A 54,055-nucleotide genomic window follows, 5' to 3' on the forward strand; every position below is an offset into this window, starting at 1 on the left:
GTATCTGAGATACGGTCGCCAGCTGATGTTGGCGGAAGTGGGGGAGACCGGTCAGGCGCGGCTCAAGGATAAATCCGTGCTGATCGTGGGCTTGGGCGGGCTCGGCTCGCCGCTGGCCCTCTATCTCGCCGGGGCTGGTGTGGGCACCTTGTGGCTCGCCGATGGCGATACGGTGGATTCCAGCAATCTGCCGCGCCAGATCCTGTTCGATAGTGAGGCGGTCAACCACTCCAAGGCGGAGCTGGCCCGCGAGCGGTTGGCCGCCCACAACCCGCTGGTGGAGCTGATCGCCATCAACCAGCGGCTCGATGCCGCCAGCCTGCCGGAGTTTGTGGACGAGGTAGATGTGGTGATCGACTGCTGCGACAACCTGGCCACCCGCCAGGCCATCAACGCCGCCTGCGTGGCTCAGGGCAAGCCCTGGATCTCTGCGGCGGCTGTGGGCTGGCAGGGGCAGCTGATGGCGCGCACAAACTTTGATCACGCCTGCTACGCCTGCCTCTATCCGCAGGATACCAAGCTCGTCCAGAGCTGCGAGACCAGCGGTGTCACCGGCCCGCTGGTCGGGGTGATGGGCTCTTTGCAGGCGTTGGAGGCGCTGAAACTGTTGCTCGGGATGCCAAGCACGGTCGCCGGCACATTGCGCCGTTTCGATGCGTTGACCCATCAGTGGCAGACCCTCACGCTGGCCCCCGACCCCGACTGTCCGGTTTGCGGGCAGCGCCGATGCCCGACAAACGATAAGGAAATCACCCCATGACCTTGACCATTCGACTCAACGATAAAGCCCAGCCGCTAGCGGCTGGGCAGAGCGTGGCCGACCTGCTGGCGGCGCAAGACGTTAATCCACAGGGCGTAGCGGTGGCCCTTAACGGCGCCGTGCTGCCCCGTGGCCGCTGGGCCGAAACCCGTCTCAATGACGGGGACGAACTTCACCTCTTTACCGCCATTGCGGGAGGCTGACATGCTCAAGATTGCCGATCACACCTTCTCTTCGCGCCTCTTCACCGGCACCGGCAAGTTTGCCCGCCCGGAACTGATGGCCGCCGCCATCAAGGCGAGCGGCTCCCAGCTCGTCACCATGGCCATCAAGCGCCTCGAACCGGGCAAGGCCCACGACGATATCCTGAGCCCCTTGCTGCAACTCGGGGTCAAGCTCTTGCCCAACACCTCCGGCGCCAAGACCGCCGCCGAGGCGGTGTTTGCCGCCCACCTTGCCCGCGAGGCGCTGGGAACGAACTGGCTCAAGCTCGAGATCCACCCCGATCCGCGCTATCTGCTGCCCGATCCCATCGAGACGCTGAAAGCCGCCGAGCAACTGGTGAAAGAGGGCTTTGTGGTGCTGCCCTACTGTGGCGCCGACCCCGTGCTGTGCAAACGGCTGGAAGAGGTGGGCTGCGCCGCCGTGATGCCGCTCGGTGCGCCCATCGGCTCCAATCAGGGGCTGGTGACCCGGGAGTTTCTCTCCATCATCGTCGAGCAGGCCAATGTGCCTGTGGTGGTGGATGCGGGGATCGGTGCGCCGAGCCACGCGGCTGCCGCCTTTGAGCTGGGTGCCGACGCCGTGCTGGTCAACACCGCCATCGCGGTGAGTGGCGACCCGGTCGCCATGGGCCGCGCCTTCGCTTTGGCCTGTGAGGCAGGACGTAGCGCCTATAAGGCGGGTCTCGGCGCCCGCGCCCTGCAGGCGCAAGCCTCCAGCCCGCTCACCGATTTTCTGGGGGCGTTATGAGTCATGATGCTGGCTCAGGGCGAGAGCCAATGGCAATGTCCTCTTTCGCCGCGTCCCCCGATTCTGCCGCACTGCGCCCCCCTCTCCCTCTGGGAGAGGGGGTGAGGGCAGAGGCTGATTCGGTGCTTGAAGGGGGCGAGTTCTGCGCTCCTCCCTCTCCCAAGGGGGAGGCCGGGAGGGGGGGGGATTTTGCCAATCGCTGGCAGGAGCTGGAGTGGGACGATATCGGCATGCAGATCCGCGCCAAGACGGCCGCCGATGTGGCGCGGGCCCTGAGCGCACCCCGCCGTACCCTGGCGGACTTTATGGCGCTGATCTCCCCGGCCGCCGAGGCGTACCTGCCGCAGATGGCGGCCGAGGCCGAGCGGCTGACCCGCCAGCGCTTTGGCAACACCATCGGCTTCTATGTGCCGCTCTATCTGTCGAACCTGTGCGCCAACGACTGCACCTACTGCGGCTTCTCCATGAGCAACCGCCTCAAGCGCAAGACCTTGAATAGCGAGGAGATTGAGCGCGAGTGCCTGGCCATCAAGGCGCGCGGCTTTGACAGCGTGCTGCTGGTGACCGGCGAGCACGAGCACAAGGTGGGGCTCGCCTATTTTCGCGAGGTGATGCCCATCATTCGCCGCCACTTCAGCACGGTGGGGATGGAGGTGCAGCCCCTCTCGCAAGACGAATACGCCGAGCTGAAAACCCTCGGCCTCGATTCGGTCATGGTCTATCAGGAGACCTACCACGCTCCCACCTACGCCCGCCACCACCTGCGCGGCAACAAGCGGGACATCGCATGGCGGCTCGCCACGCCGGACCGACTGGGCCGTGCCGGCATCGACAAGATAGGGCTGGGGGCGCTGATCGGTCTCTCCTCGGACTGGCGTGCCGACAGCTATTTTGTCGCCGAGCATCTGAGCTGGCTTGAGCGCCACCACTGGCAGAGCCGTTATTCGCTCTCCTTCCCGCGCCTGCGCCCCTGCACCGGTGGGCTGGAGCCGGAAGTTATCATGTCGGATCGCCAGCTGGCCCAGCTTATCTGCGCCTGGCGCCTCTTCTCGCCGACCCTGGACTTGTCCCTCTCGACCCGGGAATCGCCGGCGTTTCGCAACGGTGCGGTGCGTCTTGGCATTACCCAGATGTCGGCCGAGTCGCGCACTCAGCCGGGTGGCTATGCCGAGGGGGATAAAGAGGAGCTGGAGCAGTTCGCCATCCACGACGACCGCCCGGTAGGGGAAGTGGCCGCCGCCGTGCGGCAGGCAGGGTTGCAGCCGGTGTTCAAGGATTGGGAGCCCTTCCTGGGTCGATAGGGGCGGCCACGCCCCTTTGCCGGTGGCATCCCGGCGTTCAGCCAGACTCCGAGCCTGTGGCAAGCAGGCACGGCTGCGCCGTGCAATCGTAGGGGCGATTAGCCGTCAGGCGTAATCGTCCGTTCCGAGGTATGGCGTTGGCGGCAGGGGCCGTTGTGTGGTGGCACGGCTTTGCCGTGCAGGACACGAGGCCGCTGGCCTCGACGGGGTTTCGCCCGCCCTTCGGGCTGGGGCGAGTAACTTTTCTTTGCGTAGCCAAAGAAAAGTCACCAAAAGAAAGGCCACCCCCGCTTATTCGCCCGACTTACGTCGGGTTCCTTCGGCTCACCCGCTTGTCCGACGGCACGCGCCGACGGGCCGTCCATGGCCCGGCGCCGCTCGCTCGACATCCTGTCTCGCGGCCAAGACAAGCGGGCTCGCCTCTGCGAATAAGAGGGGTAACCAAAACCGTGCCCGCTATAACCTAAGGGAGTAGTCGTAGGGTGCAATAAGCGGAGCGCATAGCACCGCGATTGTGATGAGAGATGCAATTCACGTTGTAATTGCACCCTACACTAACTCCGTCTACTGGCTTTGTCCCTCCCTTGGAAAGTTGGAGTTCGAAAACAATATCAAGCCAGTCTTTCGTATTAACTAGCAGCATCGAGTTATCATGCTGTCTGGTTAATCGACTATTTTTTTATGCTGGTAGCATTATTTTCCTCAACCACATCTACAATGACAGAATGTGTATTCTCATTTTCTATAAGATTAATAAGCTTGTCCTTTAGCATATTTTTGTTTTTTAGTGACGCAACGCTCCCTGAGCTTACACCAAAACGAATAGTTGCTATTTCAGCCATTTCCAATCTCGTTGTTTGTGTATTGTTTACAATGGCTTTAATTTCATCAATTGATAGATTGGAAATGTCCAATCTATTATTCTCTCTATTGGAAGATGTTTTTGATGTATTCTTGCTAGGGTGTTCACCTAATATTTCATATGTTTCTGTAACACTCATTCCTTTTAGATGAAAAATTATTTTATCTAAGTCCTTTAATAGTTCACTATCTGGGTGATGGATATTTTTCAAATATTTAAGTGTTGAGTCAAAAACACTAAGTACGGAGCTGTATCTTTGCGGTACATTTTTTGATTTAGTAGTCTTCATAGTATCATACCAGTCTTTTTTCTATTTCGTTACATGCCTTTACTAACGGTGCCTTTGCTCTAGAAATATTATCTGTTTGATAAGCTGTCCATACGGGCCACCCCATATTTAAAGCTTCAGGAATACCGGTTAGGCTAGGTACAACAGTATTAATCATATCAGACTTCCATTGTCTTCGTAATGCCACCAGTTGCTCGGTATGATTATTCGTTAATCCTGAGGCTGCATTACCAGCTTTTTTAGCCATGAAAGGCACAATGGCTGCGAGAGTTGTTGTTGGGCTATATGATTTAGGGATATCGCTGTCGCTAATTGAGGCGCTAGTTCTAAGGAATTCAAGTTTTTTATCTATTTTTAAATTAACTAAGCTTCTAAAGTGTGTGACCCCGCGACTAGACATTGCATCCGGAATAACTGGGACTATAAAATAGTCGCTTGCTGCTATGGCATTTTGGCTAACTAATTTCGTCGCTGGTGGGCAGTCGAAAATTATGTAATCATAATTGTTATTGGCGTCAACACTATCCAACCACTCTGCAAGTAAAGTTCGTTTATGCCACTCCGATATGATTGGTGAGCCCATTGTAGTTGAGGCCATCTCAATCTCTGTGTCATCCAATTCGAATTGTGCTGGAACAAGGTCAAGATTAGGATAGAAATCATATTTGGGGCTTCTTGTATGAAGGATGTTTCTATGAATTATTTCATCTGATGGTGATATTACCCTTCTATTACAGAAAGATTCAAAAATGGAGTTGCACGTCCTTTTGTTATTAACAGCGTCCTGCCACAATTCACCACCCATCATTACAATAGAAAGACTGGACTGGTGGTCCACATCGATAACCAAGACTTTTGATTTTTTCGCTAGATGGGTTGCAAGGTGAAATGTGAGGGTTGTTTTTCCAACGCCACCTTTAAAATTTATTGTCGATATCTTAATGGCCATAATTTCAACTCCGTTTCAATGAGAGATTTAAATAGTTGCAAGTCAATATTTACAATAAGCTATGATTTTTTGCGTGATACTAAACTGAAAGTTCTTCATAACCTTTTTAAATGAAAATAGTCAAGGTGGATACTTCATTATTGTTATCAGCTACACAATTTAGTTTTAGGTCAGCTTGATATACTCACTTTTCTCTACATGCTCAATCTAAGGGAACCAAGGTGTAAATATGAGCATCAATGGAGTGGTTATGAAGAAAGAGACGGTTCCTTGCCCGACACTCAAAGGTAGCCCCGGCGGCGATGGCAACAGCTTCGCTGGCGCTGTTGCCAACCCCCATCACGATCTCCAGCCGAAATAAGCCCAACTGCTGAAAGCCAAAGTCACGCAGCAGGGCGACCGCTTGTCGGGCGATACCGTAGCCTTGGCGGGATTGGCGCACCCAATAGCCGATATTGCCGTAGCGATGATGGGGCGACAGCTGGTTGATACCTGCGCCACCCAAGAGCTGGCCGGTGGTGACGCAGAAAATACCCATGTCGTAGGCACGTCCTGCCGCGCGATCCTGATCGCAGCTGGAAAACCACGCCAGCGCCTGCTCCCGGTTGAACGAGGGAGTGCACCAGCTCATCCAGCGGCCGACCGTGTCGATGGATTCGTGGGCCGCGCGGACAAACTCATCGGCATCGCCCGCTTCGAAGGGGCGGATCACTAGATTGGCGTTGGCAAGGTGCTGGAATATCATTGGCTGTCCTGCTTTTTCATCTGGATGATTGGTCAGGACTTTACGACGGCAATCCGCTTAAGCCCCATACCAACACTGGCAGGAGCCGTGAGCGAGAAACCGAATTGTTGATAGAGTCGGTAAGCCTCCCCATCTGCCAGCAAGCTGACATAGCCTGACTCCGGTACTTCGCGGGCGATATAGTCCGCGATCTCCGCCATGATCTTTTTGCCTACCCCCTGACCCTGATATTCAGGCAGTACTGCAATATCAACGACTTGATAAAATGTCCCGCCATCTCCGATGATGCGACCCATGCCGATGGCGCTCTGACCGCAAAATATCTGGACGGCAAACAGCGTATTGGGCAGACCAAGCTCTGCGGCTTCAAGCGTCTTTGGGCTAAGTCCGGCAGCGGTTCGAAGATAGCGATAGGTTTCGACGGGCGGCGTTGAGTGGACGACAGTGAAAACGGGTGTTGGTGCGGTCATTCGGGTAACTCCATGTAGGGCCTGATTGTTTTGAATGCCCATGTAACGCACTGATCTGGTGATGGATCCGTGCTCTCCAGGGCTGTAGGGGGAGGTTCTTATCAATGTCTCCAGGTGGGCAGCTATCACCCCACCCTCTCCAACTCGCCAATTTCCCCGCCGCCGATCAAGTTCAAATTCCGGCTGATCCTCTCCACCGGCCAGTCCCACCAGGCGAGGGCGTTGAGGCGCGCTATGGTGTCGTCGTCGAAACGGTAGCGGATCACCTTGGCGGGGTTGCCGCCGACCACGGCGTAGTCGGGTACATCAGTGGTGACCACGGCGCGGGCGGCGATGATGGCGCCATTGCCGACCTTGACCCCCGGCATGATCAGGGCCTCGTAACCTATCCAGACGTCGTTGCCGATGACGGTATCCCCCTTGTAGGGGAGGGTGCCAGGGGCGGGGGCTGCGCGCTCCCAGCCGTTGCCGAAGATAAAGAAGGGGTAGGTGGAGGGGCCGGCGCTCTGGTGGTTGGCGCCGTTCATGATGAATTTGACCCCGCGGGCGATGGCGCAGAATTTGCCGATGATGAGCTTGTCGCCGATGAAGGGGAAGTGATAGAGGACGTTGCGCTCGAAGCCTGCAGAGTCCTCCGGGTCATCGTAGTAGGTGTAGTCACCCACCTCGATATTGGGCCCCTTGATGGTGTTCTTGATAAAGCACACCTGGGGGAAGCCCGCCATGGGGTGCGGGTTGGCGGGGTCGGGTCCGTGCATGGGGGGCTCCTCTGGCATCTGGGCTCAGGCTACCCTAACGGAATCGGGTGAAGCCTTGCCACCCTTTTGTGCCCTCCGCTTCGCCAGTCTCTGTCGCCCTGTGGTGGTGGGTGCATCGACCCCGCCGGGGTTTGTCTCTAGCATAAGGAGGATGCGGGGCAGGGGCTCCGCCATGCGGGCGGTGGTTGATGCCCGTTTACGGACTTCTGGCGGAGAGAAAAGATGAAGCTGCGTTCCTTGTTGATGGTGGGGGCCCTGATGCTGGGCGGTTGTGCGGTCAATCCCTACGGCGGCACTCAGGCCCCGGTGAGCGAGCCGGATGCCCCCGTGGTGCAGCCGGACAAGCCGGTAACCAAGCCGGATACCGGGGCGCCGCTGCCCAAGCCGGTGGCACCGACCGGGCTGGCGCTGACCATGGCTGATGCCTTTGTGCAGGCCCCCGAGGTGCGAGAGCTGGCGCAAACGGGTCAGCCGGTGCTGCTGCTCACCCCGCCCCAGAACGGCACCGGCGAGCCGGTGGACACCCGAGCCATGGCGGCTGCCATGAGCAAGCGCATCCAGAGCAAGAGCGGTTTTCGCTTTGTCGACCCGGGTCAGGTGGCGGCCATCACCGGCCAGCTGGAGTATCAGCAGGGCAGGATGAACCCGGCCTCCCTGGTGCGGCTCGGTCGCCAGACCGGCGCCGGCTACATGCTGTACGGGGATCTGGTGGCCGAGGGCAGCCGCTATCGGCTGTCGATGACCCTGATGGAGCTGCGCAGCGGCGAGCTGCTCTGGAGCGGCAGTCGCTCCGCCAGCCACTGATCAAGCCAGCGGCCGATCAAAAAGAGGGTTGAGTGCCTGTGCACTCAACCCTCTTCTCATTCCAGCCCTGCTGGCAGGGGTCAGGACTCCATCTTCTTCAGAAAATAGGTGGTATGCCCGGGTGGCATGTCCGGCAGCTCGCCAAAGACCTGGTAACCCTGCTTCTGGTAGAAGGGCAGCGCCTGGAAGCTGGTGGTTTCCAGATGGAAGTTGCTGATGCCCTTGCTTTTGGCGTACTGCTCCATGGTGGCGAGCAATCGACCGCCCCAGCCATCCTGGCGGATGCGCTCGTCAATCCAGAGCCAGTCCACGTGCAGCCAACCCCACTTGAGGTCGGCGGTGATGCCGCCGTGCACCTTGCCCGCTTCATCCTTGATAAAACTGGCGATGTGCTCGCGCAGGTGGGTGCCGGCCTGGCTGATGTTGTAGCCCGACAGGCCGATGCGCAGCGCGTCAACATCCTGCTCGGCAGGGGGTTGGGGTTGGGTCAGGTACATGGTCTCTCCAGAGCCGGGTAAAGGGCCTCTATCAATAACCGTTCAGACTCAATGCGGTCAAGTGATTGCCCGACCTCAATGGCTATCAGTCTGCTGGGCGGGCAACTCGCGTCACAGCTGCGGGAAGTAGCAGGCGGCCATGTCGACCGGGTGATCGGGGCTGCCGGGCAGGTAGAAGTGCCAGCCCGCATCGGTGAAGGCGCGCAGCTCGCTCTCCACGAACTTGAGGGCGAGGCTTAGGGCCTGCAGGGCATCGACGCCATAGATGAAGGTCTTGTTGCCAAGGCCGTCCAGCTTCACCTTGCATCGCCAGTCGCCGCCGGCGGACTTGGGGTCCGGCTCGGGGGCTCCGATGGCAATCTTCACGGTCAGCTGTTCTCCCTCGATGCTGATGGCATCGAAGCGCGCTTTCACTATGGCTCTCTTCATCTGGACGATCCTTTTCCGGGGCCGGCGTCTGCCTGGCCGGGCTGATGGGGGGTGAGTCGGCCGGGAGGGCAGACTCAGGAAGGTCAGCCTAATGGATGCGGGCGCCGCAGACAACGGGCGCAGCGGTGGCTTGTGAGGTGGCTTGAAGATCCATGATTGCTGCTCTTTTGATCAGCGGGCGGCGGGGCAAGCGCTATTTTCCCGCATTGCTTGATGCGCATCCATGAATGGCCGGATTCGCTGCTGGTTCGGCGCCGCACCCGGCCCGATAATTGGGGCAGGCGGCCAGCCCGGCGTGCGCCTCTCGTTCCCCGGATCCAAGGAAACCGCATGGCACTTTCGGTCGAGCAATTATATGAAGTGATGGCCCAGCTGCCCGATCCCGTCTTCATCCTGAGCGAAGACGGCTACTACATCGAATACATCGGCGGGGTGGAGCAGCAATCCTATCAGGATGGCAACCCGCTGGCGGGCAAGCGACTGGCCGATGTGCTGCCCGCCGACATGACCCGCTGGGTGATGGAGCAGGTGACCCTGGCGCTGGATTCGGGCCAGGTGCAGGTGGTGGAGTACGAGCTGGCGGCGGTGGAGGTAGAGGGGATCGACGCCTCGGTCGGGCCGCAGGGGATGCAGCGCTTCGAGGGCAAGATTGCGCCGCTGCCCTCCCGCTACGACGGCAAGCGGGCGGTGGCCTGGGTGACCCGCAACATTACCGGCCAGCACGAGCTGCAGCAGCGGCTCAAGCTGCAGAGCGAAACCGACCAGCTGACCGGCCTCTACAACCGCCGCTATTTCTTCGAGCACTGCCGGCAGCGGCGGGAGAGAGAGGCCCCCTGCAGCCTGGTGATGCTGGACATAGACCACTTCAAGCAGATCAACGATCGCTTCGGCCATCAGCAGGGCGACCGGGCGCTGCAGCGCTTCTGCGACTGCGTGGCCGCCCAGCTGCGGGCGGACGATCTGTTCGTGCGCAGCGGCGGCGAGGAGTTTCTGATCCTGCTGCCCGGCATGAGCGAGCCGGATCTGCAGGCGCTGGCGGAGCGGATCCGGGCCGCCGTGGCGGCGCTGCCGGCGGATCCGGTGGCCTTTACCGTCAGTCTGGGCACCACCCTGGTGCAGCCGGGGGAGGAGATCAACCAGGCGCTGGCCCGCGCCGACGAGTGGCTCTATCGGGCCAAGCGGGCGGGTCGCAACCGGGTCGCTCACTGTCCTGCGGGCGGCCAGCGCAAGGGGGCAAAACAGGGGAAGCCAACCCCCTGATATATGGCGGCAGGACCGGCACCAATATATTGGCGGCGGTCGGGGTCATTCATTGCATAATTGGCTGATATTGTCGGGCTGATGCTGTTAATATTAACGGGCCACTCTCTGGCCTTATTCAAGTTGTTGAGCAACTCATCGAGGTTTTGTCGTTATGTTATCAGACGGAGCTGAATTGATTATCTTGAGGCCAAAATGACACATCTTATTTCCTTTTGAAACAAGCTGATTCAAACAGTCATGAATTATTAACCTTGACCTTTATGGCGATTTCAACGATGGTAGCGTGGCATCCCCGTTTCCTCTTGGTGATCATGTTGATCGCAGGCGGGCTTGTTTTTTCTACGATCCGGTCGATATGCCACGGCATGTCGCCACGCCTAATTACACGGGCCAATAAAATATAAGATGACAGATTAATAAGGTGTATATCGCAATGAGTGTTGCTATTGCTGAGAAGAGTAATTCCGCATCAAAGTTGAAATGGGAGAAAAGTGATTCGGTATGGACCATGGGCTTATATGCCACTGCAGTCGGTGCCGGTACACTGTTTCTCCCAATTACCGTTGGCAGTAATTCGCCGGTTATTTTGCTGTTTATATTATTAATGGCATTTCCGCTTTCTTATTATTCCCATCGGGCATTGAGTCGTTTTGTATTATCCAGCTCCCACCGGGAAGGGGATATTACCCACGTGGTGGAAGAGCACTTCGGGGCGCGGGCGGGCAAGCTGCTGATGCTGGTCTATCTGATGGCCTTCTACCCCATCATTCTGGTCTACAGCATCTCCATCACCAACGCGATCCAGAGCTTTGTGGTGCACCAGCTGGGCAATGCCGAGATCCCGCGCGGCCTGCTGGTGCTGGGGGTGATGTTGGGGCTGCACCTGGTGCTGCTGGCGGGCAAGCAGATCGTGGTGTCAGCCATCAGCGTGCTGGCCCTGCCCATGGTTGCCTTCCTCATCGGCCTCTCCATCTATCTGCTGCCCCAGTGGAGCCTCTCCTACTTCAGCGAGAGTCAGGGGGTGGACTGGCGTGATCCGGCGTTCTGGAAATCCCTCTGGCTGATCGTGCCGGTGATGGTGTTCTCCTTCAGCCATGCGCCCATCATCTCCTCCTTCAGCGCGGCGCAGAAGAAGCGCTGTCAGGCGAGCGCCGACCAGCGCGCCAAACGGATCATCAAGTGCAGCAGCCTGCTGATTTGCGGCAGCGTGCTGTTCTTCGTGGTGAGCTGCGTGATGAGCCTGAGTCAGGCCGAGATGGCGCAGGCCCGCATCGACAATATTTCGGTGCTGTCGGCGCTGGCGAACAAGTTCTCCAATCCGCTGATCGCCTACGTGGGGCCGCTCATCGCCATTCTGGCCATGTCCAAATCCTTCCTCGGCACCTCCATGGGGGTGAGCGAGGGGACGGTGAGCATGGTGAACGGAGCCTGCCAGGGGCTGGGGCTGTCGCTGCGTGAAGCGACCATAGCGCGGGTCTCGTCGGTCATTCTGTTCGTGGTGACCGGGATCATCACCTACCTCAACCCGAACGTGCTGGAGATCATCGAGAAGGTGAGCGGGCCGCTCATCGCGGTGATCCTGTTCCTGCTGCCGGCCTGCTCCATCTATCGTCTGCCCGCCCTCCAGCGTTATCGCGGGGCGAGCACCCTCTTCGTGCTGGTGATCGGGCTGCTGGCCATCTCGGCCCTTATCTACGATCTGCTGTGACGGTGGATCCCGCACAAGTCAAAAAGGGCGACCCATGAGTCGCCCTTTTTCTTGGTATTGCCGTTAGCCGAACAGGGTGGAGACGCTCTGGCCGGCCATCAGCAGGCCGATGGCCAGGGCGCTGAACCAGACCAGGGTGGCGCTCACCAGCAGGTAGCCGCTGGCGACGAACAGGCCGTCGCGCTGCAGCATGCCGATGGCCAGCAGCAGGATGGCCCAGGCCGGCATGGCGTTGGTGAAGGGGATGGCCCCGAGCGGCAGCATCAGCAGCAGGGCCGCCAGCATGATCAGCAGGCCGTTGCAGCGGTTGATGGTGCTGCTGCCGGTCAGCAACAGCAGGCGCGGGCGGATGAAGCGATCGATGCGGGCCAGCAGATCCGCCCCCTTGTGCAGGGTCGGCTTGAGCTGCTCGGCGGCGAAGCGGCGCTCCATCAGGATGGCGGGCAGCCAGGGCACCCGGTTGAGGGTGATGCCGATGCCGATAAACAGGATCAACAGGCCAAAGGGAGTGCTGACGCCGGGGATGGAGACCGGCAGCAGGAAGGGGACGGTGAGCAGCACGCAAAACAGCAGCATGCCCTGTTCGCCGACCAGGGCCAGCATCTGGCGCAGGCTGATATGGCTATCCTCGATGGCGTGAGCGGTGGCCCGCAGGGTGTCGGAGAGCTTGTTCTGGGGGTCGTTGAGTTGCGCGGCAACCATTCCCTGTGTCCTTCTGGTGAGTGGCACCGGCCCACCATGAGCCGGTTGCCGGCCAGCATACGGGGCAGAGGTTAATCGGGGATGAATAACGGGCGGGGCGGCCGAGTGTGATCCTTGTGGCGAAAACGGCGCGATACAGGCTGGGTTTAGGATAGGGGCCAGGGGGCTCTGATATGCTTGACGGGCACTGGTGCAGCGCACGGAGGAGCCGTGATGAAACGAGCAGGGATCATGATGATGGGGCTGTTGTTGCCGCTGGGGCAGGCCTGGAGCGCCGAGGGGGAGGCCGCCCCCGGCTGGCAGGTGACGCCGTTCTTCGGTTACAGCTCGGCCATCGACTTCGAGGCCAACGACGACCCCCAACCGACGCCCGTCGCCACCCGGCTGGCGTCCTTGCAGGGGGAGCGCTCCGGCAGTTGGGGCCTGTTCATCAGCAGGGAGGTGGATGACCCCGGCATGATAGAGCTGCTCTACAGCCACCAGTCCACCCACCTCTCCCCCGATCAGCCGGAGCGGTTGACGGTGGATACCCTCCACTTCGCCGGGGCGCTCACCCTGTCGGACAACCTGATGGCCCCCTATATCGGCGCCGGGATCGGGGCGACCCGCTTCGCCGCCTACGACAGCGACGTCACTCCCTCCATGTCGCTGGCGCTCGGGGTGCAGCCGCGCCTGACCGAACATCTGGCGCTGCGGGCCGAGGTGCGCGGTTATGGCGCCCTGGTCAACGACAACAGCCAGTTTCTCTGCAACCCGGACCAGTGCGTGTTCAAGGTGCGCGGCGAGCTGGTGACCCAGTGGCAGGCCAATATCGGCCTGACCCTGCGCTTTTGAGCACCATGTACCGCGGCTCCGTGCCGCCCCTGCCTCGTACACTGCCTTCGCTGTCGACCCCGCGCTTGCTGCTGCGGGCGCTTGATGCCAAAGACAGCGCCGATCTGTTCGCCATCTACGGGGATCCCCTGGTGATGCGCTTCGTCGGCGAGCCGCCGTTTCCGACCCTCGCCACCGTGGCGCAGATGTTGGCGAGCGTGGAGCGGTTGCTGGCCGCCGGCGAGTCGCTGGAGTGGGGGCTGGTGGCGCGCGACAGCGAGCGCCTTATCGGCACCTGCGGCCTGCACAGCTTTGCGGGGGATGCCGGTCTGCGCCAGGCGGAGGTGGGCTGCATGCTGGCTCGCCGACATTGGGGAGAGGGGTTGATGGCAGAGGCGCTGACCGCCCTGATCGCCTATGTCCGTCGGCTCGGCCTTGCCACGCTGCTGGCGGATATCGAGCCGGACAATCTGCCCAGCCAGCGGCTGTTTGAGAGGCTGGGCTTTGTCTGGCAGCAGGATGGCTGCTACCACCTGGCGCTGGGCGAGGGGATCACACCAGACCACGGGTGAGGCGGCTGAGGGGCTCGTTGACGTCGAACAGCTTGAACTGCACCGCGCTGGCACCCATGGCGAGCACCCGTTGCTCGTGCATGGTGGCGTAGGCGAGGGCGCTCGCCTCATCCTCGAACAGATAGATGCCACCCGCCTCGCCGGTGCGCGGGTTTTCGGTCCAGATTTTGGAGATGAAGCCCGGCTCCCTGGTGATGGACTCGGCCAGCGGCATGGCCGCGCTCGTGAGGGCCGGCCCCATCATCTCGGCGGGGAAGTTGAAATGGATCTGCAGCAGGCTGGGCATGGTGAACCTCTCGTGGGCGTTGAATGACTAAGCCCGCATCATAGGAAGCCGGCATCTTGGCTGCAAGAAGGCACATTTTCGTGGCATAGTTACCGCAAAGTAACCACTCGCGAGCCATCCCTTGTCCCCACTGCCCTGTCCCGCCTACCGGGTGCTGCGCCTGCTGGCCGGCAAATGGAAACCGGCCATCCTGTTTCATCTGCGCGCCCAGACCCTGCGCTTTGGCGACCTGCGCCGCAACCTGCCCGCGGTGAGCCAGAAGGTGCTGACCGCCCAGCTCAAGGAGCTGGAGAGCGACGGCGTCATCATCCGCACCCTCTACCCGGACGTGCCGCCTCGGGTGGAGTACAGCCTGAGCCCGCTCGGCATCGCCCTGATCCCCCTGCTCCAGCAGATGCACGACTTCGCGCTGAGCCACGGCGATCTGCTGGCGCAAAGCGAAGCGGAGGCGGCCCGCGTCGATCCCCATCTCGGCGAGCCCGGTTAATCCCGCGCCGGCCAGACCATTACCCACTCGGCGCAGCCGGTGTGGGGATCCACGCCCTCGGCCGCCACCTGGAATCCTTGCGCGCGATAGAAGTCGCACGCGGTCCGGTTCTGCTGATAAACCTGCAGCCGCAGGGTCGGCAACTGCCCCTTGGCGTGCTCGAGCAGGGCCTTGCCCAGCCCTTTCCCCTGCTGCGCGGGGGCCACGAAGAGGGCGGCCAGGGAGCCCTCGTGCAGGGAGTAGAAGCCAAGCAGCTGGTCACCCAGGCAGAGCACCTGGCTGTCGGCGGCGGGCAGATAGATCTCCCGCATCGGCGCCAGGTTGGCGTGCCAGTAGGCGGGCTCGATGAAGTGGTGGGCCTGCAGGGAGGCCTCCAGCCAGATGGCGAGGACGGCCTCGGTGTCGGCCGGGGTGAAGGGGCGTATCTGCATGAGTGTCTCGTCTGGATTCGTCAAAAGAGGGGCATGGTAGCAGCACTGGCTCTGCCGTCACCCGCCAGCGGGCAAAAGTGGAGCCCTCGTAACAAAAAAGGCGACCCGCAGGTCGCCTGTTGCCGTTAGCCGGCGTAGGGGAGGGAGGAGTGGTGCAGCACGATGCGTACCTTGCCGTCGTCCCCCTTCTTGAAGCCCCAGGTCTTGTCGACCGTGGTCTGCTTGTTGTCCCGGTCGGTCAGGTGCACCTTGCCCATGGTGAGGGCCATGTCGCCGTTGATGTAGACGGCGGCATTGCTGTAGTCGTAGCTCTGCCAGTTCTTGAGGGCGAAGCCGCTGTCGGCGGGATATGCCTTGTTGTTGCCGACGAAGTAGGCCAGCGCCCCCTCCTGGTTGATGCGAAAGGTCTGCTCGCCGCCGGCCAGGGTCGGCTTGAACAGTACCGGCCCCTGAGCGTAGCCGTAGGCGCTGTCGAGCACGGCGCCGGCGGTGGCCCTGGCCTTGTCGATGCCGCCGCTGCGGTAGTCGTCGCTGATCTGGATCAGGGCCTTGCCCCAGGCATCCTGGGCGGCCTTGATCTCGGCTTCGGTGATGTTGTTGTTGGCGATTTCGGCGGCGCTGAGGGAGCCGCTGGCGGCGAGCAGAACGAGGACAAGGCCGGCTTGCTTGGTAAACAGGGTCTTGGTGAACAACGTCATGGGATGATGACTCCTGGGTTCGCGTTTAAGGAGTCCCGGAGTTTATCTATCCGCGATGAATAAAAATTGAACCCATCATTCAGCCTCGAGTGGGGAGGGATCTGCCTCCCTCCCATCCTCTATTCCCCTCAGCGGGCCCGCAGCAGCCGGCGACTGACCGGGATCGCCGCCAACAGCCGATAGCCGAGCAGGGTGAGCGCCAGCAGCGCCGGCACTTTCAGCAGCTCCCACCACACCAGCTTGCCCTGTGGGCCGAAGATCATCAGCCACACCACCAGCATCATGTGCAGACAGTAGAGGCCCAGCACCTTGGGGGCTTGGCGCTCGAGCCAGCTGCCCCGGCCCCAGCCGGGGTTGGCCAGCAGCAGGCCGAACAGCCCCAGCGCCCAGGGGAGCGAACCCAGCAGGAAGTCGTGGCGGTTGAGGGGCACGGCGGCAAAGTGCAGCAGCCCTGCGGCCTCCAGGGCGTAGAGCCCCATCCCGGCCGCCATCAGCAGGGCGCAGCGCCTGGCATCCGGCTGCCAGGCGCGCAGGCGCAGCTCGGCGCCAAGGGCCACGAACAGCAGCGAGAAGAAGGGGCCGTTGCGGGTCAGCAGGGCCCACTCGCCCCCCAGCAGCGGCGGACCATAGGAGCCGCCGAGCAGGGCCAGCCCGTAGAGCAGAACGCCCAGCAGCAGGGCCAGCCGGGGCAGGCGGGCCTGCTGGCAGAGCGCCAGGATCAGCACTGCCAGCATCAGAGCGGGCAGGAACCAGAGGTGGATCATGCCGCCCACCCACCAGACGTTGAGCGGATCCCCCAGCTGCATCTGCCACTGGCCTGCCATGGCTGGCAGGTAGCCCTCGCTCACCGCCGCGAGGGGGTTGAAGGGGATCAGCAGGTAGAGCAGGCTCCACGCCAGCCAGAGCCCCAGCAGCGGGCGGCAGTAGCGCAGCGCCACCGTCAGGGGGTGGCCTGCGGCGAGGGCGGGTTGCAGAAAGTAGCCGGCACAGAGGAAGAACAGCGGTACCGCGAAGCGGCAGAGCTGGTTGATGATGGCCCCGAGCAGGGGGTAGGGCGTGCCGTCCCACAGGGTGGGGGCGAAGGGGTTGCTGAAGGGGGAGAGGTGAATGGTCATCACCGCCAGGATGGCCACCACCCGTCCGCATTCGATGCTGGAGATGCGCATGCTGCCTCTTGCCGCTGGGATTGAGGGCGCACCCTAGCAGCTGCGGGCGGCCCCCATCCAGCCGCCAGGCCGGCAACTGTGAACCCCATCGGCGGCCGGTTACCCTTTGTTACCCGAGGTGCAGGCAAGGTTACCGCCGCCGAGAGGCCGATCCCGTTTTGTCGTCGGTAAACGCCCTAGAGCAGGGCCACCAGCACTGTGACCAGGGCGCCCAGCAGCAGCAGGGCGATGCCGCGCGCGGCCGGGCCGTGCAGCTTGTTCCACATCAACAGGCTGGTGAGGGCCAGCAGCAGCATGGCCAGCGCCGCCAGATCCCCCACCAGCTGCCACGGCAGGCCGGTGCCCATGCCACGGTGCAGCCGGTTGAGGCTGGCGGCGAAGTTGGCCTGCTGCAGTTCGGTGCGCACCAGCAGGGTGCCTGCCACATAGCTGGCGGCCACGCTTTCGCTCAGGGTGACGCCGCGCATCTCCCAGCGGGCCGGCAGGGTGAGCGGGCCGTCGGGGGTGGGCAGGGTCTGGGGCGGGGTGAGCTGGACGCGCCCCTCCTCGAACCCTGCTGCATAGCGTTGTTGCAGCAGGTTTTTCAGCTCATCCGGGCTGGCCAGCGGCGCGCTCAGTACTATCTCTTCACTGGATTTATCGGTGTGGGGGCCGGGCAGCGGCAGCACGGCCCTGTGTTGCAGCCAGAGGCCGGTGAGGCCGTAGAGCAGCATCAGGGTGAGGGTGGCAAAGCCGGCCCAGGCGTGGATGCGGCGCACCCACTTGTTGTTGTGCAGGGGGAGTTTTCTGCGTCTCATTGCTCGGTGCTTCATAAAAATCTGGCCAGCAGGAGCTGGCCAGAGGGATCGGGAAAAGGGAGGGATCAGAAGCGGTAGGCGGCGCTCAGATGCAGCTGACGGGGTGTGCCCGGCATGATCTGGGAGGCGCTGGTGGCACTGACGAAGTAGTCGTGATCGGTCAGGTTCTCCACGCTCAGCTGGGTTTCCCACTGCTGCCAGCGGTAGCCGGCCCGGGCATCGAAGCGGGCGTAACCGGGCAAGGTGGTGGTGTTGGCGTTGTCGGCGAAGCGATCGCCCACCGCGGTCACCCCGGTCTCGCCGAACCAGCCCTGCTTGCCGCTCTGATAGCCGGCGAACAGCTCGCCGTTCTGGCGAGAGACGTTCATCGGCCGCTTGCCCTGCAGATCGGCGTCCGCCTTGACCTGTTCGGCATCCTGGATGGCGATGCCGCCGCGCAGGTAGAGCTCGTCGGTCAGCTGGGCGCGGGCGCTCAGCTCGATCCCCTCGGTACGCTGCAGACCGGTGAGGATCACCTTGGTGGGATCCAGCGGATCCTTGCTGCGCTTGTTGTACATCTCCAGCCGGTAGAGGGAGAGGGTGGTCGCCAGGCGGCCATCCAGCCAGTCGCTCTTCACGCCGCCCTCGTACAGCCGGGTGTGCTGGGGATCCAGGTTGTTGTTCTTGTCGCCCGGGGTGATGCCGATAAGTTCCCCGCCCACCGGGGTGAAGGTCTTGCTGTAGGAGGCGTAGAAGGCGTGCTCCTCGATCGGGTTCCACACCAGACCCAGGCGCGGGCTCAGGCTGGTGACCGAGACGGTCTCCTCCTTGTTGAGGTCGTTGCGGCGGCTGGTGACGGTGAAGTCGTCGCGGCGCAGACCCGCCAGCAGGTGCCAGTCGCCCAGACTGAGCTGATCCTGCACATAGAGGCCGTAGCCGCGCACCTTGTGATTGGCGTCGCTGGAGAGCTTCATGGCGCCGTCGTAGGTGGGCAGGGAGCCCGGATCATAGAGGTTGCCGGCCGGGATCGCGGTGGCGTTCTGATAGAGCTTGGGGGTGCGCTCCTGCCAGTTCTGCTCGAAGCCCACCAGCAGGCGGTGCTCGACGGGGCCGGTCTGCAGCTGGCCTTCGACCTCGGTGTTGCTGATCAGGCTGTTGGCCTTGAGATCCTGCTGCCAGCGGGCGCGGGTCACCTTGTCCCCCTTGACGCTGGTGACATAGGTGTTGTCGAACTGGCTGTCGAGGCTGGTGTAGCCCAGCTGCTGGCGCAGTTGCCACTGATCGTTGATGTCCCAGCTGAGGCGCGAACGGGTGGACTGGGCCACATCGTCGATGAAGTCGCGGCGGGTATCGCTGTAGACATACTCCTTCGGCACGTCGGCCGGGCGACCGTTGACGCCGGGGATGCCGCGATCCGGGGTGCGGTCGTGCTCGTTGCGCTCGTACTGCAGCAGCCAGTTCAGCTTGTCGTTGATCTCCCAGTTGACGGAGGGGGCCAGCAGGGTGCGCTTGCTGGTCACGCCATTGCGAAAGCTGTCTTTGTCTTCCTGGGCCAGGTTGAGGCGCACCTGCACCTGCTCACCCGCTTCACCGTTGAGATCGGCAGCCAGCCGACGGCTGTCGAAGCTGCCGACCTGGGCGCTGACGCTGGACTCCAGCCCCTTCTGCGGTTTCTTGCTGACCCGGTTGACGATGCCGCCTGTGCTGCCACGGCCGTAGAGCACCGCCGCCGGCCCCTTGAGCACTTCGACCCGTTCTGTGTTGCCAAGGTCGCGGGTGTACTGCATGTCGTCGCGAAAACCGTCGAGATAGAAGTCGTTGCTGGCGCTGAAGCCGCGGATGTTGACCCCGTCGAAGCGGGTGTCACCGCTGGCGTTGACGCCGGGGATGCCGGTCAGGGCCTCGCTCAGGGTGGGCTGGCCGAAGGCGGTCAGCTCGCTAGCCTTGACGCTGTCGATGGCCTGCGGCACCAGCTTGGCCGGGGTGTTGGTGCGGGTCGCGGTGGCGACCTCTTCATGTTGGCTGCGTTTGCCGACCACTGTCATGGTCTCGTCTTCGGCGTGTGCGCCGGCACTCAGGGCCAGCAGGGCGACACTCAGCAGAGTGCGCGGGTGGTGAGGTGTGTGCATGTTGCGTGTTGACTCTTGAAGAAGCGACCTGATGGTCTGAACTTGTTGATTTATTTGTAATTATTTTGTTCTCTCACATTTGAGAGGATGCTAATGATATTGATTTTCATTAGCTGTGCAATAGAAACATGTTTTGACGATGGGGCTGGGTATCGGATGACTCACCTTGCCGGCAGGGGGCCTGTCGGCAAGGTGACGGGAGGAGAGAAGAAGGGGGATGAGGGGCTCAGTGGTCGGCGGCGGCGGGGGCGATCTCGGCCAGTTGTTTGCCCAGCACCAGCCGTGGCGCCGGGTCGGTCTGCAGCGGGATATCCTGTAGCGGGGTGCCCTGCAGGTTGCGGTGGATGATGTTGGCCGCCATCCGGCCGAGGGCCTGATAGCTGCTGATGGTGCCGATGGTGCAGCCGTGCTCCACATAGAGCTCGGCGCTGCAGATGGTGGGGATGCCCGCCTCGTTGAGGGCTGCCAGCAGCTCGGGGGCGATGGAGAGCAGGTAGCTGTCGGCGGCGAGAAACACGATGCTCTCTTTGGCGTCGCGCTGCAGCCGCTTGAGCTCGTTGGCCAGTCGCCGCTTGTCCGGTGCGATGCGCCAGGTGGTGAGTTCCCACTGGTAGCGCCGGGCCTCGCGCAGCAGCATCTCGCCGGTCAGCAGGGTGTTCTGCTCGCGCGGGTTGAACGGCAGCAGCAGCCCCTTGCTGGCGGGCAGATAGCGGCGGGCGTTGGCGAGCTGCAGCGCCATCGGCACCATGTTGCTGGTGCCGGCCACCATCCGGTTTTCCGTCTTGTCGTCGGACAGGAAGCCGGCCCCGACGGGGTCGGACACTATGCTGAAAATCAGCGGCTTGCGGTTGCCCACCAGGCTCTTGACCATGGCCGTGGCGGTGGTGCCGAAGCAGTAGATGTAGTCGTAGTCGGCGAGGGAGGGCAGCAGTTGCTGGCGCAGCAGGGTGGCCAGCGCGGTTCTGTCCTGATTGGCGTTGAAGGTGACGAAGGTAGGGTGATGACCGAGCCGGTTGAGCTCGTCGCGAAAGCCGCGCTCGGCGTCCGTTTCGCCGCGCCACAGCACCATGGCGATGGTCAGCGCCTGAACGGGCAGGGCGCAGAGCAGGCAGCAGCAGATGAGCAGGCGTAGCGGCATGTTGATCTCCTCGTCTTGGCTCTGTTGAGCCTAGATCATGGAGGGCCGGGCGCGTCGGGGCGGACAAAAAAGAGCGCGCCGGCATCAGCCGGCGCGCGCAGAGCAGAGGGGCCCGACTTAGAAGTCGTAGCGGGCCGCCAGCTGGAAGTCATCCTTGACGTTGAGCTTGCCGCTCTCTTTGCTGTCGAGGTTGTTGATGCGGTACTCGCCGATGACACGCAGGTTCTTGTTGAACTTGTACTGGGCGCCCAGGGTGTAGTAGTCGATGGAGTCGTAGTCAGCCTTGCCGGACTGCTCCACCTTCTGCTTGTTCCACAGCGCCATCAGGCCGAAGCCGTTCTCGAAGTTGTAGCCCAGCGCCCCTTCCCAGCCGGTGTGATCCTTGCCGGTGGCCAGGAAGTCACTGCCGTCCGCATAGCTCAGGGCGGCGTAGACTGCCTTGTTGTCGTACTTGGCGGAGAGCAGCCACAGCTTGGCATCCTCTTCCCCGTTCTTGTCGCGGATACCCACGTTGTAGGCGGTACCCAGTGCCAGATTGAACGGGAAGGTGTAGGCCACGGCGGCGCCGTAGGCAGCATCGCTGTCCTTGCTGGTGGTCTCTTCGGTGTCACCGCCGTCGAACTTGTAGCTGGTATCGATCTGGAAGCCGTTGAACAGACCTGAGTACTTCAGCACGGAACCGGCGCGGTTGGTGGCGAAGGTGTCGGTCTTGGCGCCGAGGGCCTCGTTGCCGTAGCCGTCGGAGAGGGAAACGTCGGTCCAGTCGGCCAGGAAGCCCGGAGCCCCCTTCTGGCGACCGAAGGTGATGTTGCCCCAGTCGGCGCCGACACCGGCGAACGCCAGACGGGTGCGCAGGTTGTCGGAGTTCTCGCTGATGGTCTTCTCGCTGTCGTTGATGTACATCTGCACTTCGTACTGGGCCAGCGCCTTCAGTTGGCTGTTGATCTGGCTGTCGACCTTGGCGCCGAAGCGGACGAACTGGTTGGCGCCCTGCTTGTCGCTGTACTCCTGGGTGCCGTTCGGATGGGTGCTGTCGACCCCTTCCTTCTTGTCACCGAAGAACTGGCCGGCATAGATGCGGCCGTACAGATCCAGGGTGGTGGTGTCATTCTTGTAAACTTCAACGGCTTGAGCCTGGAAGGCCGCGGTGAGAGCCAGTGCCACTACAGTCAGCTTTTTCATCTTAATCCCTTGTGTTGCAAGCTTTGTTGTAAAAGACGGGGGCCATGCTAGGCAGGGGGGATGACAGCGGGGTGACACTCTCGTGAAGTGTCGGTGGCGGTTTGATGTCAAATTGGTGAAAGGGCCGTGTTTTGTGTGACGAACCGCCACTTTTGCGCGCAAAGGTTTGCCCTTGTGGTAGAATGCCGCCCGTTTTCGAGCTCCAAAGGTTGGATATGCGATGAGACGTGAACTGGCAATCGAGTTTTCCCGAGTGACGGAAGCGGCTGCACTGGCTGGCTACAAGTGGCTCGGACGTGGTGACAAGAATATCGCCGATGGGGCGGCCGTTGCGGCCATGCGCCATATCCTCAATCAGATCCAGATCGATGGTGAGATTGTGATCGGCGAGGGTGAAATTGACGAAGCCCCCATGCTCTACATCGGCGAGAAGGTGGGGACTGGCATGGGCGACGCGGTGGACATCGCGGTCGATCCCATCGAGGGTACCCGCATGACTGCCATGGGTCAGGCCAACGCCCTGGCCGTGCTGGCCGTCGGCGACAAGGGCTCCTTCCTCAAGGCCCCCGACATGTACATGGAGAAGCTGATCGTGGGTCCCAAGGCCAAGGGTGCCATCGACCTCGATCAGGCCCTCGAGCTGAACCTCAAGGCCGTGGCCAAGGCGCTCGGCAAGCCGCTCTCCCGCCTGACCGTGATCACCCTGGCCAAGCCGCGTCACGACAAGGCGATCAAGGAGATGCAGGGGCTGGGTGTGCGGGTGTTCGCCATTCCCGACGGCGACGTGGCAGCCTCCATCCTCACCTGTCTGCCGGACAGCGAAGTGGACATGCTGTACGGCATCGGTGGCGCACCGGAAGGGGTGATCTCGGCGGCGGTGATCCGTGCGCTGGACGGTGACATGCAGGCCCGCCTGGTGCCCCGTCATCAGGTCAAGGGCGACAGCCCGGAAGTGCGTGCGCTGGGCGAGCAGGAAATTGCCCGCTGCGAGGCGCTCGGCATCGACGTGAGCAAGGTGCTCAAGCTGGAAGACCTGGCCAAGAATGACAACGTCATCTTCTCGGCCACCGGCATCACCAAGGGTGATCTGCTGGACGGCATCACCAGCGACGGCGTCATGGCGACCACCGAGACCCTGCTGATCCGCGGCAAATCCCGGACCATCCGTCGCATCAAGTCGATCCACTTCCTGGATCGCAAAGACAGCGTGGTGCGCGACATCATCCTGTAAGCCGGATGCGCGTGGGGCAACCCCCATGGTACCGCCTGAAAAGCCCGACGCTGTCGGGCTTTTTGTTGCCGGTCGGCAAGGGTTATTTCATGGTGTGGCCGGGATAACAGTGAGGAAAATCCCCGCCCTTTGCTACACTGGCACACCCTGCCGAGGAAAGCATTACATGGAATGTCGTCAAGGTTGCGGTGCCTGTTGCATCGCCCCCAGTATCAGCAGCGCCATTCCCGGCATGCCCGACGGCAAACCGGCTGGCGTGCCCTGCGTGCAGCTCGATGCGCGGCTGGGCTGCAAGATCTTCGGCCAGCCCGAGCGCCCGGCGGTGTGCAGCGGTTTTCGTCCCATGCAGGACGTGTGCGGCTATCACAGGGAGGAGGCCATCTGGCTGATCGGGGAGCTGGAGCGAATGACATCCTGAGTCTGACCCTCTCCCTCAGGGAGAGGGTAGGGTGAGGGTGGTAGCTGGTTCCCCCCCTCATCCCCGACCCTTCTCCCGCGAGGGGAGCAGGGAGGGCAGTCATCCGGAGCAATCCCAATAATCCCAACAGAAAGAGGCCGCAACTGCGGCCTCTTTCTGTTTCGCGACGAACGGGTGTCAGACGTCGGCCAGCTGCAATGCCTGGCGGTAGTACTCGTTGGCCTTGTTGGTGAGGCGGCGCTTGTCCATCACCTGGCCGAGGGCGTGGTAGACGGCGGCGTTCGGCGCCTTCGCGACCTCCTGCTCCAGCAGGCGCTGGGCCTCGTCCAGCTGACCGGCCAGCAGGTAGACCTGGGCCAGCGCGGCGTCGACGCCCGGCTGATCCTGGATCTTCTGCAGCAGGGTCAGCAGGGGCTGGTAGCTGTCGAGCCTGAGCTTGGGCAGGCGGGCCAGCAGCTGGGGCGAGACCTGTTTGCGCAGTGCATCGAGCCACAGCTCGGCCGCTTCATTGTCGGCCCCCAGCTGGCGCAGGCGATCGCCATAGGCGGCCAGCAGCTCGGGATCCTGGCGCAGCTTGCGTGGCAGTGCCTGCCACACCGGGCGCAGGGTATCGAGGGTGCCGCTGGCGGCGCTGAGGCGGCCGCGCCAGGCCTGTTGCAGCAGATCCTCTTCCTGTTTGGGAGTCAGCTTGCCCACCTTGTGCAGCGCCGGAATGAGGTCGATGAGGGCGGTCCAGTCCTCGCGGGCCAGGTGTACCTGGCGCAGCTGATCCAGCACCATGGGGTGGCGCGGGTTGAGGGAGTAGACGGATTCCAGCATGGCCAGTGCGGTGTCGTACTGGCCCTGCTCGATCTGCAGCTGGGTCTGGGTCAGGGTCAGCGCCAGCTCGGCCTTGGGGTTCTCCTCCTGCGCCTTTTGCAGGTATTGGTCCCGGCGCACGTCATCGCCACGGGCCTGGGCCGCCTTGGCGGCGCTCAGGTAGTTGAGCAGCGGGGTGTCGCTGTTGCTGGCGCCCTTGAGCATCAGCTTCTCGGCCTGGCTGTAGTGCCCCTCGGCCATGGCCAGGGTGGCGGCCACGGTCTGCTGGTTGGCCTTGCGGCGCCGGCGCGAGCCATACCAGCCCAGCGTCTTGCGGCGCAGGCCGAATACCCGGCCCAGCACCCACTCGACAATGAGCAGCAGACCGTAGAACAGCACCGCCAGGATCACCGCGCTGGTGACCGAGGACTCCACCGTGTAGTTGCCCAGCGAGATCAGCACATAGCCCTTGTTGCCGGAGGCCTGCGGGCCGAAGATGAGGCCGGCCACCATCACGGCCACCAGTACAATCAGACGAATCATGGTGCCCTCCTCAGTTGCTGGCCAGAATGCGCTGCAGGCGCTCGGTCAGCACCTCTTCCAGCATGGCCTGGGTCTTGAAGCGATCCGGGTAGTTGAACTGGATCTGCTCCCCCTTGAGCTTGTCCAGCTCGGACTGCATGTAGTGGGTGGCGCTGTTGTCGGTGTCGAAATACTGGGTCAGCCAGCGCTGGGCCTTGTCCAGGCTGTCGTCATAGAGGGCCTGCTGCTCGCGGTAGACGGCGAGCTGGGCCTGCAGCAGCTTGGTCTTGAGGTTCTCGCGCAGGAAGATCTCCTGCTGCGGGGAGAGCAGGGCCTCCACCGCGCCGTCGCGACGACGGATGGTGATGAAGTTTTCGGTGAACTTGACCCAGTTCTTCTTGAGATTGCTCTCCCACTCGTCTGGGTTGGTGCTGACGGCCTGATCCGGCTCTGCCTTGGCTTCCGGCATGCTGACGGTAGAGAGCGGCAGCAGCTCGATCTGATCGGAGAGGGCGGCCAGCTTCAAGGTCAGCCCCTCGCGGTCGATGCGCGGCATCCCCTTGAGCTGGGCGATGTCTTCGGCCAATGCCTTGCGAATAGGCATCAGGCTGGGATCGTTGAGCGCCTTGATGCGCTCGTCGGCATTGCCGAGCAGTGTGATGGCGGAGACAAGGTCGTGTTCCAGCCAGAGCTTGCGACCGGCCATCCGCACCAGGTATTCGGATTCGGCCAGCATCCAGTCGTTGGGGCGCTTGTCGTTGAGATCCAGCACCCGGGTCTGCAGACCCTTGAGCTCGTCCTGCAGCAGTTGCTGCTGCTTGCCGAGGGCGGCCAGCTGTTCGCCATCCTTGCTGTTGCTCTGATCCAGTTTGGCCATGGCGTCAGCCAGCTGCTGCTTGAGGGCGCCAAGTTCGGCCTGCTGGGCCACCGCGTTCTGGTGGCCATGCAGATAGAGTCCACCGGTCAGGCCGAGTGCCAGCAGGATGGCGATACCGCCGAGCACTGCACCCGAGCCGCCCTTCTTGTTGTTGGTGACCTGCTGGCCGGGTTGCTTGTTGTCGGCCACGGAGGCCGCGGCACTCGGCTGGACTTCTTGCTGTTCAGTCATTCCATCTTCCTCAGTTCCAGAGCGGCCGTCAGGGCCTGGTTGGATGCACCCTGGGCAATCGTGATATGGGTAAAGCCCGCCGCCGCGGCCATCTCGGCCACCCGCGGGCTGGGGACCACCAGCAGGCGGTCGTGCAGCCAGGGCTGCTGCCGGTCCGGGACCAGTTCCAGCAGCCGTTGCAGCAGTTCGCCACTGGTGACGAGCAGGCTGTCGAGCCCGGCCGCCTGCCAGTGGCGGGTCAATGTGTCCCCGTCCAGAGCGGGGTAGTGGCGCTCATAGGCCGCACAATAGTGCACCAGTGCGCCGCGTGAGGCCAGCGTCCGGGCGATGAGATCCCGGCCGCCATTGCCGCGCAGGATCAGCACCCGCTTGCCGTTCACCTGTTGCAGGCCGGACAGGGCCAGCAGCCCCTCGCTGCGCGGATCCTCCGGGCAGGCTGCCGTGATGCCGACGGCCGAAAAGGCGTCCGCGCTGGCCTGGCCGACTGCAAAGTAGTCAATATTTGGCCAGGTCTGACCAGTTTGCAACAGAAAATGATGAGTGAAATTAACTGCATGCATGCTGACGGCGATGACGATGTCGGCCTGGGGCAGCAGTTCGGGCAGGCGCTGCAGCTCGCCGCCCGCCACGGTTTCCAGCAGCGGGCAGCAGAGCGGTGCGTGGCCGTGCTGGCGCAGCAGCGCCACCAGCTCGGCGGCCTGGGCGGCCGGGCGCACCACCAGCGGGACCATCAGGGCTGGCTCCGGCATGCAGGCCATGCTTCGAACCGGCCCGCACTCATGCCCGGTAGACCTCGGCCAGGATGGCATCGGCACCATCGGCCAGCAGGCGCTGGGCCAGGGTGTGACCGAGGGCCTCGCCGTCGGCCAGCGGGCCGCGGATCTCGTCGCGGATGACGCGGCTGCCATCCGGGCTGCCCACCAGGCCGCGCAGCCACACTTCTTCTCCCTCTACCAGGGCGTAGGCCCCGATGGGGACCTGACAGCCCCCCTGCAGGGCACGGTTCATGGCGCGCTCGGTCAGCACCCGGATCCGGGTCTCGGGGTGTTCGAGTGGGGCCAGCAGGGCGTGCAGCTCGTGATCGTCGAGGCGGCACTCGATGCCGACCGCGCCCTGGCCATTGGCGGGCAGGCTCTGTTCCGGCTCGATGAAGGCGGTGATGCGGTGCGCCATCTCCAGCCGTTTCAAGCCTGCGGCGGCCAGGATGATGGCGTCGTATTCACCGGCGTCCAGCTTGGCGAGACGGGTGTTGACGTTGCCGCGCAGGTCGCGGATCACCAGATCCGGGCGTGCCGCACGCAGCTGGCACTGGCGACGCAGACTGGAGGTGCCGACCACGGCGCCTTGCGGCAGCTCGTCAATGGCGGTGAAGCGGTTGGAGACGAAGGCATCGCGCGGATCTTCGCGCTCGCAGATGGTGTGCAGGCCGAGCCCCTCGGGGAACTCCACCGGTACGTCTTTCATGGAGTGCACGGCGATGTCGGCTCGTCCCTCCAGCATGGCCGTTTCCAGCTCCTTGACGAACAACCCCTTGCCGCCGACCTTGGCGAGCGGGGTATCCAGGATCTTGTCACCCTGAGTGCTCATGGGGACCAGCTCGACCTGCAACTCGGGGTACAGGGCTTCCAGCCGGTCTTTGACGAAGTTGGCCTGCCACATGGCCAGGGGGCTCTTGCGAGTGGCAATTTTCAGGGTTCGGGCTGCCATATCAATCAGTTGTTTCATCTTTAGAAGGAAAACGATCTTACCACCCTTTGCAGGGGCTTTCATGGCACAGCCGGCAAAAGCGGGGCCAAGCTCAAAAACAGCGGCTGAAAATGATTTTCATTAAACTAAAATGCAAGGTTAATTGATTGAAATTTAAAAGAATTATTGCTTTCCAATGATACTGTTTAGTGACTTGTCATAAATAATCCGGCGATTGTGTGCGGGCTTGTTTACCACCGCTGCTTGCATTGTTAACATGATCACACTTTTTTGACGTCTCCCCGTTTTGGTGCGTCATTTATCACCTCGTATAGGCAGGGCATTGCTGGTAAAACTCGACACGCTGGTGGCGCGCTACGACGACATTAATCGTCTCAAGACGCAGCGGGCGTTAGGTCTCATGAGTCGCTACGGGCAGCAGGTCTTCCAGCTGTTACCCGTCATGCTGCACTTCAATCACCCCCTGCTGCCCGGTTATGTGGCGGGGGATGTGCCGCACGGCATCTGGAGTTTTACCGCCAACGACGCCCAGCAGGCCTTCATCGAGGATCTCTGCCAGAACGCCAACTGTCAGAACGGCCTCACCACCCATGACAAGTCGATCCAGGGGCTCTACTCCATGGGCAGCACCTCGTCCATCGGTCAGTGCTGCCACTCGGATCTCGACATCTGGGTCTGCCACGTGGCCGGTCTGTCGCAGGAGCGGCTCGCGCTGCTGGATCTCAAGTGTCAGCAACTCTCCAAGTGGGCCGAGCAGCGGGGGGTCGATCTCAACTTCTTCCTGATCCCCGAAGACAAGTTCCGCCAGCGCAACGATGCCCAGATGCAGGGGGAGAGCTGCGGCAGCGCCCAGCACCTGCTGCTGCTCGACGAGTTCTACCGCAGCGCCATGCACATCGCCGGCAAGCGGTTGCTCTGGTATCTGGTGCCGGCCGAGTATGACGATCACTACGACGACTACGTCAACGGCCTGTTCGCCCACGGCAAGCTGAGCCAGGATGATTGGCTCGATCTGGGGGGCTTCAACCGCATTCCGGCCGAGGAGTATTTCGGCTCCGCCCTCTGGCAGCTCTACAAGGGCATCGACTCCCCCTACAAAGCAGTGCTCAAGTCGGTGCTGATGGAGGCCTACTCCCACGAGTACCCCAACACCCGCCTGCTGTCGGTGACCAGCCGCGACTGGTTCCAGCACAACGAGGGGATGCACTACCGGCTCGACAACTACTGCCTGATGCTGGACAAGGTGACCAACTACCTCAAATCCATCGGCGACATGCAGCGGCTCGATCTGGTGCGCCGCTGTTTCTATCTGAAGGTGTGCGACGGCCTGAGCCATCCGAAGGAGGATCACTCCCCGGCCTGGCGCCGCGAGCTGATGACCCAGCTGGTGGACTACTGGGGCTGGAGCCGGGAGCGGCTGCAGCATCTGGATCACCGCCAGGAGTGGAAGGTGGAGGACGTCAAGGTGGCCTACGCCGAGCTGCTGGAGGCCCTGATGCAGAGCTACCGCAACCTCATCCAGTTCGCCCGGCGCAACAACATCAGCGAGTCCATCAACCCGGAAGACATCGGCATACTGTCGCGCAAGCTCTATGCCGCGTTCGAGAGCCTGCCGGGCAAGGTGCAGCGGATCAACCTCAAGATAGCGCCGGACCTGAGCGAGCCGGATCTGAGCTTCGTGCAGGTGCCGCACGGTCGCCTGAACCGCGCCGGCTGGTATCTCTACAAGCATTCGCTGGAGCCGGTTGACATCATCGGCCGGGCGCCGCTCGAATATAACGGCTACATCAGCAAGTTGGTCTCCTGGGCCTACTTCAATGGCCTGCTGACGCCCCAGTCCCGGGTGCACCTGTTCAACCAGGGCTCGGATCTGCACATCGACAACCTGCACCAGTTCTGTCGCGATCTCTCCGGCACCTTCCCGGTCAAGTATCCCCGTGCCACCAACCTGGCCCTGAGCCGGCCCTGCGAAATTCGCCAGCTCTCCATCTTCCTCAACCTGGAGACGGATCCGACCAGCCACTGGGTGGGTCAGGTGATCGAATTCGACGCCAACGCCGCCGACGTCTTCTCGTTCGGCCGCAACCTGGAGTGTCTGGTGGGGTCGGTGGATCTGGTCTATCGCAACTCCTGGAGCGAGATCCGTACCCTCCACTTCCAGGGGGACGAAGCCGTGGTGGACGCCCTCACCACCATACTCGGCAAGATGCACCAGGATGCCGCCGCCCCCGAGATGATCGAGGTGTTCTGCTACAGCCAGCACTTCCGTTCCCTGGTGCGAAGCCGCTTCCAGCAGCTGGTGGCCGAGTGCATCGAGCTGCGTCTGGCCCGCGACAAGCAGCAATTGGTCAAGACGCTGGCGCTCGGCAAGGAGAAGTACGGCATCTTCTTCGAGCGGCGCGGGGTGTCGGTCAAGAAGCTGGAGAACGCGGTCGACTTCTACCGCCACATCTCCCACAACAAGCTGGATCACCTGCCGCTGCGGCTCGACAAGACCCACAGCCAGCACCTGCCCGGCATCGTCGACGCCTACGCCAGCGAGGGGCTGGTGCAGTTCTTCTTCGATACCCGGGACGCGGGCACCAACATCTATATCCTGGACGAGGCGAACCGGGTGGAGATCTACCAGCACTTCGCCGGCAACAAGGATGAGCTGGTGCAGGGGGTGAACCGTTTCTACACCTCCAGCCACGAGCGCTTCAGCGACGCGGGTCAGTTCAGCAACTTCAACCTGCCCCAGTACTACGAGATAGTGCAGATCAATGGCGAGCTGGAGGTGATCCCCTACCGCAGCCAGGGTCAATTGCGTGACGGTGGCCAGGGGCGTGAGCTCGGTTCCGCCGCCGGCGCGGGGTAGGGCAGGGGCCCGCCCGGCGTGCGCGCAAGCGCCCCGGTCTCGGCCCCCTGCTGCACAGGATCATCGCCCATATCGAATGAAAACGGCCTGCATCTGCAGGCCGTTTGGCTATTCGGGAACTGGCTCAGCCCGCGAGGCGGGCCAGCAGCCACTGGCGGATGTCGTCGAGCTGCGGGCGGCAGATCTCGTGGCGCATGGGGTACTCGTGCCACTCGGGGGAGAGTCCGGCCGCTTCCAGCCGGTTCTTGGCGTCCCAGCCCATGGATAGGCTCACCACGTCGTCATAGATGCCGTGCATGTAGCAGATGGGCAGGCTGTGGGCAGCCTCGCTCATCTCGCCGAGCAGGGCGTCGGGCGCCGCCAGGTAGGTGGACATGCAGAGCAGACCCGCCAGTTGCTGCGGCAGGCGCAGGGCGGTGAAGGAGGCAATCACGCCCCCCTGGGAGAAGCCGGCCAGCACGATGCGCTCGGGGGCGAAGCCCTCGGCCACCAGTTGCTCGATCAGCGCGGCGATGCGGGCCGCAGACTCCCTGACGTGGGACTCCACGGCGCGATCCGCCGGATCCTCGAAGCTTCTGATGTCGTACCAGCCGCGCATCTTGTAGCCCATGTTGATGGTGATGGGCCGCTCGGGCGCATCGGGCAGCAGGTGACGCACCGGCAGGTCGGCGGGCAGGGCCAGCGCATCCACCAAGGGGGCCAGGCCGGCGCCGGAATCCCCCAGCCCGTGCAGCCAGATCACCGCATGACGGGCATCGGTAGGGTGTAGATCGATCATGGGAACTGGACGGGCTCGCCCGCCTGGGAGCTACAGGCCTGGCTCAGCAGGGTCTTGAGCTCGTGGCCGAAGCGGTTGTCGATCCAGCTTTCCCCTTGCAGCTCGAAGTGGAAGCCGTTCTCGCGGGTGGCGACCCAGATCTGGTGCAGGGGCTCCTGCTTGTTGATGATGACCTTGGTCTTGTTCTCGAAGCTCAGGGTCAAGACCCCGCCAGCGCGTTCGCAGTCGATATCCGGATACCCCTCGTCGATGGTGTCTTCCACATACTGGAAAAAGGCGTCGGTCAGGGCGTGATACTCGTGATCCTTCATCGGTTTATCCTGTTGCTTTTAACAATGTGAGTGCGATTATAGAGGGCCAAAAATTTTTTCGCAGCGAACCATTATGATTACCCAGCTTACCAAGTGTCTGCTTGCCACTCTTCTGTCTCTTGGTTTGGCCGCGTGTGGCCTGACGGGACCGCTCTACATGCCACCCCCCGAGCAGCCGCAGACCCAGAGTACACAGCAAGCACAGACGCCTGCGACCGCCGAGGCAGCCCCAGAGGCCGCGCCGCAATAATTTAGGAAGGAACCGCCCCCTTGGATCACTTTAACTACGACGCCGACGGCCAGCTTCAGGCCGAACACACCTCGCTGCAACAACTTGCCGAGCAGTATGGCACTCCGCTGTACGTCTACTCCCGCGCCACCCTGGAACGTCACTGGCACGCCTTCGACAAGGCGGCGGGCGACATCCCCCATCTGATCTGCTACGCGGTCAAGGCCAACTCCAACCTGGCGCTTCTCAACCTGCTGGCCCGCCTGGGTTCGGGTTTTGACATCGTCTCCGGCGGCGAGCTGTCGCGGGTGCTGGCGGCGGGCGGCGATCCGGCCAAGGTGGTCTTCTCCGGCGTCGCCAAGAGCGAGGCCGAGATGCGCCTCGCGCTGGATAAAGAGATCCTCTGCTTCAACCTGGAGTCGGAAGCCGAACTGGAGCGTCTGAACCGGGTGGCGGGCAGCATGGGCAAGAAGGCCCGGGTCTCGGTGCGGGTCAACCCCGACATCGACGCCGGTACTCATCCCTATATCTCCACCGGCCTCAAGCAGAACAAGTTCGGCATTCCCATCGAGCTGGCACCCGCCATCTACCGCAAGGCGGCGGCCATGGCCAACATCGAGATCGTCGGGGTGGATTGCCATATCGGCTCGCAACTCACTGAATTGAATCCCTTCATGGAGGCGGCCGACAAGCTGCTGCGGCTGATCGACGGCCTGGCGGCGGAAGGCATCCACATCCACCACTTGGACGTGGGCGGGGGCCTGGGGGTCAACTATGGCGCCGAACAGCCACCCCATCCCAGCGAATATGCCGAGGCGCTCAAGCAGAAGCTGGCGGGCCGGGATCTGACCCTGCTGTTCGAGCCGGGCCGTGCCATCGTAGCCAACGCCGGCGTGCTGCTGACCCGGGTCGAGTACCTCAAGCCGGGCGAGAGCCGCAATTTCGCCCTGATCGACGCCGGCATGAACGATCTGCTGCGCCCCTCGCTCTACGGCGCCTGGATGAACATCATCGAGGTGGACAGCCGCGCGAGCCACGAGCAGGCGGTTTACGACGTGGTCGGCCCGGTGTGCGAGACCGGCGATTTCCTCGGCAAGGAGCGCACCCTGGCGATCGCCGAGGGCTCCTTGCTGGCGGTGCGTTCCGCCGGTGCCTACGGCTTTACCATGTCCTCCAACTACAACACCCGTCCGCGCGCCGCCGAAGTGCTGGTGGACGGGGCGCAGTCGTTCCTCATCAGAGAGCGCGAGCAGTTGGCGGATCTCTGGCGCGGTGAGCATTTGCTGCCCTGATGGTTGATGGATTTCTCTAAGCGTTCCTCCGGGTGAGAGCGTGAACAAGGGTACAGGAACGCACGATGTTGATAGATTTTTCCAAGATGCACGGCCTCGGGAACGACTTCATGGTGGTGGATGGCGTCACTCAGAAGGTGTTTTTCAGCAATGACGTCATCAAGAAGCTGGCGGATCGCCACTTCGGCATCGGCTTCGACCAGCTGCTGCTGGTGGAGCCGCCCTATGATCCCGAGCTCGACTTTCACTACCGCATCTTCAATGCCGATGGCAGCGAGGTGGAGCAGTGCGGCAACGGTGCCCGCTGTTTCGCTCGCTTCGTCCGCCTCAAGGGGCTGATCAACCGGGATCGCATCGCGGTGAGCACGGCGCGCGGTCGCATCGTGCTGCAGCTGGAGGGGGAGAACCAGGTCACGGTCAACATGGGAGTGCCCCAGTTCGAGCCGGGCAAGATCCCGTTTCGGGCCCAGAAGGCGGAAAAAACCTACCTGCTGCGGGCCCAGGAGCATACTGTGATGTGCGGGGCCGTCTCCATGGGCAATCCCCACTGCGTCATCGAGGTGCCCTCGGTGGCCGATGCGCCGGTGGAGACCCTGGGCCCCATCATGGAGCGTCATGAACGCTTTCCCGAACGGGTCAACGTCGGCTTCATGGAGACGGTCAACGCCAGCGAGATCAAGCTGCGGGTGTTCGAGCGCGGGGTGGGCGAGACGCTCGCCTGCGGCACCGGCGCCTGTGCGGCCGTGGTGATCGGCATCAGCCAGGGCAAGCTCAAGGAGCGGGTCACCGTCACCCTGCCGGGTGGCAAGCTGACCATCGCCTGGAAGGGGCCGGGTCAGCCGGTCTACATGACCGGGCCGGCCGAGCACGTGTTTGACGGCCAGATAGAGTTATAGGCACGGGCGGGGAGCCCCCGCACAGCCAAGCACTAATGTCGGGGCCCTTGGCCCCTTTTTCGGATGGACCAACCAAGTTATGAGCGAACTCAAACGGCAGGAACCACTGGTGGATGAAGCCACAGTGCTGGAGTACCTGGCCCGTTATCCCGAGTTTTTCCAGCGCCACGCGGCCATGCTGGACCGGATCCGCATTCCCCATGAACAAAAGGGCGCCATCTCCCTGGTGGAGCGCCAGCTTGACCGCCAGCGCGAGCGCATCGAGCAGCTGGAGCAGGAGATCACCGAGCTGATGGGGATCGCCAGCGAGAATGAACGGATCTTCCGGGTCTATGCCGATCTCTACGGCGAGCTGTACGGCTGTCGGAGCCTGTTCGAGGTGAGCGCCGTGATGGGCAAGGCGTTCGTGCAGCGGCTGCGACTGACCGGCCTGCGGCTCTGGCTCAGCCCGAAAAAATTCCAGCTGAGCGGCCCCGAGCAGAAGTTCATGGCGGAGGGCAAACAGCTCGAGCAGTTGCTGGGTCAGCGCCTGCCGGGTCAGGATTATTACTTCGGCCGGCTCAACCAGAGCGAGAAGCAGGCATTGTTCGGTCACGACGTGCTGGTCAACTCGGTGGCCCTGATGCGGCTCGGCGATCTCGGCGTGCTGGCCTTCGCCAGCTCGGATCCGAGCCACTTCACTCCCCACAACGACACCCTGCTGCTGGGTCAGCTCGGCCGCCTGCTGCAGCTGCGCCTGCCCGAGCTGGCCCGTGGCTAAGACGCCGGCCAGCCCCTCCACCAAGGCGGCGCCTGCCGCCGAGCCCCTGCCGGCCGCGCTGGCGGGGGAGCTCGCGGCCTTCATCGAATATCTGCGGGTCGAGCGCCAGCTCAGCCCCCACACCCGCAGCAACTACCAGGCCCATCTGGAAGCCATGGCCGCCGAGCTGGTGAAGCTCGGGGTCGATGACTGGGCCCGGCTCGAGGCGAGCCAGGTGCGCAGCCTGGTGACCCGGATGCACAAGGCCGGTCTTGCGCCCCGCTCGCTCGCCACCAAGGTCTCCGCCCTGCGTAGCTTCTGCGACTGGCAGGTGCGCCAGGGGCGGCTGGTCGCCAATCCGGCCCGCGGCATCGTCACCCCCAAGCAGGGACGGCCGTTGCCCAAGAATCTGGACGTGGACGAGATGTACCAGCTGCTCAACATCACCGACGAGCAGGATCCGCTGGCGGTGCGGGATCGCGCCATCATGGAGCTGATGTACTCTTCCGGCCTGCGCCTCGCCGAGCTGGTGGGGCTCAATCTGGCGGACGTGAAGCTCGACGAGCGCCAGCTCAGGGTGACCGGCAAGGGCTCGCGGGAGCGGGTGCTGCCGGTGGGGCGGATGGCGGTGGAGTGGCTGCAAAAATGGCTCAAGCTGCGCCCGCTGCTGGCCGGCGACGAGCAGGAGGCTCTGTTCGTCTCCAAACGCCGGCAGCGCCTGTCGGCCCGCTCGGTGCAGGAGCGGCTCGACGGCTGGGGCAACAAGCAGGCGCTCAACGCCCACGTCCATCCCCACAAGCTGCGCCACAGCTTCGCCACCCACATGCTGGAGTCCTCCGGCGATCTGCGGGCGGTGCAGGAGCTGCTGGGGCACGCCGATCTCTCTACCACCCAGATCTACACCCACCTCGACTTCCAGCACCTGGCCAAGGTGTATGACAGCGCCCACCCCAGGGCCAAGCGCGATGCCGATGCGGGAGACGAGGAGTAAACCCTTGCCGGGGGCCTCTCGCCCCCTGGCCGGTCGGCGGGGCCTGAACCCGAACCGACCCTGACCGAGGAGAGTGCATGCATTTTTACCGTCGCTGGCAGCCGGTGGCCGCCATCACCTTCGATCTCGACGACACCCTCTATGACAACGGCCCCGCCATCGAGCGAGCCGAGCAGTGGATGCTGGCCCACCTGCGCAGCGAATACCTGGCCACCGCCATGCTGGACAAGCCGCGCTGGCTGGAGCTCAAACGCAACCTGCTGCTGGAACAACCGGCGCTGCGCCACGACGTCAGCCTGGCGCGCCGGCACGGCATCCAGGCCGCGCTGATGGCCGGAGGCATGGCCGAGGCTCGGGCCGCGCAGGAGGCAGAGTCGGTGTTCGCCGCGTTTCTGGCCGAGCGCTCGAAGATAGAGGTGAGCGACGAGACCCATGCCCTGCTGACCCGGCTGGCGGCACGCTACCCGCTGGCGGTGATCACCAACGGCAACCTAGATCTGGCCCAGGCTGGCCTCGCGGATTACTTCACCCTGGTCTGCAAGGCTGGTCTTGGCAGCAGGATGAAGCCGGCGCCGGACATGTTCGTGCAGGTGCAAAAGGCCCTGGAGCTCGCCCCCGATCGTATTTTGCACGTGGGTGACCACCCGCAGACCGACGTGCTGGGGGCCCGGCTGCACGGCTTCAAGGCCGCCTGGCTCAATGAGCGTCCGCAACCCGGAGAGCAGCTGCAACTGCTGCCGGACGTGGAGCTGACGGCGCTGGGCGAGCTGGCCGACCTGCTGCTCTAGTCAGACCTCAACAGCCGCCAGTTCACAGCCGACATGCATCCCATGTCGGCCGCTCATTCACTGTTGGTCGAAACCGTCACACGGTCATGCCGGAACAGTCACTCGCTGCGGCAAATCAGACCACGGAGATCGTAAGGGGCGGGCTGGTTGACCCGGCAGTAGCCAATCCCGGCGGGCAGCGCCTGTTGCAGGGTGATGGCGGTCTCCTGGTAGTGGCAGACCAGATAGAAGGGGCGCGGATTGTGGCGATCCAGGCTCCAGTAGTGGATGGCGTGGCTGTCGCCGTTGTCCGGCTTGAGCTGGGCGCGCTCGTCGGGGTCGCCGTCGAACAGGGCCAGGTTCTCCAGCCGGTGGCGAAGAGGCTGGTGCTGCTCCCCCAGCTCGTTGCGGGTGACGGCCTGCCACCCGTGGGTTGTCCCAAGCAGTTGTTGGCGGGTCTCGATGGTGGCGGGGCAGTCAAATTGCAGGGTGGCGCTCAGGGCCAGCGCGGTCAGCAGCATGGAACACGTCTCGAATGGAAAGTATGGACTCCCATGCTACGTCATCGCCCGCCAAACAGCGCCATCAGTTTGTCCAGCAGATCCCGTGGCGGGGCGATCTGCTTCATGGCCTCCGCCTCCCGTGCCAGCAGCTCCTGCTGCTCCTGCTGACGGGCACTCAACACCTTGTAGAGCGGCTCGAGCAGGGAGCCACGCTGGGCCACCAGCTCCTGGAACATGGCCTGATTGATGCGATAGGTTTCGACGGTCCCCTGGGCCCGCACCGTGAACGGACTGGGCTCGCCGGTGAGCAGGCTCAACTCGCCGAAGAAGTCGCCGGCATTGAGGGTGCCGAGCGGCAGCTCGCGGCCCTCCACCTCCACCAGCATCTGGGCATCCCCCTTCACCAGCACGAACAGCCAGCCGGAGATCTCCCCCTGGCTCAGCATCCGATCGCCGTTGACGAAGGGGGCGAATTTGACCTGATCCGCCAGCCGCAGCAGCTCCTCCTCCTGCAGCATGGCGAACAGCGGCAGGCGGCGCAGGGTGTCGGTTCGCTCGGCGGTATGGCGCTTGTGGCGCTGATCCTTGTGATCCTGATCCGAGGTCATGAAGACGTTGAAGATGGGCGGGGTGAGGCGCCGGTCGTTGCGGCGCAGGGCGGCATCGATCAGGGTGCGCACCGCCGAGTCGGTGGGGTCGTCCACCGCCAGATCGGTGAGCCAGTAGCGCACCGCGTAGCGGGCTATGCCGTTCTCCACGTTCATCAGCAGGCAGTCCGGTTGCGGGCTGGCGGAGACGTTGCGGATGCGGGTCTCCCGCAGTGAGTGTTCCACCAGGGCGATGATCTGGGTGGGCAGGGTGTCCAGGGTGATGTCGAACCAGACCCAGCGGCGCCACTGCAGGGGGGCGTCGCGGCGCCGCCCGAGCACGGTGAAGCGCTGCTTGAGCAGGTGGCTGTTGGGGATCACTACCGTCTCCCAGTTGCGGGTCTCTATGGTGGTGGCGCGCCAGTTGATCTCCACCACCCGGCCCTGGGTGGTCTCTACTTGCAGCCAGTCGCCGATGGCGATGGAGTTGTCGAGCTGGATCGAGACCCCGGCCAGCAGGTTGCCCAGGGTGTCCTGCATGGAGAAGGCGATGACGGCGGTGATGACGGCGGAGGTGGTGACGATCTCGCCGAGGGCCATGCCGGAGGCGTAGAGGCGGAACAGGCACCAGCCGATGTAGCCGACCGTGATGACGATGTCGGCGATGATGCGCGGGATGCGGATCTGGCACAGGGGCAGCAGAAACTGGAACAGCAGGATCCCCCAGATCTTCACCAGCACCAGCCCGGCCAGCAGGCTGGAGATCTCCACCAGCCAGTGGCGGGGCAGGGGCAGGCGAAACCAGCCGCCTTCTAGCTGGATCAGCAGGATCACCACCAGGCTTATCATCACGAAGCCGAGCTCGCTCACCAGCTCACGGCGGCGACCCGGGCTGCGCAGGAAATGGGTGAAGAGCAGGAACAGGGTCAGCAGGGTCCAGAACGGGTGGTCGCCAATCCACAGCATGGTAGGTAGCGCAACGAGGTTATCGCCAAACATAGCAGCCCCTTATCATTGGTTATTTCCAGCATAGTTGGTTTCAATCCGCTAAATGGATGCGGGGTCGAGGCAATTTCTTTATGCTGGGCACCTGTCTGACAAGGGAGTGGAGCGCGTGCGCAAGTGGAGCAAGGTGGCCTGGATTGCCGGGGCCTGGCTGCTGGTGGGTTGTGATCAGCTGGCCGACAAGTATCGGGTCGAGTTTCGTGATGGATCCTGGCGCGAGATCGCCATCACCCCCTTTTCAGACGAGGCGCGCTGGCGCGAGGGGTGCGCCACCGGCGAGGTGCTGAGCGACATGACGCTGCCGCTCAAGCGCGGCAAGACGGTCAACGGCCGCGAGCAGCTCTTGATCGGCGGCGAGCTGTTCGAGCTGGACGACAACGCCCTCTACCGCAGCAACGGCATGGTGTTCGGCCACACGCCGGATCACATCCAGCGCGGGCTCAAGGGGATGGAAGTGTGCCGTACCCTGCGCCCGGATCGCGGTGCGCTGCCCAAGCTCAAGGCGCGCGGGTTCGGCGACTAGCCGGCGTCGTCAGACGCCGGTCAGACGGGCCCGGCAGGCGTCGCCAAAGGCCTCGAAGATCTTGATGGAGTGAGGGTTCTGACTCGCCTTCCACTCCGGATGCCACTGCACTGCCAGCAGGAAGGGGGAGAGTGCGGGGGCGTGGATCGCCTCGATCAGCCCGTCTTCGGCATGGGCCAGCGGCACCAGTCCCTTGGCCAGGGTCTTGATCCCCTGCCCGTGCAGCGAGTTGACCGGGATCGATGGCTGTCCCATCAGCTCCGCCAGCCAGCTGCCCGGCACCAGTGTCACCTGATGGCTCTCACCATACTGGTCGTCCACCGGATCGTCCGCATCCTCCCGATGATCGTCAAAACCCGGCTCGCTGTAGACCTTCTGGTGGATGTCTCCCCCCAGCGCCACGTTGATCTCCTGCATGCCGCGGCAGATGCCGAGGATCGGCAAACCGCGGTCGAGGGCGGCGCGTACCAGCGCCATGTCGAACAGATCCCTGTCTCTGTCTTGCTGCTTCTCCGGGGTGAGGTTCTCCTGGCCGTAGAGGGTTGGATCTATGTTGGATCCGGCGCCGCTCAGATAGACTCCATCCGCCAGATCCAGATATTGCGCCAGATCCTCGGTGCCGCAGCAGGTGGGCACCAGCAGGGGGACGCAGCCGCTGATCTCTACCAGTGGTTGAATGTATTTGTGGGTCATCACCTGATAGGCGTGACCATTGCGGGGCTGGGCGCCCATGGTCATCAGTACGACGGGTTTACGCGGGGTGTGGGTGCTGCGAGTCATGATTCACCTTGGCTGTCCTTAGCGGTCCTGCGCCTTGGGCAGACCCTTGCCAGCGCAAGGGCATGCCTCAAGACATGGTCGTGGGATCGGGGTCGCGCCGCAGTGCCAGAATCGTCGGTCAGCCTGGGCAACGACAGCCTGGATCCTGATCCCAGTCTGCCAAGGCCGTTCAATATGTCAAACGAAATGATGCCAAAATGTTAAATATATTCTGCGCTCGGCTGGCTTGAGTCCCATTAAAAGGGGGCTGTAGCGAAGGGGAAGCGAGGGGAGGGTATTGTTGTGGTGGATATATTAAACATGTGGCCCCGTAGCCAGACAGGCCCAGACAGCAAAAGGGGCCCGCAGGCCCCTTGTCGACTCAGGCGTTCAGGATGAAATGCTCGATCACCTGGGCGACCCCGTCTTCATCGTTGCGCCCCGTGGTGTGCTGGGCCAGCGCCTTGATGTCGTCGGTGGCGTTGCCCATCGCCACCCCCAGCCCGGCGTACTCGATCATGTGGTGATCGTTGCCCGCATCCCCCACCGCGATGACCTGGGAGGCATCCAGCCCCAGATGCTCGGCCAGGGCGGCAACGCCGGTCCCCTTGTTGCTCCGCTTGTTCATGAACTCGAGGAAGTAGGGGGCGCTGCGCACCACGGTATAGCGCTGGTAGAGCTCGGCTGGCAGCTTGGCGATGGCCGGGGAGAGCAGCGGCTCGGGATCGATCATCATCACCTTGAGGATCTGCTCGTCGGCGGGCAGGGTGGCGAAGTCCAGCAGCTTGATGGGCATGTCGATGAGGCGGGATTCGTGCTCGGTGTAGGGGCTGACTTTGGGGCTGATGAGCCCCTGGCTGACCGAGAAGCCGTGCACGTTGACGCCCAGCTCGTCGGCCAGGGCGGCGATGGCGCTGGCGTCGCTGCCGCTGAGCAGCTGGCTGCGGATGATGCGCTGATCGGCCACCTGCTGCACCAGGGCGCCGTTGTAGCAGATGACGTAGTCATCCTGGCCGGTGAGGCCGAGCTCGGCCAGATAGCGGCTCATCCCCTCCAGCGGGCGGCCGGAGGCCAGCACGACCGTGACTCCCCTGGCGCGGGCGGCGGCGATGGCCGCATGGGTGCGGGGGGAAATCTGGCCCTGGGAGTTCAACAGGGTGCCATCCATATCCAATGCGATCAGCTTGTACATCTCTCACTATCCTGCAGTCTGGCTGGCCCGCACTATGGGGCCAATGGGAGAGGGAGTGTAGCGAAATTCACCGTCCGGATCACGGCCGGAGGTGTACGACGGGGGCGGCGGCGCTCACTTGTGGGGTTCGTAAGGGGTCAGCTGCAGCTGATCCTCGCGGATGGCGAAGTGGATGGGGCCATGCTCTATGTCGACCCGATAGTGGTGGTGGGCCATCTCCACCTCGACCCCGGGGAAGGCGTGCTGGGTGGCGATGATGTCCATCTCCGCCATCAATTTCTGCAGCTCCTCCTGCGCCGCCTCCAGCTGCTCGTCGAGCTGCTTGCTCTCCTCGAGCCGCTGGACCCGGATCAGTTTGATCTTCTGCAGGGTCTGGGGATTGCGCTTGTCGCTCGGCAGCTGCAAGAGCTTGAGCAGCAGATCCTGCAGCTTGTCCAGCTGCTCCCGGCACTCCTGCTTGCGCTGGCGCAGCGCCTGCTCCTGCTCCTTGTGGGTGAAGTAGCCGCCGAGGATCTGCAACCGGGTCTGGTTGTGGGCCGAGGCCCCCAGGATCGGCGCCATGATGAGGCGGTTGGCGATGCTGATGCCCCCCAGCAGGTGGCCCTTGCGCATGGCGCTGTCGCCCACCTTGAGGTCCTGGCCGCTGCGGCTGTAGCTGTGGCTGAGCTGGGTCAGAACGTGGATGTCGCCGCCGGCCTCCAGCTTGGCGTACTGGGCATAGCTGGCGTGGATCTCCCCCTGGGCGTTGAGGTGGCAGAGGTACTCGTTGCTCTGCTCCAGCTTGCGGCCGATGACGCCGTTGCGCACCGTGATGGTGCCACCCGATTCGATGTAGCCCCCCTCCACGAAGCCGCCGATCACCACGTCGCCGCTGGTCTTGACCTTCATGCCGGGGGTGACGTCCCCCGCCACGATCAGCGCCCCCTCGAAGATGATGTGGCCGTGGCGGATATCCACCTGCTTGACGCTCAGCACGTCGTCCACCTTCATGCCGCTCTTCTCCTGACGCGGCAGGCCCGGGCGGCTGGCCAGCAGCAGATTGGGGTCATCCGGCGAGATGAAGGTGCCTTCGCCGGCCACCATGGGGCTCTCCTTGCCATGCTTGGCGGGCAGCTCCTGGCCGGTGACGGTGAAGCCTGGCACGCCGGTGGTGGCCGGGTGGCGGCGCATCAGCTGGGCGCCGGCCTTGACGGTGAGCATGGTGCCGAGGTCGCGCATGTCGACCCGGCCGTGATCCAGCTCCTGGGGCTTGAGAATACGCTCGGCCGGGGTCTCCACCAGCCGCTCGAAGCGGGTGTCCTGACCGTTGACGGCGGCCTTGCCCTGCGCCACCGGCAACCTGAGCAGGGTGCCTGGCGTCGCCTCCTTGGCCGCCAGCACGGCGGCGGCGATGAGCTGGGGTTGCACCCCCTGCTTGATCTCGCTGGCCTGGATCGCCTGCTCCAGCTGTTCGCTGGTGAGGTATTTGCCACCCCAGTCGGCGGTGATCTGGGCGGTGGCGCTCATCCGATCCTTCTCCACCAGCAGCAGGACGCTGGCATCGTGGCGCTGGGCGATGGGCACCGGGTTGCCGGGCAGGGGGGCGGCCGGATCATTGAACAGGGTGTTGAGCAGGCTGATGGCCTGCTTGATCCCCTCCGCCAGCGGCTGATAGCGACGGCAGTTGGAGGCCAGCAGCAGGGCCTGGATATCGTTTTCCGAGATGGGTTTGGTCAGCCCCGGCGCGATGCGCAGGCAGGCGTATTCCATATCGGCTGACAACAGTAACCACTCTGTGCTTAACACCGGATCCCTTCCCTCGCTGGCATCCCTGTCGGGACGGCTGCCTGTTTCCAGTTAATCGGCATCTTGTTAAAAATGCTGATGATCAACATAGTGCTGGTCTGCAGTATCCAGACATTTCTCCTTTTTGGTCAATGAGCTAAGCACAAATGGGTGAACTGGAGCGAGGAAATGAAAAGTAACAGCGAGTATGCTGACGGCACCGGGAGTCCGTCTGCAGGCCACCACTGGCCGTCGCCCACCGCGAAAGGAGTGTCAACCTTGCGTCATTGTCTGCTGCCTCTGGCCCTGACGGGCCTGCTCAGTGCCTGCCAGCCGCAGGCCCCCGCCACCGCCCTCGGTACCCTGGAGCGGGATCGGGTGCTGCTCACCGCCACCGCCAGCGAGATCATCCGCGCCCTGCCGGTGGCGGAGGGCAGCCAGGTGCAGGAGGGCACCTTGCTGGCCCGCCTCGATGACAGGCGCCAGCAGGCGGTGCTGGCCCAGGCGCGGGCGCGGGAGGCCCAGGCACGGGCCGCCCTCGCCCGGTTGACCAATGGTGAGCGGCCGGAAGACATCGCCGCTGCCCGGGCCAGCCTCGACAAGGCGCAGGCCGCCGTCAGGGAGAGCGAGCGCAACTTCGAGCGCGTCGACCGGCTGGTGCGCCAGAAGCTGGTGAGCCCGGCGGATCTCGACAAGGCCCGTGCCCAGCGCGACAGCGCCCTGGCCGAGCAGGACGGCGCGCGCCAGCAACTCGACAAGCTGACGCGGGGCGTGCGGCGTGAAGATATCGACGAGGCGCAGGCCGCCCTGCAGGCCGCCACCGCCGAGGTGGCGCTGGCCGAACGGGAGCTGGCGGATCTCTCCATCGTCGCCACCCGCAGCGGCCGGCTCGACAGCCTGCCCTATCACCTCGGCGAGCGGGTGGCGGTCGGTGCCGTGCTGGCCGCGATCCAGGCGGACCAGGCCCCCTATGCCAGGGTCTATGTGCCCGAGCCCTCCCTCGCCGGCTATGGCGTCGGCCAGCCGGTGCGGGTGCAGGTGGACGGGGTGGCCGAGCCCTTCACCGGCCGGCTGCGCTGGATCTCGAAAGAGCCGGCCTTTACCCCCTATTACGCCCTCAACGAACGGGATCGGGCCCGGCTGGTCTACCTGGCGGAGATCGATCTGCCGGCGACGGCGCAGGATCTGCCGAGCGGTCTGCCGCTGCAGGCCGAGCCTGCCGGTGCAGGGGCCGGCCATGAGTGAGCTGGCGATCCGGGCAGAGGGAGTTAGCCGCCGTTTCGGCCAGTTTCTGGCGGTGGACGGGCTGGATCTCTGCGTGCCCAAGGGGCAGATCCACGGCTTTCTCGGCCCCAACGGCTGCGGCAAGTCCACCACCCTGCGCATGCTGACCGGCTTGCTCACCCCCTCGGCGGGGGAGGTGGAGGTGCTGGGGCTGAGCATCCCCCGCGAGGCCGAGACCCTGCGCCGGCGGATCGGCTACATGACCCAGAAGTTTTCCCTCTATGACGAACTGACCGCCTGGGAGAACCTGGAGTTCATGGGGCGGATCCACGGCATGGGCGGCGCCGGGCTGGCCGCCCGCCTGCACGAGCTGCTTGCCACCTATGAGCTGGCGCCGCTGGCACGGCAGCGGGCCGGTGCCATGAGCGGCGGCCAGAAGCAGCGGCTGGCGCTGGCGGCGGCGGTGATCCACCAGCCGGCGCTGCTGCTGCTCGATGAACCCACCTCGGCGGTGGACCCGCAGAACCGGCGCGATTTCTGGGAGAAGCTGTTCGACCTGAGCGAAGGGGGCACCACCATTCTGGTCACCACCCACTACATGGACGAGGCGGAACGCTGCCACCAGCTGGCCATCATGGAGGCGGGCCGGGTGCGGGCCCAGGGGGCGCCACAGGCGCTGATGGATGCCATGAGCACCCGGGTGGTGGAGGTGCAGGCCGCCGATCTGCGGCTGCTCAAGCAGCAGCTGGTGCAGTTGGCACCGGTGCGCTCCGCCGCCCAGCTCGGCCAGCGCCTGCGGGTGCTGGTGGACAAGGAGCTGGCGGAGCCGGTGGCCTGGCTGCAGCAGGCCTGTCCGGCGCTGGCTGGCGCCAGCCTGGCGCTGGTCAGGCCGAGTCTCGAAGATGTGTTCGTCAGCTGCACCGGTCAGGAGCCAAGGGCATGAACGGCTGGCAAGGGCTCTGGGCCATGACCCGGCAAGTACTTCGCCAGCTTGCAGGAGCGAATCGATGAACAGTCTGCGACGGCTCTGGGCCATTACCCAGAAAGAACTGCGCCAGCTGGCCAGAGACAGACTGACCTTTGGCATGGTGGTGATGATCCCGTTGATCCAGCTGCTGCTGTTCGGCTACGCCATCAACACCGACGTGCGCCAGATCCCGGTGGGACTGGTAGACATGAGCCAGAGCGTGCCGGGCCGGCTGTTGGTGGAGGCGGTGAAGGCGAGCCAGGTGGTGCACATCAAGCAGCAATATGTCGGGGTGCAGCAGGCCGAGGCGGCGTTGACCCGGGGTGAGGTGCGCGCCGTGCTGGTGCTGCCCGCCGATCTGAGTCGTCGGCTCAGCGCCGGCGAGACGGCGGGCCAGTGGCTGGTGGATGGCTCGGACACCATGATCGCCGGCGCCCTGCTCGGCCTTCGCAACATGCCGCTCTCGGATCTGAGGCCCGACCTCAAGCCGGTACCGCTCACCTTCGAGACCGTGCTCTACTTCAACCCGGCGCGCCGCTCGGCGGTCAACATAGTGCCCGGTCTGCTCGGGGTGATCCTCACCATGACCATGATCATGTTCACCTCGGCGGCCATAGTGCGGGAGCGGGAGCGCGGCAATTTGGAGCTGCTCATCACCACCCCGGTCAGCTCGATGGAGCTGATGCTGGGCAAGATCCTGCCCTATATCGGGGTGGGGCTGATCCAGGTGGCCATCATCCTCGGCCTTGGCCACTTCATCTTCGCGGTGCCCATCAACGGCGCCCTGAGCCAGGTGCTGCTGGCGACCCTGCTGTTCATCGCCGCCAGCCTGACCCTGGGGCTGCTCATCTCCACCCTGGCGCAGACCCAGCTGCAGGCGATGCAGATGACGGTGTTCATCCTGCTGCCCTCGATCCTGCTGTCGGGCTTCATGTTCCCCTACGAGGGGATGCCGCTGCCGGCCCAGTGGATTGCCGAGGTGCTGCCGGCCACCCACTTCATGCGGTTGATCCGGGGCATAGTGCTGCGCGGCGGCGAGCTTTCCGAGCTGCAGCCGGACGTGCTCTGGCTGGCGGGCTTCACCCTGCTGGTGCTGACCCTGGCCGCCCATCGCTTCAAGAAGAGTCTGGATTGATGCCCCGGGAGGGGTGAGAACCTGGCTGCTGGCTGTTAACGGCTGGCGGTGCGGGTCAGGGTGCGGTAGTCGCCGAGCACCGGCAGCCCCAAGAGGTGGCGGCGCAGCATGTCGAGGGCGGCGAAGGCGAGGATCCGGCGGCCACTGTCGGGATCCGGGTGGCTGACCTTGAGGGTCTGGCCGTGCAGTTGCCCGTCGGCGCAAAGCAGCAGCGGCACGCCGTCCGGGCCTGCCCGGCCCAGAGTCAGGCTCAAAGGGGCTGCAAGCGCCGCCAGTTGCATCAGGTCATCGCTCAGGGTGTGGCTGAAGCCGGCCGCCAGTTGCATCAGGTCATCGCTCAGGGTGTGGCTGAAGCCGGCCGCCAGGGCCGGGTGCTCGTGACACATGGCCAGCAAGGCGCCCCGGCTCTCCCCCTCCAGCAGCGTCAGCGGTCTCTCCCCCAACAGATCCAGGATCTGCCGCGCCGGTTCCTCGTCACCCCGTCCCACCAGCCAGGGCTCGATGGACGTGAGCAGCCGTGCCTCGGCGGCGTCCATGTCCGCCGTGCTGGCGTCGTGGCCGATAAGCTTGAGCTCGATGAGGGGCATGGAGGAGCGGTAGCCGAGCTCGATGCCGGCGGGCCAGGGGGCCGCATCCAGCATGTCGCTGAGGGCTGACTCCGAGACGCCAAACGTGTAGAAGCGGCGCAGTTCGGTGTCACTCTCTGCACCGGCCAGCGCCTTGAGGCGCGGCAAGATCTGTTCGCGCACCATCTGCTTGAACTCGAACGGCACGCCCGGGGTGAAGAAGAGCCGGCTCGGGCCCGCCTGCACCAGGAAGCCACAGGCGGTGCCCACCGGGTTGTCGAGGGTCTCGCACCCCTGCGGCAGCCAGGCCTGCTTGGCGTTGCTGGCGGGCATGGGTCGGCCACGGCTGGCGTAGCGCGCTTCGATAGTGGCGAGCCAGTCCGGGAAGAGGGTGAGCGGCTGGTCAAAGGCCTCGGCCGCCGCCTGGGCGGTGAGGTCGTCGGCGGTGGGGCCGAGCCCGCCGCACACCAGCACTACCTCGGCGCGGGCGGCACTCTCTTGCAGCACAACCTTCAAGTCCTTGAGGTTGTCCCCCACGGTGACGCGGCGGCGCACCTGCCAGCCCTGCTCCAGCAGGAGGGCACTGAGCCAGGCGGCGTTGGTGTCCACCACCAGGCCCGTCACTATCTCGTCGCCGGTGCTGATGATTTCGATGCGCATGAAGGGCTCCTCGGGGCTGGCGGTGGGGCTGGGCTGGCCACCTGGGTGGCCGGGTCAATCAGGGCTTGTTGTGTTCGAAGTAGTAGCTGATGCGGGTGCGTGGGTTGAGGTACTCAAACACCGCCGGCGGCAGCCGCTTGGGATGGATCACCTTGGCGATGGAGAGCTCGGCCTGCTGCAGATCGATGATGGCCGCCTCCTGGCGCGGAATGCGCGGATCGTACACCAGCACCGAGGGGTAGAGCAGGCGGGAGGTGTTGACCGACATCACCAGCCCCACCTGCCCGTTGGAGAGCTGCACCACGCTGCCCGGCGGGTAGATCCCCATCAGCCGGATCAGCATGCCGAGGTAGTCCGGGTTGAACTGGGCCTTGCGCTGCTTGTAGAGGCCGCTCAGGGCCGAGTAGGGCACCTTGGCCTGCATGTGGCAGAGGTTATCGTATTCGTTGATCAGCGAGACTATCTGGGTCAGCGGGTCGAGCTGTCCCTTCTTGAGCCCCTCCGGCCCGCTGCCGTCCAGGTATTCGTGGTGGTGCAGCACTATCCCCTTCGCCTCGGCCGGGAAGTCCTTGGCCAGGTTGAGCAGATCCAGCCCGTAGCGCGGGTGCTGGGCCATCAGGTTGCGCTCGGGTTTGGTCAGCGGCTCGGTCTTGCGCAGGATCTGGCTCGGGATCTTCAGCTTGCCGATGTCGTGGAACAGGGCCCCCATGCCGACCCGGCGGATCTCGTCGGCCGACATGTTGCACTCCTTGGCCAGCAGCATGCTGAGCACGCTGACGTTGAGGGAGTGGAAGTAGAGGTTGTTGCCATCCTCGCTGTCGGAGACCAGGTGCAGCACCATCTCGTCCACCGACAGCAACTGCTCGGTCATGGCGTTGATCAGCTCCTGCGCCTCGCCGATGGCGTTGAGGGGGCGGGACTGGATCTTGCCCATCACGTTGCGCACCTGGGCCAGCGACTGCTGGAACTGCTTCTCGCACTGCTGCAGGTCGCGGCGGTACTGCTGCAACTGCTCGATGCGGCGCTCCTTCTCCTGCTGCATCTCGGCCTGACGCTGGGCCGTGTCTGGCGCCTCCTGCGGCTGGGCCTGAACCTGGTTCAGCGGCTTGGGCGGGGCGTCGCTCTTGTCCGGGATGATGGTGACGAGCTTGAGACCGAGCCGGCGAATGAGCTCGATCTCCTCTTCGTTCTTGAGTTTGAAGCTGGAAAACAGGAAGGGGTGTTCGCGCCAGCCAAGTGGCAGAGAGACGTAATTGCCGACTTGCAGCCGGTCTACTGAAATCTTGATACCTGTCATTGTCTTGGATGCGAGAGACACATTGAGCCGTATGCTAGTCAAAGGTGGGGGTGAATACAAAAGGTATCTGATGACAGGGTAGTCGCTTTATTATAGGCTTCTGGATGTCCAGACATATTTACCGATGCAGTACAGGGAGTAAGCATGCCGATCAAGATCCCGGATCAGTTACCCGCCGCCGAAGTGCTGGGGCAGGAGAACATCTTCGTGATGACGGAGTCCCGGGCCGTCACCCAGAACATCCGCCCGCTGCGGGTGCTCATCCTCAACCTGATGCCCAAGAAGATAGAGACCGAGATCCAGCTGATGCGGATGCTCTCCAACTCGCCGTTGCAGGTGGACGTGGATCTGCTGCGCATCGACGATCGGGAGTCGAAGAACACCCCTCAGGCGCACCTGGAAAACTTCTATCACGACTTCGAACAGGTGCGGGGCAACAACTACGACGGCATGATCATCACGGGGGCGCCGCTCGGGCTGGTGGAGTTCGAGGAGGTGGTCTACTGGCCGCGTGTCGTCGAGATCATCGAGTGGTCCCATCAGCACGTCACCTCCACCCTGTTTCTCTGCTGGGCGGTGCAGGCGGCGCTGAAGGCCCTGTACGGCATGGAGAAGCAGACCCACGGCGAGAAGCTCTCCGGGGTCTATCGTCACCACAGGCTCGATGAACACGAGCCGCTGCTGCGCGGTTTCGACGACGAGTTTGTGGCGCCCCACTCCCGTTATGCAGCCTTCGACGGAGATCTTATCCGCGCCAACACAGATCTGCAGATTTTTGCCGAATCGGCAGAGGCGGGGGTCTATCTGGCGGCCACCAAGGATTGTCGCCAGGTGTTTGTCACCGGCCATCCCGAATACGACGCCCTGACCCTGGATGGCGAGTATCAGCGGGATCTGGCCGCCGGGCTTGAGCCCGTCATTCCGGTCAACTACTACCCGAACAACGACCCGAGCCAGACCCCGCGCGCCAGCTGGCGCAGTCACGGCCACCTGCTGTTTGCCAACTGGCTCAACTACTACGTCTACCAGCTCACCAGCTATCGGGTGGAGGATATCGGCAAGGTTTTCACCTACGACCAGGGTGGCAAGTAATCAGGCGTGCTGATCCAGCCGCTCGGCCAGCTGGTCGAGCCATTGGCGGTGGCAGGCCAGGGTGAACGCCTTGGGTCTGTGAGCCTTGATGGCGGCCATCGCCTCCTGTCGGGGCTGGCCCAGGCTCATCAGCAGGGCGGCGGCCACCAGCCCGGTGCGACCGCTGCCGCCCTTGCAGTGGATGGCCAGGTGCTGCCCCTCGCGCAGCAGGGCCAGTAGCTGCGGCAGCGTCTGTTGCCAGGCGAGCTCGAAGGTGGCGTCTGGGGCCTGGTCATCCTCGATGGGCAGGTGAAACCAGCGCAATCCCTCGCGCTCGACCGTCTCGCCCAAGTGGGCCAGCTCGAGGCGAGCCAGTTCGGCGTCAGTCATCAGCGTGATGACGGCGCGGGCGCCGGCCAGCCTGAGCTGATCGAGGGCCAGCGGCAACGCGACCTGCTGGGTGCCGGGGCAGGGGGTCAGCAGCAGCTGGCCGTCGAGACGCGGCACCTCCTGGCTCCAGAAGGGGTGGGAGGGGTGCATAAAGCTCCTTATGAAGCCAGTGACGGCGGGCGTGAGCCGGTTTTTGAGTGCGCCAAAGCATAGGGGGCGCGGCCCCGATGTCAATCTGCGTTGTGTTCAGCCCGGTTTACGGGCAGAGTCTAAAAAATTGAGCGGTTCAAGGAGTAAAGATGAGAAACCTGGATCAACTGGATTTGGATATCCTGGCCCATCTGTTTCGCGATGCGGGCATGACCAACAAGGATCTGGCCGCGCTGGTCGGGGTGGCACCGTCCACCTGTCTGGAGCGAGTGCGCAAGCTGCAGCAGGATGGGGTGCTCAAGGGCGCCCACTGCGAGGTGGATTACCAGGCGCTGGGGGGTCACATCCAGGCCATGGTGTCGCTGCAGCTGGCCCGCCACAGCCGCCAGATCATCGATGCGTTTCGCGACGCCATCCTGGCCCTGCCCGAGGTGATCAGCCTGTTCCACATGGGGGGCAAGGATGACTTCCTGGTGCATCTGTGCGTCGCCGATACCGAGCACCTGCGCAACTTCGTGTTCGATCACTTCACCTCCCGCGAAGAGGTGGTGCACCTCGAGACCTCGCTGGTGTTCGAGCACAAGTTCAGCCGCTCGCTGCCCTGCTTCCTCAACACCTGATGCCCCGTCTGCCCCTACAAAAAACCCGCCAATCGGCGGGTTTTGTTTTATGGCGCTCAGTTCAGCACGGTGCGGGTATCCGGCGCCGTCCGGTAGAGCCCCTGTTGATAGGCGAGGCTGCCCCAGAGCGCGAGGCCGAGGGCCGCGTCCTTCATGGTGGCCGGCTGCGGCGCCGGGGTGAGCGTCTCTGTCGCATCCTCATAGATGAAGCCTTCTGGCGCCCGCTCCGGCTGCAGGATCACCACGTCCTTGCCGCGCATCAGGGCGAAGTTCTTGTCGTACTGCATGATGGCGCGGCCCGGCCAGTCGGCGGGCATGCGGGTCAGATCCTTGCCGAGCATGGGGTAGTCGGCGCTGATCCCCATCAGGGAGAGCAGGGTCGGTGCCATGTCGATCTGGCTGACGATGCGGGGATCCTGTCTCGGCGCTATGCCGTCACCCACGATGACCCCCGGAATGTGGAAGCGGGGGATGGGCACCAGGCTGGCGCCGCTGACCCGGCTGTCGTGATCGGCGATGACCAGGAACAGGGTGTCCTGCCAGTAATCCGACCGCTTCGCCTTCTTGAAGAACTCGCCGATGGCGTAGTCCGCATACTTGGCTGCATTGTTGCGGGTCTGCTTGGGCTGCTCATAGAGGGCGATGCGCTCGTCGGGAAACTCGAACGGATCGTGGTTGCTCGAGCTGAACACCAGGCTGAAGAAGGGTTTTCCCTGTTTGTGCAGGGCCTGGAAGGTCTGGTCGGCCTTGGCCATCAGATCTTCGTCAGAGGCGCCCCAGGAGCCCTCGAACACCGGGTTCTTGAAGTCCTTCTGCTCGACTATGGTGGTGAAGCCGTTGCCGAGGAAGAAGCTGCGCATGTTGTCGAAGTGGCTCTCGCCGCCGTAGATGAAGCTGGTGTCGTAGCCCCGCTGCTTGAGCAGATCGGCGATGGTGAAGAAGTTGGTCTGGCTCTTGCCAAGCTTGACCACGGCCTGGGCCGGGGTCGGAGTGAAGCCGGTCAGCACCGCCTCGATGCCGCGCACCGAACGGGTGCCGGTGGCGTAGAGCTGCTCGAACGCCCAACCCTCTTTCGACAAGGCATCGATGTTGGGAGTGAGCGGCAGGCCGCCGAGGGAGCCGACGAACTGGGCCCCCAGGCTCTCCTGCAGCAGGATCACCAGGTTCTTCGGCTTGCCGCCGTAGCTGGCCTCGTTGAAGGTCTGGCTGGGCAGGGTGTCGGAGCTGAACTCATGGGATTCGCGGCCGCTCTCCTGGCGTACCAGATCCAGGATGCGCTGGCGGGGCAGCTCTCCGTAGAACTGGCCGGCATCCTCCTCGGCCCGCATCTGCTTGATGGCGAAGAAGAGGGAGTAGGAGGAGTTGACGGTGAGCGCATTGACCAGGGGATCGCTGGCAAACGCCACCATGGCTGGGTTGAGGGCGCGATGGCCCAGGCTGGAGCGGGCACCGAGAAAACCGATGGCCAGGATCAGCAGGGCAAACGCCGGACGCAGATACCAGCGCGGAAAGCTGATGCCGCGCAGCAAGCGGCCGCTCAGCCACCAGCCGCCCGCCAGCACGGCGCAGCTGAACACCAGCGCCAGCAGCAGCTCGCCCTTGCGGCCGGCCCACAGCATGGCGAACACCTCTTTGGGATAGATGAGGTACTCCACGTAGAGGCGGTTGGGCCGCACCCCGTACTCGGTTACGAAGGAGGGGGTGGAGATCTCCAGGAAGAGCAGCAGCCAGAGCCCCAGGGTCAGCCAGACCCGGATGAACTGCAGCCAGGCACGGCCCACGGCATGGGGGCCGGCCAGCAGCAGGGTGAACACGGCGGGCACGCCCCATAGCCAGCAGAGGGTGGCGAAGTCGACCCGCACTCCCTGCAGCAGCATCTCCTGCCAGCCGGCGACGGCGTCGACCCGCTCCAGCTGCCAGAGGCCGAGGGCGAGCCGGCTGATGGAGAGAGAGACGAGCGCGATCAATGAAAAAACGGCGATGGGCCAAAACGGTCCCAGCCATCGTCTGATAGTGGTCATTGTTGTTCCTACAAGCCTGTTTACACCCGTCCACGGGCGCATTGTTTTTATATTGCAGGGTTATGACAGTGGTGGCGGGCAAAGGTTGCGTCGGGAGTGTGCGAAAGCGCAACTTTTGGCACGTTTTATGATTTTTCTGTGATGGCGGACAAGGGTTGCAGACAGCAGAAACGACTGGAAAAACTGTGATCCTGCCTGCAAAGCGAGGGCGGGGGCTTATCTATAATGGCGCCGATTTTTCTCAATCGGAGCCGAAGGGATGCCGGTCTTTATCGATGTGGAATATTTGCAGGGGTGGAGCCTGTTCGTGGTGCTCTCGGACGGTACCACGGGGGCGCTGGATCTCGCCCCCTGGCGCACCCAGCCGCTATTTGCGGCGCTGGATTCGGAGCGGCGCTTCGCCCGGGTCTTCATCAATCGTCACCATCAGCTGGAGTGGCCCGCCGGCTGTACCCTGTCGGCTCACGAGGTCTATCACTTGATCAAGCCCATCGATGAGCGGGAGGCCTTCAGCTAACTCCCTGTTTTTGTGAGCCATCACAAGATTCCTGTAACGGGAATGTTTGAGCGTTTGCCTTCCTCACCCATTTTGGGTAAAACCTGCGCAACATTTTGCCAACCCTAGCCTGGTTTCGCTTCTCAGGGCTTGCCGCCACCGTGCCGCAGGCCTTTTTTGCAGCCTGACGGCAAACCTTCCAGCAGCTGAATGGTTTGGCGATTGGAATTAAAACAACAACATAAACAGAGAGATAAGGAAAGAGTATGGCTTGTCATATGCGCACCCCGCTGG

The 54,055-nt window shown here is 63.4% G+C and carries 58 protein-coding genes (2 of these 58 cut by a window edge); 27 read left to right on the top strand and 31 right to left on the bottom strand.

Annotation, left to right across the window (positions count from 1 at the left end; translation table 11 throughout):
* The 4 genes in view from AB5Y95_RS15135 to thiH are tightly spaced (at most 35 nt apart) and all read left to right on the top strand, a layout consistent with a single transcriptional unit that may run on beyond the window.
* A protein-coding gene (locus tag AB5Y95_RS15135; RefSeq protein ID WP_368161516.1) for a ThiF family adenylyltransferase crosses the window boundary here: on the top strand, nt 1–760 show its 3' portion. The gene continues 35 nt to the left of window position 1, outside the view; 760 of the gene's 795 nt are visible here — the last part of the coding sequence; its start codon lies beyond the left edge, outside the window; the stop codon is at nt 758–760.
* Entirely contained in the window at nt 757–963 is a 207-nt protein-coding gene (gene thiS, locus AB5Y95_RS15140) for a sulfur carrier protein ThiS (RefSeq protein WP_005357774.1), read from the top strand. The genes AB5Y95_RS15135 and thiS overlap by 4 nt, the downstream gene beginning before the upstream one ends.
* A 1-nt stretch (nt 964) precedes the next feature.
* Entirely contained in the window at nt 965–1,732 is a 768-nt protein-coding gene (locus AB5Y95_RS15145; protein WP_368161517.1) for a thiazole synthase, read from the top strand.
* Between the two features lie 35 nt (nt 1,733–1,767).
* Nucleotides 1,768–3,033: a 2-iminoacetate synthase ThiH gene (thiH, locus tag AB5Y95_RS15150; RefSeq protein WP_368161623.1), complete on the top strand. Its 1,266-nt coding sequence runs from the start codon at nt 1,768–1,770 to the stop codon at nt 3,031–3,033.
* 671 nt (nt 3,034–3,704) lie between these two features.
* Here thiH and AB5Y95_RS15155 read toward each other — a convergent pair.
* From AB5Y95_RS15155 to AB5Y95_RS15175, 5 genes are all read right to left on the bottom strand, one after another.
* Nucleotides 3,705–4,184, bottom strand: coding sequence for a hypothetical protein (locus tag AB5Y95_RS15155; RefSeq protein ID WP_368161518.1), 480 nt, complete (start codon nt 4,182–4,184; stop codon nt 3,705–3,707).
* Nucleotides 4,185–4,188: 4 nt separating this feature from the next.
* Nucleotides 4,189–5,133, bottom strand: coding sequence for a ParA family protein (locus AB5Y95_RS15160; protein ID WP_368161519.1), 945 nt, complete (start codon nt 5,131–5,133; stop codon nt 4,189–4,191).
* 202 nt (nt 5,134–5,335) lie between these two features.
* Nucleotides 5,336–5,878, bottom strand: coding sequence for a GNAT family N-acetyltransferase (locus AB5Y95_RS15165; RefSeq protein WP_368161520.1), 543 nt, complete (start codon nt 5,876–5,878; stop codon nt 5,336–5,338).
* 32 nt (nt 5,879–5,910) lie between these two features.
* The gene (locus AB5Y95_RS15170) at nt 5,911–6,348 is read right to left on the bottom strand and encodes a GNAT family N-acetyltransferase (RefSeq protein WP_206866286.1); all 438 of its coding nucleotides are present in this window, start codon (nt 6,346–6,348) and stop codon (nt 5,911–5,913) included.
* A gap of 125 nt (nt 6,349–6,473) precedes the next feature.
* Complete coding sequence (locus AB5Y95_RS15175; RefSeq protein WP_368161521.1) at nt 6,474–7,106, bottom strand: Vat family streptogramin A O-acetyltransferase; 633 nt, start codon at nt 7,104–7,106, stop codon at nt 6,474–6,476.
* 222 nt (nt 7,107–7,328) lie between these two features.
* Between AB5Y95_RS15175 and AB5Y95_RS15180 the strand changes: the two genes are divergently transcribed.
* Complete coding sequence (locus tag AB5Y95_RS15180; protein ID WP_368161522.1) at nt 7,329–7,910, top strand: penicillin-binding protein activator LpoB; 582 nt, start codon at nt 7,329–7,331, stop codon at nt 7,908–7,910.
* Between the two features lie 80 nt (nt 7,911–7,990).
* On the opposite strand, the gene AB5Y95_RS15185 is transcribed toward AB5Y95_RS15180, so the two are convergent.
* Both AB5Y95_RS15185 and AB5Y95_RS15190 read right to left on the bottom strand, forming a co-directional pair.
* The gene (locus AB5Y95_RS15185) at nt 7,991–8,407 is read right to left on the bottom strand and encodes a GNAT family N-acetyltransferase (RefSeq protein WP_368161523.1); all 417 of its coding nucleotides are present in this window, start codon (nt 8,405–8,407) and stop codon (nt 7,991–7,993) included.
* A gap of 111 nt (nt 8,408–8,518) precedes the next feature.
* Nucleotides 8,519–8,836 (bottom strand): hypothetical protein, encoded by a 318-nt coding sequence (locus AB5Y95_RS15190; protein WP_005308203.1) that lies wholly within the window; start codon nt 8,834–8,836, stop codon nt 8,519–8,521.
* Nucleotides 8,837–9,166: 330 nt separating this feature from the next.
* On the opposite strand from AB5Y95_RS15190, the gene AB5Y95_RS15195 reads away from it, so the two are divergent.
* Entirely contained in the window at nt 9,167–10,096 is a 930-nt protein-coding gene (locus AB5Y95_RS15195) for a sensor domain-containing diguanylate cyclase (protein WP_017779797.1), read from the top strand.
* Between the two features lie 436 nt (nt 10,097–10,532).
* The gene (locus AB5Y95_RS15200) at nt 10,533–11,807 is read left to right on the top strand and encodes an amino acid permease (RefSeq protein ID WP_065018416.1); all 1,275 of its coding nucleotides are present in this window, start codon (nt 10,533–10,535) and stop codon (nt 11,805–11,807) included.
* Between the two features lie 63 nt (nt 11,808–11,870).
* Here the strand turns inward: AB5Y95_RS15200 and AB5Y95_RS15205 are convergent, their stop codons facing one another.
* Nucleotides 11,871–12,509 carry an exopolysaccharide biosynthesis protein gene (locus AB5Y95_RS15205; protein ID WP_024942173.1) on the bottom strand — a complete coding sequence of 213 codons (639 nt, stop codon included), beginning with the start codon at nt 12,507–12,509 and terminating at the stop codon, nt 11,871–11,873.
* Between the two features lie 213 nt (nt 12,510–12,722).
* Between AB5Y95_RS15205 and AB5Y95_RS15210 the strand changes: the two genes are divergently transcribed.
* Both AB5Y95_RS15210 and AB5Y95_RS15215 read left to right on the top strand, forming a co-directional pair.
* The gene (locus tag AB5Y95_RS15210; RefSeq protein WP_368161524.1) at nt 12,723–13,343 is read left to right on the top strand and encodes an outer membrane beta-barrel protein; all 621 of its coding nucleotides are present in this window, start codon (nt 12,723–12,725) and stop codon (nt 13,341–13,343) included.
* Between the two features lie 5 nt (nt 13,344–13,348).
* A complete protein-coding gene (locus tag AB5Y95_RS15215; protein WP_368161525.1) occupies nt 13,349–13,894 on the top strand; it encodes a GNAT family N-acetyltransferase in 546 nt (181 codons plus the stop codon).
* Here the strand turns inward: AB5Y95_RS15215 and AB5Y95_RS15220 are convergent.
* Nucleotides 13,875–14,180 (bottom strand): monooxygenase, encoded by a 306-nt coding sequence (locus AB5Y95_RS15220; protein ID WP_368161526.1) that lies wholly within the window; start codon nt 14,178–14,180, stop codon nt 13,875–13,877. The genes AB5Y95_RS15215 and AB5Y95_RS15220 overlap by 20 nt on opposite strands.
* Before the next feature lie 121 nt (nt 14,181–14,301).
* On the opposite strand from AB5Y95_RS15220, the gene AB5Y95_RS15225 reads away from it, so the two are divergent.
* Entirely contained in the window at nt 14,302–14,667 is a 366-nt protein-coding gene (locus AB5Y95_RS15225) for a winged helix-turn-helix transcriptional regulator (RefSeq protein ID WP_368161527.1), read from the top strand.
* Here the strand turns inward: AB5Y95_RS15225 and AB5Y95_RS15230 are convergent.
* From AB5Y95_RS15230 to AB5Y95_RS15260, 7 genes are all read right to left on the bottom strand, one after another.
* On the bottom strand, nt 14,664–15,098 hold the full coding sequence (locus AB5Y95_RS15230; RefSeq protein ID WP_368161528.1) for an N-acetyltransferase: 435 nt from the start codon (nt 15,096–15,098) through the stop codon (nt 14,664–14,666). The two genes, AB5Y95_RS15225 and AB5Y95_RS15230, sit on opposite strands and share 4 nt — an antisense overlap.
* A 125-nt stretch (nt 15,099–15,223) precedes the next feature.
* Nucleotides 15,224–15,796 carry a hypothetical protein gene (locus AB5Y95_RS15235; protein WP_201899817.1) on the bottom strand — a complete coding sequence of 191 codons (573 nt, stop codon included), beginning with the start codon at nt 15,794–15,796 and terminating at the stop codon, nt 15,224–15,226.
* Between the two features lie 128 nt (nt 15,797–15,924).
* A complete protein-coding gene (locus AB5Y95_RS15240) occupies nt 15,925–16,962 on the bottom strand; it encodes an acyltransferase (RefSeq protein WP_368161529.1) in 1,038 nt (345 codons plus the stop codon).
* Nucleotides 16,963–17,138: 176 nt separating this feature from the next.
* The gene (locus AB5Y95_RS15245; RefSeq protein ID WP_010635319.1) at nt 17,139–17,759 is read right to left on the bottom strand and encodes a PepSY-associated TM helix domain-containing protein; all 621 of its coding nucleotides are present in this window, start codon (nt 17,757–17,759) and stop codon (nt 17,139–17,141) included.
* Between the two features lie 65 nt (nt 17,760–17,824).
* Nucleotides 17,825–19,867, bottom strand: coding sequence for a TonB-dependent siderophore receptor (locus tag AB5Y95_RS15250; RefSeq protein WP_010635318.1), 2,043 nt, complete (start codon nt 19,865–19,867; stop codon nt 17,825–17,827).
* A 226-nt stretch (nt 19,868–20,093) separates the two neighbouring features.
* The gene (locus AB5Y95_RS15255) at nt 20,094–21,005 is read right to left on the bottom strand and encodes an ABC transporter substrate-binding protein (protein WP_368161530.1); all 912 of its coding nucleotides are present in this window, start codon (nt 21,003–21,005) and stop codon (nt 20,094–20,096) included.
* Between the two features lie 117 nt (nt 21,006–21,122).
* A complete protein-coding gene (locus AB5Y95_RS15260) occupies nt 21,123–22,187 on the bottom strand; it encodes a porin (RefSeq protein ID WP_010635316.1) in 1,065 nt (354 codons plus the stop codon).
* A 220-nt stretch (nt 22,188–22,407) separates the two neighbouring features.
* On the opposite strand from AB5Y95_RS15260, the gene glpX reads away from it, so the two are divergent.
* Both glpX and AB5Y95_RS15270 read left to right on the top strand, forming a co-directional pair.
* Complete coding sequence (gene glpX, locus AB5Y95_RS15265; protein WP_005308234.1) at nt 22,408–23,418, top strand: class II fructose-bisphosphatase; 1,011 nt, start codon at nt 22,408–22,410, stop codon at nt 23,416–23,418.
* A 166-nt stretch (nt 23,419–23,584) separates the two neighbouring features.
* Nucleotides 23,585–23,836 carry a YkgJ family cysteine cluster protein gene (locus AB5Y95_RS15270; RefSeq protein WP_017787388.1) on the top strand — a complete coding sequence of 84 codons (252 nt, stop codon included), beginning with the start codon at nt 23,585–23,587 and terminating at the stop codon, nt 23,834–23,836.
* A gap of 177 nt (nt 23,837–24,013) precedes the next feature.
* Here the strand turns inward: AB5Y95_RS15270 and AB5Y95_RS15275 are convergent, their stop codons facing one another.
* Genes AB5Y95_RS15275 through hemC form a run of 4 tightly spaced genes read right to left on the bottom strand, consistent with a single transcriptional unit; the run spans nt 24,014 to nt 27,971 of the window.
* On the bottom strand, nt 24,014–25,177 hold the full coding sequence (locus tag AB5Y95_RS15275; protein WP_065018407.1) for a heme biosynthesis HemY N-terminal domain-containing protein: 1,164 nt from the start codon (nt 25,175–25,177) through the stop codon (nt 24,014–24,016).
* Nucleotides 25,178–25,187: 10 nt separating this feature from the next.
* On the bottom strand, nt 25,188–26,264 hold the full coding sequence (locus tag AB5Y95_RS15280; RefSeq protein WP_010635313.1) for a uroporphyrinogen-III C-methyltransferase: 1,077 nt from the start codon (nt 26,262–26,264) through the stop codon (nt 25,188–25,190).
* The gene (locus AB5Y95_RS15285) at nt 26,261–26,995 is read right to left on the bottom strand and encodes a uroporphyrinogen-III synthase (protein WP_026141950.1); all 735 of its coding nucleotides are present in this window, start codon (nt 26,993–26,995) and stop codon (nt 26,261–26,263) included. Before AB5Y95_RS15285 ends, AB5Y95_RS15280 begins: the two co-directional genes overlap by 4 nt.
* A gap of 46 nt (nt 26,996–27,041) precedes the next feature.
* A complete protein-coding gene (gene hemC, locus AB5Y95_RS15290; RefSeq protein ID WP_010635311.1) occupies nt 27,042–27,971 on the bottom strand; it encodes a hydroxymethylbilane synthase in 930 nt (309 codons plus the stop codon).
* Nucleotides 27,972–28,293: 322 nt separating this feature from the next.
* Here hemC and AB5Y95_RS15295 point away from each other — a divergent pair, with 322 nt between their 5' ends.
* Nucleotides 28,294–30,828, top strand: a complete 2,535-nt coding sequence (locus tag AB5Y95_RS15295) for a class I adenylate cyclase (protein WP_010635310.1) — start codon at nt 28,294–28,296, stop codon at nt 30,826–30,828.
* Between the two features lie 124 nt (nt 30,829–30,952).
* Here the strand turns inward: AB5Y95_RS15295 and AB5Y95_RS15300 are convergent, their stop codons facing one another.
* Entirely contained in the window at nt 30,953–31,606 is a 654-nt protein-coding gene (locus tag AB5Y95_RS15300; protein WP_368161531.1) for an alpha/beta hydrolase, read from the bottom strand.
* Nucleotides 31,603–31,917, bottom strand: coding sequence for an iron donor protein CyaY (gene cyaY / locus AB5Y95_RS15305; protein ID WP_005308252.1), 315 nt, complete (start codon nt 31,915–31,917; stop codon nt 31,603–31,605). Before cyaY ends, AB5Y95_RS15300 begins: the two co-directional genes overlap by 4 nt.
* Before the next feature lie 73 nt (nt 31,918–31,990).
* Here cyaY and AB5Y95_RS15310 point away from each other — a divergent pair, with 73 nt between their 5' ends.
* The 6 genes from AB5Y95_RS15310 to AB5Y95_RS15335 all read left to right on the top strand — a co-directional run bounded on the left by AB5Y95_RS15310 (nt 31,991) and on the right by AB5Y95_RS15335 (nt 36,852).
* Nucleotides 31,991–32,167 (top strand): lipoprotein, encoded by a 177-nt coding sequence (locus tag AB5Y95_RS15310; protein ID WP_139431278.1) that lies wholly within the window; start codon nt 31,991–31,993, stop codon nt 32,165–32,167.
* Between the two features lie 20 nt (nt 32,168–32,187).
* Nucleotides 32,188–33,438: a diaminopimelate decarboxylase gene (lysA, locus tag AB5Y95_RS15315; RefSeq protein ID WP_005308254.1), complete on the top strand. Its 1,251-nt coding sequence runs from the start codon at nt 32,188–32,190 to the stop codon at nt 33,436–33,438.
* A 65-nt stretch (nt 33,439–33,503) separates the two neighbouring features.
* Nucleotides 33,504–34,334, top strand: coding sequence for a diaminopimelate epimerase (dapF, locus tag AB5Y95_RS15320; RefSeq protein WP_005308255.1), 831 nt, complete (start codon nt 33,504–33,506; stop codon nt 34,332–34,334).
* Nucleotides 34,335–34,413: 79 nt separating this feature from the next.
* A complete protein-coding gene (locus AB5Y95_RS15325) occupies nt 34,414–35,094 on the top strand; it encodes a DUF484 family protein (protein WP_005308258.1) in 681 nt (226 codons plus the stop codon).
* Nucleotides 35,087–36,064: a tyrosine recombinase XerC gene (xerC, locus tag AB5Y95_RS15330; RefSeq protein ID WP_368161532.1), complete on the top strand. Its 978-nt coding sequence runs from the start codon at nt 35,087–35,089 to the stop codon at nt 36,062–36,064. The genes AB5Y95_RS15325 and xerC overlap by 8 nt, the downstream gene beginning before the upstream one ends.
* A 77-nt stretch (nt 36,065–36,141) precedes the next feature.
* A complete protein-coding gene (locus AB5Y95_RS15335) occupies nt 36,142–36,852 on the top strand; it encodes an HAD-IA family hydrolase (protein WP_368161533.1) in 711 nt (236 codons plus the stop codon).
* A gap of 98 nt (nt 36,853–36,950) precedes the next feature.
* On the opposite strand, the gene AB5Y95_RS15340 is transcribed toward AB5Y95_RS15335, so the two are convergent.
* On the bottom strand, nt 36,951–37,352 hold the full coding sequence (locus AB5Y95_RS15340; RefSeq protein ID WP_368161534.1) for an STY0301 family protein: 402 nt from the start codon (nt 37,350–37,352) through the stop codon (nt 36,951–36,953).
* Between the two features lie 41 nt (nt 37,353–37,393).
* Entirely contained in the window at nt 37,394–38,920 is a 1,527-nt protein-coding gene (locus AB5Y95_RS15345; RefSeq protein ID WP_005308266.1) for a mechanosensitive ion channel family protein, read from the bottom strand.
* Between the two features lie 115 nt (nt 38,921–39,035).
* Between AB5Y95_RS15345 and AB5Y95_RS15350 the strand changes: the two genes are divergently transcribed.
* Nucleotides 39,036–39,449, top strand: a complete 414-nt coding sequence (locus tag AB5Y95_RS15350) for a hypothetical protein (protein ID WP_195877889.1) — start codon at nt 39,036–39,038, stop codon at nt 39,447–39,449.
* Nucleotides 39,450–39,458: 9 nt separating this feature from the next.
* On the opposite strand, the gene AB5Y95_RS15355 is transcribed toward AB5Y95_RS15350, so the two are convergent.
* The 3 genes from AB5Y95_RS15355 to AB5Y95_RS15365 form a co-directional block, all read right to left on the bottom strand.
* On the bottom strand, nt 39,459–40,229 hold the full coding sequence (locus AB5Y95_RS15355) for a gamma-glutamyl-gamma-aminobutyrate hydrolase family protein (protein ID WP_258118086.1): 771 nt from the start codon (nt 40,227–40,229) through the stop codon (nt 39,459–39,461).
* 361 nt (nt 40,230–40,590) lie between these two features.
* The gene (yidA, locus tag AB5Y95_RS15360; protein ID WP_368161535.1) at nt 40,591–41,400 is read right to left on the bottom strand and encodes a sugar-phosphatase; all 810 of its coding nucleotides are present in this window, start codon (nt 41,398–41,400) and stop codon (nt 40,591–40,593) included.
* A gap of 114 nt (nt 41,401–41,514) precedes the next feature.
* Complete coding sequence (locus AB5Y95_RS15365) at nt 41,515–43,185, bottom strand: DUF342 domain-containing protein (protein WP_017779778.1); 1,671 nt, start codon at nt 43,183–43,185, stop codon at nt 41,515–41,517.
* Nucleotides 43,186–43,434: 249 nt separating this feature from the next.
* On the opposite strand from AB5Y95_RS15365, the gene AB5Y95_RS15370 reads away from it, so the two are divergent.
* From AB5Y95_RS15370 to AB5Y95_RS15380, 3 genes are all read left to right on the top strand, one after another.
* On the top strand, nt 43,435–44,409 hold the full coding sequence (locus AB5Y95_RS15370; RefSeq protein ID WP_368161536.1) for an HlyD family secretion protein: 975 nt from the start codon (nt 43,435–43,437) through the stop codon (nt 44,407–44,409).
* Nucleotides 44,402–45,331: an ABC transporter ATP-binding protein gene (locus tag AB5Y95_RS15375; protein ID WP_268010095.1), complete on the top strand. Its 930-nt coding sequence runs from the start codon at nt 44,402–44,404 to the stop codon at nt 45,329–45,331. Before AB5Y95_RS15370 ends, AB5Y95_RS15375 begins: the two co-directional genes overlap by 8 nt.
* Before the next feature lie 64 nt (nt 45,332–45,395).
* Nucleotides 45,396–46,490, top strand: coding sequence for an ABC transporter permease (locus tag AB5Y95_RS15380; protein WP_368161537.1), 1,095 nt, complete (start codon nt 45,396–45,398; stop codon nt 46,488–46,490).
* Nucleotides 46,491–46,525: 35 nt separating this feature from the next.
* On the opposite strand, the gene AB5Y95_RS15385 is transcribed toward AB5Y95_RS15380, so the two are convergent.
* Complete coding sequence (locus tag AB5Y95_RS15385) at nt 46,526–47,716, bottom strand: competence/damage-inducible protein A (RefSeq protein ID WP_368161538.1); 1,191 nt, start codon at nt 47,714–47,716, stop codon at nt 46,526–46,528.
* Between the two features lie 58 nt (nt 47,717–47,774).
* Nucleotides 47,775–49,013 carry an HD-GYP domain-containing protein gene (locus AB5Y95_RS15390; RefSeq protein WP_005308285.1) on the bottom strand — a complete coding sequence of 413 codons (1,239 nt, stop codon included), beginning with the start codon at nt 49,011–49,013 and terminating at the stop codon, nt 47,775–47,777.
* Between the two features lie 144 nt (nt 49,014–49,157).
* On the opposite strand from AB5Y95_RS15390, the gene metA reads away from it, so the two are divergent.
* Nucleotides 49,158–50,105, top strand: coding sequence for a homoserine O-succinyltransferase (gene metA, locus AB5Y95_RS15395; protein ID WP_005308287.1), 948 nt, complete (start codon nt 49,158–49,160; stop codon nt 50,103–50,105).
* Here the strand turns inward: metA and AB5Y95_RS15400 are convergent, their stop codons facing one another.
* Nucleotides 50,106–50,624 (bottom strand): cyclin-dependent kinase inhibitor 3 family protein, encoded by a 519-nt coding sequence (locus AB5Y95_RS15400; protein ID WP_368161539.1) that lies wholly within the window; start codon nt 50,622–50,624, stop codon nt 50,106–50,108. It lies immediately after the preceding gene.
* A 149-nt stretch (nt 50,625–50,773) separates the two neighbouring features.
* On the opposite strand from AB5Y95_RS15400, the gene AB5Y95_RS15405 reads away from it, so the two are divergent.
* On the top strand, nt 50,774–51,244 hold the full coding sequence (locus AB5Y95_RS15405) for an Lrp/AsnC family transcriptional regulator (protein WP_011704464.1): 471 nt from the start codon (nt 50,774–50,776) through the stop codon (nt 51,242–51,244).
* Nucleotides 51,245–51,300: 56 nt separating this feature from the next.
* Here AB5Y95_RS15405 and AB5Y95_RS15410 read toward each other — a convergent pair whose 3' ends face one another.
* Nucleotides 51,301–53,265 (bottom strand): LTA synthase family protein, encoded by a 1,965-nt coding sequence (locus tag AB5Y95_RS15410; protein ID WP_043170973.1) that lies wholly within the window; start codon nt 53,263–53,265, stop codon nt 51,301–51,303.
* A 259-nt stretch (nt 53,266–53,524) separates the two neighbouring features.
* Between AB5Y95_RS15410 and AB5Y95_RS15415 the strand changes: the two genes are divergently transcribed.
* Nucleotides 53,525–53,782, top strand: coding sequence for a DUF2442 domain-containing protein (locus AB5Y95_RS15415; protein WP_010635292.1), 258 nt, complete (start codon nt 53,525–53,527; stop codon nt 53,780–53,782).
* Nucleotides 53,783–54,027: 245 nt separating this feature from the next.
* Nucleotides 54,028–54,055, top strand: the 5' portion of a protein-coding gene (locus AB5Y95_RS15420) for a TonB-dependent copper receptor (RefSeq protein ID WP_043170976.1). It continues 1,940 nt past the right edge of the window; the window shows 28 of its 1,968 coding nt (coding positions 1–28); the start codon lies at nt 54,028–54,030; its stop codon lies off the right edge, out of view.

It is taken from the genome of Aeromonas sp. R5-3 (genome assembly GCF_040908225.1).
GTDB classification, from domain to species: domain Bacteria; phylum Pseudomonadota; class Gammaproteobacteria; order Enterobacterales; family Aeromonadaceae; genus Aeromonas; species Aeromonas dhakensis.

What these genes read in the sequence shown, in the direction of transcription:
- thiS (WP_005357774.1), top strand. Translation starts at nt 757, where the DNA reads ATGACCTTGACCATTCGACTCAACGATAAAGCCCAGCCGCTAGCGGCT.
- AB5Y95_RS15145 (WP_368161517.1), top strand. Translation starts at nt 965, where the DNA reads ATGCTCAAGATTGCCGATCACACCTTCTCTTCGCGCCTCTTCACCGGC.
- thiH (WP_368161623.1), top strand. Translation starts at nt 1,768, where the DNA reads ATGTCCTCTTTCGCCGCGTCCCCCGATTCTGCCGCACTGCGCCCCCCT.
- AB5Y95_RS15155 (WP_368161518.1), bottom strand. Translation starts at nt 4,184, where the DNA reads ATGAAGACTACTAAATCAAAAAATGTACCGCAAAGATACAGCTCCGTA.
- AB5Y95_RS15160 (WP_368161519.1), bottom strand. Translation starts at nt 5,133, where the DNA reads ATGGCCATTAAGATATCGACAATAAATTTTAAAGGTGGCGTTGGAAAA.
- AB5Y95_RS15165 (WP_368161520.1), bottom strand. Translation starts at nt 5,878, where the DNA reads ATGATATTCCAGCACCTTGCCAACGCCAATCTAGTGATCCGCCCCTTC.
- AB5Y95_RS15170 (WP_206866286.1), bottom strand. Translation starts at nt 6,348, where the DNA reads ATGACCGCACCAACACCCGTTTTCACTGTCGTCCACTCAACGCCGCCC.
- AB5Y95_RS15175 (WP_368161521.1), bottom strand. Translation starts at nt 7,106, where the DNA reads ATGCACGGACCCGACCCCGCCAACCCGCACCCCATGGCGGGCTTCCCC.
- AB5Y95_RS15180 (WP_368161522.1), top strand. Translation starts at nt 7,329, where the DNA reads ATGAAGCTGCGTTCCTTGTTGATGGTGGGGGCCCTGATGCTGGGCGGT.
- AB5Y95_RS15185 (WP_368161523.1), bottom strand. Translation starts at nt 8,407, where the DNA reads ATGTACCTGACCCAACCCCAACCCCCTGCCGAGCAGGATGTTGACGCG.
- AB5Y95_RS15190 (WP_005308203.1), bottom strand. Translation starts at nt 8,836, where the DNA reads ATGAAGAGAGCCATAGTGAAAGCGCGCTTCGATGCCATCAGCATCGAG.
- AB5Y95_RS15195 (WP_017779797.1), top strand. Translation starts at nt 9,167, where the DNA reads ATGGCACTTTCGGTCGAGCAATTATATGAAGTGATGGCCCAGCTGCCC.
- AB5Y95_RS15200 (WP_065018416.1), top strand. Translation starts at nt 10,533, where the DNA reads ATGAGTGTTGCTATTGCTGAGAAGAGTAATTCCGCATCAAAGTTGAAA.
- AB5Y95_RS15205 (WP_024942173.1), bottom strand. Translation starts at nt 12,509, where the DNA reads ATGGTTGCCGCGCAACTCAACGACCCCCAGAACAAGCTCTCCGACACC.
- AB5Y95_RS15210 (WP_368161524.1), top strand. Translation starts at nt 12,723, where the DNA reads ATGAAACGAGCAGGGATCATGATGATGGGGCTGTTGTTGCCGCTGGGG.
- AB5Y95_RS15215 (WP_368161525.1), top strand. Translation starts at nt 13,349, where the DNA reads ATGTACCGCGGCTCCGTGCCGCCCCTGCCTCGTACACTGCCTTCGCTG.
- AB5Y95_RS15220 (WP_368161526.1), bottom strand. Translation starts at nt 14,180, where the DNA reads ATGCCCAGCCTGCTGCAGATCCATTTCAACTTCCCCGCCGAGATGATG.
- AB5Y95_RS15230 (WP_368161528.1), bottom strand. Translation starts at nt 15,098, where the DNA reads ATGCAGATACGCCCCTTCACCCCGGCCGACACCGAGGCCGTCCTCGCC.
- AB5Y95_RS15235 (WP_201899817.1), bottom strand. Translation starts at nt 15,796, where the DNA reads ATGACGTTGTTCACCAAGACCCTGTTTACCAAGCAAGCCGGCCTTGTC.
- AB5Y95_RS15240 (WP_368161529.1), bottom strand. Translation starts at nt 16,962, where the DNA reads ATGCGCATCTCCAGCATCGAATGCGGACGGGTGGTGGCCATCCTGGCG.
- AB5Y95_RS15245 (WP_010635319.1), bottom strand. Translation starts at nt 17,759, where the DNA reads ATGAGACGCAGAAAACTCCCCCTGCACAACAACAAGTGGGTGCGCCGC.
- AB5Y95_RS15250 (WP_010635318.1), bottom strand. Translation starts at nt 19,867, where the DNA reads ATGCACACACCTCACCACCCGCGCACTCTGCTGAGTGTCGCCCTGCTG.
- AB5Y95_RS15255 (WP_368161530.1), bottom strand. Translation starts at nt 21,005, where the DNA reads ATGCCGCTACGCCTGCTCATCTGCTGCTGCCTGCTCTGCGCCCTGCCC.
- AB5Y95_RS15260 (WP_010635316.1), bottom strand. Translation starts at nt 22,187, where the DNA reads ATGAAAAAGCTGACTGTAGTGGCACTGGCTCTCACCGCGGCCTTCCAG.
- glpX (WP_005308234.1), top strand. Translation starts at nt 22,408, where the DNA reads ATGAGACGTGAACTGGCAATCGAGTTTTCCCGAGTGACGGAAGCGGCT.
- AB5Y95_RS15270 (WP_017787388.1), top strand. Translation starts at nt 23,585, where the DNA reads ATGGAATGTCGTCAAGGTTGCGGTGCCTGTTGCATCGCCCCCAGTATC.
- AB5Y95_RS15275 (WP_065018407.1), bottom strand. Translation starts at nt 25,177, where the DNA reads ATGATTCGTCTGATTGTACTGGTGGCCGTGATGGTGGCCGGCCTCATC.
- AB5Y95_RS15280 (WP_010635313.1), bottom strand. Translation starts at nt 26,264, where the DNA reads ATGACTGAACAGCAAGAAGTCCAGCCGAGTGCCGCGGCCTCCGTGGCC.
- AB5Y95_RS15285 (WP_026141950.1), bottom strand. Translation starts at nt 26,995, where the DNA reads ATGGTCCCGCTGGTGGTGCGCCCGGCCGCCCAGGCCGCCGAGCTGGTG.
- hemC (WP_010635311.1), bottom strand. Translation starts at nt 27,971, where the DNA reads ATGGCAGCCCGAACCCTGAAAATTGCCACTCGCAAGAGCCCCCTGGCC.
- AB5Y95_RS15300 (WP_368161531.1), bottom strand. Translation starts at nt 31,606, where the DNA reads ATGATCGATCTACACCCTACCGATGCCCGTCATGCGGTGATCTGGCTG.
- cyaY (WP_005308252.1), bottom strand. Translation starts at nt 31,917, where the DNA reads ATGAAGGATCACGAGTATCACGCCCTGACCGACGCCTTTTTCCAGTAT.
- AB5Y95_RS15310 (WP_139431278.1), top strand. Translation starts at nt 31,991, where the DNA reads ATGATTACCCAGCTTACCAAGTGTCTGCTTGCCACTCTTCTGTCTCTT.
- dapF (WP_005308255.1), top strand. Translation starts at nt 33,504, where the DNA reads ATGTTGATAGATTTTTCCAAGATGCACGGCCTCGGGAACGACTTCATG.
- AB5Y95_RS15325 (WP_005308258.1), top strand. Translation starts at nt 34,414, where the DNA reads ATGAGCGAACTCAAACGGCAGGAACCACTGGTGGATGAAGCCACAGTG.
- AB5Y95_RS15335 (WP_368161533.1), top strand. Translation starts at nt 36,142, where the DNA reads ATGCATTTTTACCGTCGCTGGCAGCCGGTGGCCGCCATCACCTTCGAT.
- AB5Y95_RS15340 (WP_368161534.1), bottom strand. Translation starts at nt 37,352, where the DNA reads ATGCTGCTGACCGCGCTGGCCCTGAGCGCCACCCTGCAATTTGACTGC.
- AB5Y95_RS15345 (WP_005308266.1), bottom strand. Translation starts at nt 38,920, where the DNA reads ATGTTTGGCGATAACCTCGTTGCGCTACCTACCATGCTGTGGATTGGC.
- AB5Y95_RS15355 (WP_258118086.1), bottom strand. Translation starts at nt 40,229, where the DNA reads ATGACTCGCAGCACCCACACCCCGCGTAAACCCGTCGTACTGATGACC.
- yidA (WP_368161535.1), bottom strand. Translation starts at nt 41,400, where the DNA reads ATGTACAAGCTGATCGCATTGGATATGGATGGCACCCTGTTGAACTCC.
- AB5Y95_RS15375 (WP_268010095.1), top strand. Translation starts at nt 44,402, where the DNA reads ATGAGTGAGCTGGCGATCCGGGCAGAGGGAGTTAGCCGCCGTTTCGGC.
- AB5Y95_RS15380 (WP_368161537.1), top strand. Translation starts at nt 45,396, where the DNA reads ATGAACAGTCTGCGACGGCTCTGGGCCATTACCCAGAAAGAACTGCGC.
- AB5Y95_RS15385 (WP_368161538.1), bottom strand. Translation starts at nt 47,716, where the DNA reads ATGCGCATCGAAATCATCAGCACCGGCGACGAGATAGTGACGGGCCTG.
- AB5Y95_RS15390 (WP_005308285.1), bottom strand. Translation starts at nt 49,013, where the DNA reads ATGACAGGTATCAAGATTTCAGTAGACCGGCTGCAAGTCGGCAATTAC.
- metA (WP_005308287.1), top strand. Translation starts at nt 49,158, where the DNA reads ATGCCGATCAAGATCCCGGATCAGTTACCCGCCGCCGAAGTGCTGGGG.
- AB5Y95_RS15400 (WP_368161539.1), bottom strand. Translation starts at nt 50,624, where the DNA reads ATGCACCCCTCCCACCCCTTCTGGAGCCAGGAGGTGCCGCGTCTCGAC.
- AB5Y95_RS15405 (WP_011704464.1), top strand. Translation starts at nt 50,774, where the DNA reads ATGAGAAACCTGGATCAACTGGATTTGGATATCCTGGCCCATCTGTTT.
- AB5Y95_RS15410 (WP_043170973.1), bottom strand. Translation starts at nt 53,265, where the DNA reads ATGACCACTATCAGACGATGGCTGGGACCGTTTTGGCCCATCGCCGTT.
- AB5Y95_RS15415 (WP_010635292.1), top strand. Translation starts at nt 53,525, where the DNA reads ATGCCGGTCTTTATCGATGTGGAATATTTGCAGGGGTGGAGCCTGTTC.